Source organism: Pseudoalteromonas sp. BSi20311 (genome assembly GCF_000239875.1).
GTDB lineage: Bacteria > Pseudomonadota > Gammaproteobacteria > Enterobacterales > Alteromonadaceae > Pseudoalteromonas.
On the sequence record NZ_BADU01000002.1, the window covers coordinates 57672 to 115342 of the forward strand.

Annotated in this window: 51 protein-coding genes, 1 tRNA gene and 1 riboswitch (2 of these 53 cut by a window edge); of the genes, 31 read left to right on the forward strand and 21 right to left on the reverse strand. The window is 42.0% G+C overall.

Going from position 1 to position 57671, the window contains the following annotated elements:
• From P20311_RS00405 to P20311_RS00415, 3 genes are all read right to left on the reverse strand, one after another.
• Nucleotides 1-387, reverse strand: the 5' portion of a protein-coding gene (locus P20311_RS00405) for a BLUF domain-containing protein (RefSeq protein ID WP_008108394.1). 39 nt of this gene lie to the left of the window's left edge; 387 of the gene's 426 nt are visible here — the first part of the coding sequence; its start codon is at nt 385-387; its stop codon lies off the left edge, out of view.
• Between the two features lie 73 nt (nt 388-460).
• Nucleotides 461-1552 carry an MBL fold metallo-hydrolase gene (locus P20311_RS00410; RefSeq protein ID WP_036934631.1) on the reverse strand — a complete coding sequence of 364 codons (1092 nt, stop codon included), beginning with the start codon at nt 1550-1552 and terminating at the stop codon, nt 461-463.
• Nucleotides 1553-1687: 135 nt separating this feature from the next.
• Entirely contained in the window at nt 1688-2341 is a 654-nt protein-coding gene (locus P20311_RS00415; protein WP_008108397.1) for a DUF2959 domain-containing protein, read from the reverse strand.
• An 86-nt stretch (nt 2342-2427) separates the two neighbouring features.
• Between P20311_RS00415 and P20311_RS00420 the strand changes: the two genes are divergently transcribed.
• Both P20311_RS00420 and dtd read left to right on the forward strand, forming a co-directional pair.
• Complete coding sequence (locus P20311_RS00420; protein ID WP_036984554.1) at nt 2428-3309, forward strand: virulence factor BrkB family protein; 882 nt, start codon at nt 2428-2430, stop codon at nt 3307-3309.
• Entirely contained in the window at nt 3310-3747 is a 438-nt protein-coding gene (gene dtd, locus P20311_RS00425) for a D-aminoacyl-tRNA deacylase (protein WP_008108401.1), read from the forward strand.
• Here the strand turns inward: dtd and P20311_RS00430 are convergent.
• Complete coding sequence (locus P20311_RS00430; RefSeq protein ID WP_008108403.1) at nt 3744-4490, reverse strand: spermidine synthase; 747 nt, start codon at nt 4488-4490, stop codon at nt 3744-3746. The genes dtd and P20311_RS00430 overlap by 4 nt on opposite strands.
• A 123-nt stretch (nt 4491-4613) precedes the next feature.
• Here P20311_RS00430 and P20311_RS00435 point away from each other — a divergent pair, with 123 nt between their 5' ends.
• The gene (locus P20311_RS00435; RefSeq protein ID WP_008108405.1) at nt 4614-5507 is read left to right on the forward strand and encodes a bifunctional GNAT family N-acetyltransferase/hotdog fold thioesterase; all 894 of its coding nucleotides are present in this window, start codon (nt 4614-4616) and stop codon (nt 5505-5507) included.
• A gap of 53 nt (nt 5508-5560) precedes the next feature.
• Here P20311_RS00435 and P20311_RS00440 read toward each other — a convergent pair whose 3' ends face one another.
• From P20311_RS00440 to dapA, 5 genes are all read right to left on the reverse strand, one after another.
• Nucleotides 5561-6592 (reverse strand): phospholipase A, encoded by a 1032-nt coding sequence (locus tag P20311_RS00440; protein ID WP_008108407.1) that lies wholly within the window; start codon nt 6590-6592, stop codon nt 5561-5563.
• Nucleotides 6593-6777: 185 nt separating this feature from the next.
• Nucleotides 6778-7899: a succinylglutamate desuccinylase/aspartoacylase family protein gene (locus P20311_RS00445; RefSeq protein ID WP_008108408.1), complete on the reverse strand. Its 1122-nt coding sequence runs from the start codon at nt 7897-7899 to the stop codon at nt 6778-6780.
• Between the two features lie 5 nt (nt 7900-7904).
• Nucleotides 7905-9110, reverse strand: coding sequence for a PLP-dependent decarboxylase (locus P20311_RS00450; RefSeq protein ID WP_008108411.1), 1206 nt, complete (start codon nt 9108-9110; stop codon nt 7905-7907).
• The gene (locus P20311_RS00455) at nt 9110-9850 is read right to left on the reverse strand and encodes a 2,3,4,5-tetrahydropyridine-2,6-dicarboxylate N-succinyltransferase (RefSeq protein ID WP_008108412.1); all 741 of its coding nucleotides are present in this window, start codon (nt 9848-9850) and stop codon (nt 9110-9112) included. The genes P20311_RS00450 and P20311_RS00455 overlap by 1 nt, the downstream gene beginning before the upstream one ends.
• 15 nt (nt 9851-9865) lie before the next feature.
• Nucleotides 9866-10750 (reverse strand): 4-hydroxy-tetrahydrodipicolinate synthase, encoded by an 885-nt coding sequence (gene dapA / locus P20311_RS00460; protein WP_008108414.1) that lies wholly within the window; start codon nt 10748-10750, stop codon nt 9866-9868.
• A gap of 127 nt (nt 10751-10877) precedes the next feature.
• Nucleotides 10878-11057: riboswitch (Lysine riboswitch) on the reverse strand.
• 187 nt (nt 11058-11244) lie between these two features.
• Here dapA and P20311_RS00465 point away from each other — a divergent pair.
• The 6 genes from P20311_RS00465 to P20311_RS00490 all read left to right on the forward strand — a co-directional run bounded on the left by P20311_RS00465 (nt 11245) and on the right by P20311_RS00490 (nt 19681).
• A complete protein-coding gene (locus P20311_RS00465) occupies nt 11245-11949 on the forward strand; it encodes a DNA-3-methyladenine glycosylase I (protein WP_008108415.1) in 705 nt (234 codons plus the stop codon).
• A gap of 2 nt (nt 11950-11951) precedes the next feature.
• The gene (locus P20311_RS00470; RefSeq protein ID WP_008108417.1) at nt 11952-13361 is read left to right on the forward strand and encodes a YdiU family protein; all 1410 of its coding nucleotides are present in this window, start codon (nt 11952-11954) and stop codon (nt 13359-13361) included.
• Between the two features lie 331 nt (nt 13362-13692).
• Nucleotides 13693-14751: an OmpA family protein gene (locus P20311_RS00475; RefSeq protein ID WP_008108419.1), complete on the forward strand. Its 1059-nt coding sequence runs from the start codon at nt 13693-13695 to the stop codon at nt 14749-14751.
• A 253-nt stretch (nt 14752-15004) separates the two neighbouring features.
• Nucleotides 15005-17602, forward strand: a complete 2598-nt coding sequence (acnB, locus tag P20311_RS00480) for a bifunctional aconitate hydratase 2/2-methylisocitrate dehydratase (RefSeq protein ID WP_008108421.1) — start codon at nt 15005-15007, stop codon at nt 17600-17602.
• Nucleotides 17603-17802: 200 nt separating this feature from the next.
• Complete coding sequence (locus tag P20311_RS00485; protein ID WP_008108423.1) at nt 17803-18435, forward strand: 2OG-Fe dioxygenase family protein; 633 nt, start codon at nt 17803-17805, stop codon at nt 18433-18435.
• A 10-nt stretch (nt 18436-18445) separates the two neighbouring features.
• The gene (locus P20311_RS00490) at nt 18446-19681 is read left to right on the forward strand and encodes a cysteine desulfurase-like protein (RefSeq protein ID WP_008108424.1); all 1236 of its coding nucleotides are present in this window, start codon (nt 18446-18448) and stop codon (nt 19679-19681) included.
• A gap of 70 nt (nt 19682-19751) precedes the next feature.
• On the opposite strand, the gene P20311_RS00495 is transcribed toward P20311_RS00490, so the two are convergent.
• Complete coding sequence (locus P20311_RS00495) at nt 19752-20456, reverse strand: 2OG-Fe(II) oxygenase (protein WP_008108426.1); 705 nt, start codon at nt 20454-20456, stop codon at nt 19752-19754.
• A 30-nt stretch (nt 20457-20486) separates the two neighbouring features.
• Here P20311_RS00495 and P20311_RS00500 point away from each other — a divergent pair, with 30 nt between their 5' ends.
• Complete coding sequence (locus P20311_RS00500) at nt 20487-20885, forward strand: thioesterase family protein (RefSeq protein ID WP_008108428.1); 399 nt, start codon at nt 20487-20489, stop codon at nt 20883-20885.
• Between the two features lie 283 nt (nt 20886-21168).
• On the opposite strand, the gene glpD is transcribed toward P20311_RS00500, so the two are convergent.
• The 3 genes from glpD to P20311_RS00515 all read right to left on the reverse strand — a co-directional run bounded on the left by glpD (nt 21169) and on the right by P20311_RS00515 (nt 24590).
• The gene (gene glpD / locus P20311_RS00505; protein WP_008108430.1) at nt 21169-22659 is read right to left on the reverse strand and encodes a glycerol-3-phosphate dehydrogenase; all 1491 of its coding nucleotides are present in this window, start codon (nt 22657-22659) and stop codon (nt 21169-21171) included.
• A 14-nt stretch (nt 22660-22673) separates the two neighbouring features.
• Nucleotides 22674-24179, reverse strand: a complete 1506-nt coding sequence (gene glpK, locus P20311_RS00510; RefSeq protein WP_008108431.1) for a glycerol kinase GlpK — start codon at nt 24177-24179, stop codon at nt 22674-22676.
• Nucleotides 24180-24347: 168 nt separating this feature from the next.
• Nucleotides 24348-24590 (reverse strand): YdcH family protein, encoded by a 243-nt coding sequence (locus P20311_RS00515; protein ID WP_008108432.1) that lies wholly within the window; start codon nt 24588-24590, stop codon nt 24348-24350.
• Nucleotides 24591-24831: 241 nt separating this feature from the next.
• Here P20311_RS00515 and P20311_RS00520 point away from each other — a divergent pair, with 241 nt between their 5' ends.
• The 8 genes from P20311_RS00520 (at nt 24832) to speD (ending at nt 32670) form a co-directional block, all read left to right on the forward strand.
• Nucleotides 24832-25413 carry an aminodeoxychorismate/anthranilate synthase component II gene (locus P20311_RS00520; protein WP_008108433.1) on the forward strand — a complete coding sequence of 194 codons (582 nt, stop codon included), beginning with the start codon at nt 24832-24834 and terminating at the stop codon, nt 25411-25413.
• Nucleotides 25414-25457: 44 nt separating this feature from the next.
• On the forward strand, nt 25458-26618 hold the full coding sequence (locus tag P20311_RS00525) for an HDOD domain-containing protein (RefSeq protein ID WP_008108434.1): 1161 nt from the start codon (nt 25458-25460) through the stop codon (nt 26616-26618).
• 369 nt (nt 26619-26987) lie between these two features.
• Nucleotides 26988-28193 carry an aspartate aminotransferase family protein gene (locus tag P20311_RS00530; protein WP_008108435.1) on the forward strand — a complete coding sequence of 402 codons (1206 nt, stop codon included), beginning with the start codon at nt 26988-26990 and terminating at the stop codon, nt 28191-28193.
• A gap of 83 nt (nt 28194-28276) precedes the next feature.
• Nucleotides 28277-29293: an arginine N-succinyltransferase gene (gene astA / locus P20311_RS00535; protein ID WP_008108436.1), complete on the forward strand. Its 1017-nt coding sequence runs from the start codon at nt 28277-28279 to the stop codon at nt 29291-29293.
• Nucleotides 29294-29308: 15 nt separating this feature from the next.
• Entirely contained in the window at nt 29309-30778 is a 1470-nt protein-coding gene (astD, locus tag P20311_RS00540; protein ID WP_008108437.1) for a succinylglutamate-semialdehyde dehydrogenase, read from the forward strand.
• Nucleotides 30779-30921: 143 nt separating this feature from the next.
• The gene (locus P20311_RS00545; protein WP_008108438.1) at nt 30922-31260 is read left to right on the forward strand and encodes a DUF3802 family protein; all 339 of its coding nucleotides are present in this window, start codon (nt 30922-30924) and stop codon (nt 31258-31260) included.
• Nucleotides 31261-31355: 95 nt separating this feature from the next.
• Nucleotides 31356-31769, forward strand: coding sequence for an OsmC family protein (locus P20311_RS00550; RefSeq protein WP_008108439.1), 414 nt, complete (start codon nt 31356-31358; stop codon nt 31767-31769).
• A gap of 88 nt (nt 31770-31857) precedes the next feature.
• Nucleotides 31858-32670, forward strand: coding sequence for an adenosylmethionine decarboxylase (gene speD, locus P20311_RS00555; protein WP_008108440.1), 813 nt, complete (start codon nt 31858-31860; stop codon nt 32668-32670).
• 62 nt (nt 32671-32732) lie between these two features.
• On the opposite strand, the gene P20311_RS00560 is transcribed toward speD, so the two are convergent.
• The 8 genes from P20311_RS00560 to cysG all read right to left on the reverse strand — a co-directional run bounded on the left by P20311_RS00560 (nt 32733) and on the right by cysG (nt 42777).
• Complete coding sequence (locus P20311_RS00560) at nt 32733-34070, reverse strand: M24 family metallopeptidase (protein WP_036984547.1); 1338 nt, start codon at nt 34068-34070, stop codon at nt 32733-32735.
• A gap of 131 nt (nt 34071-34201) precedes the next feature.
• Complete coding sequence (locus P20311_RS00565) at nt 34202-35473, reverse strand: aromatic amino acid transport family protein (RefSeq protein ID WP_008108442.1); 1272 nt, start codon at nt 35471-35473, stop codon at nt 34202-34204.
• A gap of 350 nt (nt 35474-35823) precedes the next feature.
• Nucleotides 35824-36594: a 3'(2'),5'-bisphosphate nucleotidase CysQ gene (gene cysQ, locus P20311_RS00570; RefSeq protein ID WP_008108443.1), complete on the reverse strand. Its 771-nt coding sequence runs from the start codon at nt 36592-36594 to the stop codon at nt 35824-35826.
• Between the two features lie 9 nt (nt 36595-36603).
• Nucleotides 36604-37197 (reverse strand): adenylyl-sulfate kinase, encoded by a 594-nt coding sequence (gene cysC, locus P20311_RS00575; protein WP_008108444.1) that lies wholly within the window; start codon nt 37195-37197, stop codon nt 36604-36606.
• A gap of 33 nt (nt 37198-37230) precedes the next feature.
• Complete coding sequence (locus P20311_RS00580) at nt 37231-38955, reverse strand: SLC13 family permease (RefSeq protein ID WP_008108446.1); 1725 nt, start codon at nt 38953-38955, stop codon at nt 37231-37233.
• A 33-nt stretch (nt 38956-38988) separates the two neighbouring features.
• Nucleotides 38989-40413, reverse strand: coding sequence for a sulfate adenylyltransferase subunit CysN (gene cysN, locus P20311_RS00585; protein ID WP_008108448.1), 1425 nt, complete (start codon nt 40411-40413; stop codon nt 38989-38991).
• Complete coding sequence (cysD, locus tag P20311_RS00590) at nt 40413-41312, reverse strand: sulfate adenylyltransferase subunit CysD (RefSeq protein WP_008108450.1); 900 nt, start codon at nt 41310-41312, stop codon at nt 40413-40415. Before cysD ends, cysN begins: the two co-directional genes overlap by 1 nt.
• A 43-nt stretch (nt 41313-41355) precedes the next feature.
• On the reverse strand, nt 41356-42777 hold the full coding sequence (cysG, locus tag P20311_RS00595) for a siroheme synthase CysG (RefSeq protein WP_008108452.1): 1422 nt from the start codon (nt 42775-42777) through the stop codon (nt 41356-41358).
• A 265-nt stretch (nt 42778-43042) separates the two neighbouring features.
• Here cysG and deoC point away from each other — a divergent pair, with 265 nt between their 5' ends.
• The 13 genes from deoC to rpsG all read left to right on the forward strand — a co-directional run.
• Entirely contained in the window at nt 43043-43792 is a 750-nt protein-coding gene (gene deoC / locus P20311_RS00600) for a deoxyribose-phosphate aldolase (protein WP_008108454.1), read from the forward strand.
• Complete coding sequence (locus P20311_RS00605; protein ID WP_008108456.1) at nt 43779-44279, forward strand: hypothetical protein; 501 nt, start codon at nt 43779-43781, stop codon at nt 44277-44279. Before deoC ends, P20311_RS00605 begins: the two co-directional genes overlap by 14 nt.
• Before the next feature lie 169 nt (nt 44280-44448).
• Nucleotides 44449-44525: transfer RNA gene (locus tag P20311_RS00610), tRNA-Trp, on the forward strand.
• 130 nt (nt 44526-44655) lie between these two features.
• Nucleotides 44656-45033, forward strand: a complete 378-nt coding sequence (secE, locus tag P20311_RS00615) for a preprotein translocase subunit SecE (RefSeq protein WP_008468833.1) — start codon at nt 44656-44658, stop codon at nt 45031-45033.
• Nucleotides 45034-45037: 4 nt separating this feature from the next.
• Entirely contained in the window at nt 45038-45595 is a 558-nt protein-coding gene (nusG, locus tag P20311_RS00620; RefSeq protein ID WP_008108460.1) for a transcription termination/antitermination protein NusG, read from the forward strand.
• A 217-nt stretch (nt 45596-45812) separates the two neighbouring features.
• The gene (rplK, locus tag P20311_RS00625) at nt 45813-46241 is read left to right on the forward strand and encodes a 50S ribosomal protein L11 (RefSeq protein ID WP_008108462.1); all 429 of its coding nucleotides are present in this window, start codon (nt 45813-45815) and stop codon (nt 46239-46241) included.
• Between the two features lie 4 nt (nt 46242-46245).
• The gene (gene rplA, locus P20311_RS00630; RefSeq protein WP_008108463.1) at nt 46246-46950 is read left to right on the forward strand and encodes a 50S ribosomal protein L1; all 705 of its coding nucleotides are present in this window, start codon (nt 46246-46248) and stop codon (nt 46948-46950) included.
• 320 nt (nt 46951-47270) lie between these two features.
• Nucleotides 47271-47765: a 50S ribosomal protein L10 gene (rplJ, locus tag P20311_RS00635; protein WP_008108464.1), complete on the forward strand. Its 495-nt coding sequence runs from the start codon at nt 47271-47273 to the stop codon at nt 47763-47765.
• Nucleotides 47766-47839: 74 nt separating this feature from the next.
• Complete coding sequence (gene rplL / locus P20311_RS00640; RefSeq protein ID WP_008108465.1) at nt 47840-48202, forward strand: 50S ribosomal protein L7/L12; 363 nt, start codon at nt 47840-47842, stop codon at nt 48200-48202.
• A 269-nt stretch (nt 48203-48471) separates the two neighbouring features.
• Nucleotides 48472-52497, forward strand: coding sequence for a DNA-directed RNA polymerase subunit beta (gene rpoB, locus P20311_RS00645; RefSeq protein ID WP_008468836.1), 4026 nt, complete (start codon nt 48472-48474; stop codon nt 52495-52497).
• 104 nt (nt 52498-52601) lie between these two features.
• Nucleotides 52602-56774: a DNA-directed RNA polymerase subunit beta' gene (rpoC, locus tag P20311_RS00650; protein WP_008108469.1), complete on the forward strand. Its 4173-nt coding sequence runs from the start codon at nt 52602-52604 to the stop codon at nt 56772-56774.
• Nucleotides 56775-56968: 194 nt separating this feature from the next.
• Complete coding sequence (gene rpsL, locus P20311_RS00655; RefSeq protein WP_002958885.1) at nt 56969-57343, forward strand: 30S ribosomal protein S12; 375 nt, start codon at nt 56969-56971, stop codon at nt 57341-57343.
• Between the two features lie 97 nt (nt 57344-57440).
• Nucleotides 57441-57671 carry the 5' end (the start) of a 30S ribosomal protein S7 gene (rpsG, locus tag P20311_RS00660; protein WP_010392135.1) on the forward strand. The gene runs 240 nt beyond the window's last position, so the window shows 231 of its 471 coding nt (coding positions 1-231); the start codon lies at nt 57441-57443; its stop codon lies beyond the right edge, outside the window.

Genomic DNA, 57671 nt, shown 5'->3' on the forward strand with positions numbered 1-57671 from the left:
CATTAATAAATGCGCACTTTCTCCAGACATTTTAAAAGGATTAAAATCAATGGAGCCTGAAAATTTGAGATTCAGCGATTCGGTTAGCTTAGATTGCGGTACATAGCCCATTGACCATTTTTCAAACTCTCTCTCGGGAATTTGGGTATAGTTGAGCATAATTACATTGTGGTGACGCTTGTCGTTTAATATTTGTTGATAGGTATTATTTACAGCCGTTCTGGAGCCTTCAAGGCATTGTAAAAAGTAATCATTGCTAAAACATAACATGCCGGTGACGTTTGTTTTTACATTGTAGGTTCGGGCACTTTGTAAGATACTTTCTATATCTTCAGGCCCAAAACCACTACTTATTTTACTGGCGTAAATGAGTCGCACAAGAAACATAAAATCTCCTCACTATTTAGTTAATTAAACATAGTTCAGCAGAGAAGTTATTGCTAATTATGTAAATGACTGATTAAAGTTTAATACTTTCACCTTCATTTAAAATATACAGGGGTATTTTCGAGTCCATTTTTTTATGCATATGTAATAAACGCAGTAAAGCGGAGTGACTCGTGCGATCGCCCATTTTCCATGTTGAGTTACCATATCCCCAAGGTATCATTATTTTGCAGTTGAGCTCCTGTGCTGCTGTTAGAGCATCTTCTGGAGTTGTATGAACGTAACGATACCAGTTAGGGTTATCTTCGCTGTAGTAAGACGCTATCGGCATTAAGCACACATCAATATCGCCATATTTTTGCTGTATATCGCTGAAGTGTTTTGAGTAGCCAGTGTCGCCTGCAAAAAATAAGGTGCTGCCATTTTGTTCAAGTAGCCAGCCATTCCACAGATCTTTATCGTTGTCTTCATAAATAAAGGGCACTAACACACGGCTGCTAAAGTGGTGTGCAGGTAGCGCATGAATAGTTAAATCATCAATTTTAGTACTTGCATACCATGCCATTTCGCTAATATTAAAGCCATCACTAGGAAAATTATCAGCCATGCCAAGAGGTGTTAAATAACGCGGTTGGCGGCCTATTTCCTCAATATCTGCTTTATTAAAATGATCGTAATGAAGGTGAGAGTAAATAACCGCATCTAAATGGGTAAGCTCGTCAGATGTTAGCCAATCGCCAGGTTGTCGATAAATACCACCTGCGAGCTTAAAGCCCAGTGCTACAGGTGAATCGAATTGCGCTTTTACAGGATCAAAGACCACTTGCTGCCCGTTAGGGGTGCTGATCATAAACCCCGCATGGCCTAGCCAACGAACGGTGTAATTTGTGTCTAGTTTTGGGTTTGGCTGTTTCTCTTGATACTGGCATTGTTCACCCTCGGTTTCGCAGAGAACGTTGATGTGTGCAGGATAACAATCATTTTCACAGCTGATAGGGTAGCTTTTTTTACCAGGATAAAGGTTATGATAGCGACCCCTATGCTCACCGTGTTGATTTAGTGGAACAAGGGTATCTGGACCTGCAATAACATTAACATTATTCGCTGTGCTACAGGCCACCAGAAGGCTGTAGACAAAGGTTAAACAGAGCGTATATGGTTTCATGGTTTTTAATTATTATTTTTAACTTGCTGAAAGTGTAACAAAAGCGGGACATTAAAAAAGTATAAAAAGTAACAAAAATGTGTATAAAAAAGCCCGCTATTTTTAGCGGGCTTAGAGTAAATGCTAATACGCTTCTTAGGCTTTATTCATTTGCTCAATAAACTTATTTGAGTCTTCAATCGATTTATTCATATCATTCATGAGTAACTGAATATCACGTTTTAAGTTAGTAAATTCCCCTTTAATAGCGGAAACTGCCTGTGCATTTAAGTTGTGTTTTAAATACAGTACATTATCTTTTAGTGATGACAGCACGGGTTCCATTTTACTTTCAGCACTGCGCATTGAGCGAAGTAACTGACTAAACTGGCGCTGAGTTGCAGCTAGTTTTTTACTGCTTTGGCGCTTAAGTGAGGCGCTTTTGTATTGCTCTAGCTCATCGCTCCACTCATCAAACAAGGCATCGGCAACATCTTCTACTTTATTTATGTTACTTGATACTTCGTTTGCCGCCGCTAAGCTCGACTCGTAATCGTCATTAAGTTGATTGTAAGCATCTTGTAATTCGCCACCATCAAAATTAATTAACGTAGTAAGGCGTTCGAGTGCTGATTGAAATTCTTGTTGCGACTCTTGTTGTGAGTCTTTTGTTTCTTCAACGCGGTCAATTAAAATGTCACGTTTATGAACACCTACTTTTTCCATTGCCGAATAATAAGCAGACTGACAACCAGACAGCATCAGCATTAACGAGAGTATGGCTGTCCCTAATAATGTTTGTTTTTTCATCTGAATTCCTATTTACGAGTGTTAATGCTGTAAATTATGGCCTTGATTGTTATTATAATCAAAAGCTCACCAACAAAGTTAATTGTATGAATGATAAGCTCTCCCATTATAAACAGCAAGTTAAGGTGTTTCTAAAACAGCAACCAGGCTGGTGGATGCAATATTTAAATCGCTGTATAGACGATCAAATAACCATTAATGCAGGGTATTTAGCATACGTTACCTTGTTGTCGCTAGTTCCGTTGATAGCGGTTGGTGTAGCAATATTCTCTGCTTTTCCAGGGTTTGAATCCACCCGTTTAGCCATTGAAAGTTTTTTATTTACTAATTTTGTGCCAACCTCTTCTGATGTTATTAAAGAGCATATTAGCTCGTTTGCTGGTAATGCTAATCAAATGACGGCGGTAGGTATTGGCTTTTTAGCCGCTATTGCCTTGCTATTGATCCGCAATGTGGATGCGACTCTCAATCGTATTTGGCGAGTAAAGAAAAAGCGCCCAATGATGATATCGTTTGCTGTGTATTGGATGGTACTGAGTTTGGGGCCTGTACTACTGGGTGCGAGTATTGGTGTCACCTCTTATATTGTGTCGTTAGTGTCGTTTGCCGATCAGGGGATCCCTGGGTTCAGTGGTTTTTTATTAAAACTACTCCCTTATGCTATTTCTATGGCTGGTTTTATTATGTTGTATACCTTAGTGCCGAATACACGAGTTTCATTTAGGGCGGCTATTCCCGGTGCACTGTTTGCTGCATTGTTATTTGAGTTAACCAAAAAAGGCTTTGCTTTATATATTAGCCATTTTCCATCATATGAAGTGATTTATGGTGCGGTAGCGACCATTCCTATTTTGTTTGTATGGGTGTACTTGTCGTGGGTAGTGGTGCTACTAGGTGCTGAATTTACCGTGTGTATTAACATGCAACATTATAATAAAAAAGAGCAACAAGCAGAGGATAGTGAATAAATGCAGGGGCTAATTCAACGGGTAACACACGCCAGTGTGGCAATAGAGCAACAGGTCGTTGGTGAAATAAAACAAGGTATTGTATTACTGCTAGGTATTGAAAAAGAAGACGATGAGCGTGTTGCTGATAAACTACTACACAAAGTCAGCAATTATCGAATTTTTAGTGATGAACACGATAAAATGAACCTCAGCCTGAAGGATATACAAGGCGAGCTATTAGTCATATCGCAATTCACACTTGCAGCTAATACCAAAAAAGGCATGCGTCCTAGTTTTTCATCGGCAGCCACACCAGATCAAGCGCAAACCTTATATAATTACTTTGTCGAGCAAGCCAAATTACTCGGAATTAAGGTAGCGACAGGTGAATTTGCAGCCGACATGCAGGTTAGCTTATGTAACGATGGGCCGGTTACCTTCAACTTAACCGCTTAAAGTGTTTTTTCTACAATCACAATGTGATTTACAAATCCGGTGATCTTTTTAATACTAACAGTCTCCCCAAATACGCGCTTCAGTACAAGTTGTAGCTGTGTAAGTTGGGAGGCATGTTGCGATAAAAAGTTAATAAATAAGATGCCCCGCTGAGCAAGCGCATCATAAATTGTTTGATAAAAACATAGATCAAATAAGAATCTAGGGGCATCGAGTTCACTAAATAAATCTAAAATAATCCAATCTATATTCACCGCTGACTTTAAAACTGTTTGTGCGTCTTTACAGTAAATTTGGCCCTGTTCATTAAGGGCGAAAAAATCTTGATAACAGTCAATTATATGAGGGTTTTTTTCTACTGAAGTCAGCTGCGCTTGAGGGTACTGTTTTAATAAGTAGTTACGTATAGCACCGCCACCTAAACCGAGCTCAAGTATTTTTTTAGGCGCTGGTCGTTGCTGCCAAACCGTTGCTAAATAGGCAAGGTGAGGAAACAGTAATACTTGTGGACTCCGGGTTAAAATAACTGATTGCAAGGTGTTGTTAATAAGTAGCCAGCGCAGCTGTTGATGCTCTCGAACTTGTATATTTATGCCATGTTGATTATGCCAATAAAGTAACTGGCCTAGCGATGTACTATGCTCAATAAAGTGCCTGCTGATCAGGCCACTGCTATCATGGATATATTTATTCATGGTATTGAGCATAAACCAGCAGCGGTAAAGCGCAATCGATTTTGTCATTAATTTTTTACAGTCATTTATAGGAAACCAAAGTCGTATTTGCAGTTTTACCCAGATCGAGTATGGTGTTTTTCACAAAATGCACAGCGTAATATTTTTACATTTTTAATTTATGGAGTCTGTATGTTTCAAGTGAGCACCCCTCAAAGTAGTGAAGACTGGCAAGCCTATTATCAATTACGCTGGCAAGTTTTACGTGCACCATGGGGCGAACCTCGTGGTTCTGAGCAAGACGATTTAGAGCAAGAAGCTGAACACCGCTTTATTAAAAATAAAGCAGGTGAAGTATTGGGTGTAGCGCGTTTGCACTTTAATAACCAGCAACAAGCTCAAGTACGTTATATGGCGGTTGCAGAAGGTAACCGCAATCAACATATTGGTAGCCGCTTGTTACATGAACTCGAAAAAATAGCGTGGAATCAAGATGCTGATGAGTTGGTGCTGTTTGCTCGCGAACGTGCTCTGGAATTTTATCAGCGCCATGGCTACGAAAATAAAGAAAAAGCGCATTTAGCCTATGGTGATGTTCAGCATTATAAAATGGTTAAGCTTAAGCCGAGTGAACCAGGTTGGTTTCGTCACCCTAATTGGACTCAAGTACTGCAAAATACATGGCGTGAATCAATCCCTATTAGTGATGCAATGGGGATAAAAGTAGAAAGCTACACTGATTGGCAATTTACTACTCGGGCAGATTTAAATGCTAACTTAAACTTACACAACACCATGTTTGCGGGCTCTATTTATAGCCTAGCTACATTAACGGGTTGGGGTGCAACGTATTTAGCATTAAAAGAAGCCGGACTTGAGGGCAATATAGTGTTAGCCGATGCTAATATTAAATATTTAAAACCACTGAATACCGACCCTAAAGGCTGTGTTGATATTCAAACCTGTAAAGGTAACTTAATGGAGTTACAAGAGGCGGGTAAGGCGAGCTATTTAGTACCAGTAACCATTTTTGATGGTGACCAAGTAGTTGCCCAGTTTGAAGGGCAGTTTGTGGTTAAAAAGTGATAAAATAAACGAAAAAGCCAAGCGAGTTGCTTGGCTTTTTTTATAAGCATTTTTTACAGCAAGTCAGTTAGTAATATACCGACACCAAAGCGTTCAATATCGGCGTTATAGTCTATTAAACTCTCACCATAGCCATTAAAGTACTGCGCATAGCCGCGTACTCTTCCCCATAGAGGGAATGACCAATCAAGCTGAATTGCCCCGCGGTTATCTGAATTTAAATTATTACGAGTCATAAAACTAAATTCATGATCGTGAAAGCGATACGCGCCATCAAATTCAAAGTAACCCATGTATTTATAGATATCAGGGTTATCGTCACCTCGTGCATCTAACGGCGCGGGCTTTTTGTTTTCAGGAATGCGATACCAAGGTTTAAAGCTAAATACAAAGCCGTCTTTTTCCCAAATGAAATCGGCATAAATGCGATTCCAAGAACGCGAGTTTGGCTGACTACGACCATTAGATTGGTGCGAAATACCAATGGCTATTGCCATTTCATCGCCCCATAAAACGTTTTCAGGGTCTAAGTAATTAATCCAAAATACTTCTGGTTCGTAATTTGTCTCACGAAAAGGGGAGGAAATATCGTCGTTATATACTTGCCAGTATGACTGCAGCGTAAAGCCAAAAAATATGGCTTGGTCTGAGTCGGCAAACTCATCATATAAAGGTACTTTAATTGATAGCTGATATTTAGCTTCGAGGTTATCGAGAGGGTCACCATCTTTTTTATCAGTTAATTCTGCAAATCCATCAAACGGGCGAGTGTTTGGGTTCGACATATAAGAAACCGGTAAAATATAATTACGTTTATGCGGTGTAATTACATTACGATTTTTTTTACCAACCGCTTCACGGGCTTGGCGTTTGTCGATAGCCGTTAGCTGCTTGTTTTCCTCAACGGCAGAGCATTTTTCGCGTAATTGATCGAGAGTTTGTTTACCGTCTCCACCTATCACTTCATTTAAAATACATTGCTTAACCAGCTCAAGTTCATTGTTTTGCTCGTTTTTTGCTGTTTCTTCAGCAATAACAGCAGTGCTTAGTAATGTTGAGAGTAGTATCCAGTGGCGCCAACTCATTATAATTCCTTTGTAAGTGAGGGAAGTAATAGATTTGTGGTAATTATAACGCCTTTTTAACACATATACGGTGAACTTGTCCTGAACTTTAATATGGCAAAAAAGAAAAGCGACCTAGGTCGCTTTTACTGGATAACTAGCTAATAACGCGCTAGTTAGACTCTCACGCAATGAGAAGGGGTGAGCTATAGCTCAAAGACGTTTGTAAAAAACTTATAAAGCTCAGTACCTTGGTTCACACTGGCTGAGGCAAAGTGCAATATCGCAATCGCATCAAGATCAAAGCTTAATGTTTGCAGTGGTTGCTCGCTTAAGTAGCGTTCCATTCGCAGTATTTTTGCTATCGGTTCGCCCGCTTTAATGTGACCACCAAGCGGTGCTAGGTATTCAACCATGCCACCCATAGGCGCATAGTAAGCAATATAATCATTTAGTTGGCAGCCATATCTTGTCATCACTTTTGGCTTGTAGGGCGCATCAGCAAATACCTGTTTGTGATTAAGGTAACTTAAAATACTTTGAGCATCGTCAAGTGCCGCGCTTAAATCTATTTTCTCTTGGCTGCCAAGCTCTACCGTAAAGGCTTCAACTTGCACGTTAAATTCACGGCCTTGCTGAGCAAGTTGCTCGCTAAGTTGCCACCATGGACAAAAGCTCGCTTCATCCATTGCGCCATCAAAGTCATTAGGGATCACTAGCACATGGGGAATATTAAAGTAACGCGCACTTTCAGTGGCATATTCAGGGCAATATAAGTGCTGACTAGAAATAGGGCCGGTGTGTAAATCTAAAACAATATCAGCTTGATGCGCTAGTCTTTGTAAGTTTAGCGCTATGCGTTTACCCGTTGTTAAACGATAGTCTGGGCCATTAAGTTGTTGCTCAACGTCACTAATTAGAGCTGCTTTAAACGCTGTTTTTAGAATCTGATCATCGGCATCGCAATACTGCTTTGCAAAATGTGATGCAAGCTGATTATTACAGTGATACATACGATTCCAATTTGTGCCGGTAATAGGATCGAATCGGCCAAGCGTAAATTCGCCTGATTTTTGATTACAGCCAATGGGGTTAGCGTAGGGAACTAAGGTAATATCACCTTTTAAATTAAGGTTTTTTAGCTGTTCAAGTAGCTGATAAATAACCGCGTTACCTTGCACTTCGGCGCCATGCATATTAGCTTGTATATACACACTTGGTCCTGTGCCATCGCCTTTTAAACGATACACAGGAATAGTCAGTGGTAGGCCATTTGCCACTTCACCAACTACAATGTTTTCTTGGCTTATAGCTGTGGTGTTATTCATCTTTTTTACCTCAAGTAGTGGCTTGCATCTTCTGCTTGGCGAATACAGTTGATTTCGCCATGGTGTATAACATATTCACCGGCCAGTTCATGACATAAAAAGTACGGCATGCTTTCGGTAAAACCATACGCACCGCATTGACTAAACACCAGCCAGTCATGTTCATTTAAATCGCCCGGCAATTGGTGCTCCCCTAAGCAATCCAGCGCGGTACATAATGGCCCATATAGGCTCATTGATTGGTTTACTGCGTTTGAATCTCGTAATAAACGCGCAGGGAAATTTTGACTGGTAACCGCTGGGCGCAATAAATGATTAATACCGCCGCTCATAATCACCTGTTGTTGACCGTAGTTTAATTTGCGTTCAACCACAGGTGTAGCGTAGTGGCCGCACTCGCCTACAGCATAGCGACCTAGTTCCATCCACAGCTCTTTAACACCCGCATCGCGTTTAATTTTTGCAAGGGCTGCTATTAATGCATCCCAGCTTAAAGTCGGATCATTAAGGGTGTAAGGAATACCTAAGCCGCCACCTAAATCCAGAATATTAAGGTTAATACTTAAATGCTCAGCAAGTTGCCTTAACGGCGCAATCATTTGCGCCCACAGATCGGCAAGTTTGTCGCTGCTGAGCATGTTACCCCACTGAAAAATATGTAGGCCATCAAAGCTCAGTGCTGTGTAGTCATTAGTATTTAGCGATTGCCATTCATCGCAGCCAAGCCCAAATGGGGTAAGGCTGTCGCCACCTAGTGGGTTTTTATCACCCTCGGGCCAGCGTAATTGAACACGCAGCAAAACCTGTAACTGACACTGCTGGGCCATCGCTTGTTCGTTGAGCCAACGTACCTGATTGAGACTTTCGGCCACAAAGGTACGTACGCCATGCGCAATAAAGTGCTTAATTTGTTTAGGGCTTTTTGCAGGCCCCGTGTTGAGCACGCGTTCACTGTTAATTCCTTGGGCAAGTACTTGCTCAAGCTCGCCTTTACTGGCGACATCAAAGTTAAAACCAGCGTTATCTAAACTTTGTATCACTTTAGATAGGGGATTGGCTTTAACCGCATACCAAAGCTTTACTTCGGTTTGCGCCACTAAGTGCGCAAGGTGCGCATCTAGTGAGTCGAGGTCGTAGACAAAAAATGGAGTATCGAGTTTACTCGAAAGCTCATCAATAGCGCTTTTAACGGGCGTGCTCAAAAAGGTCATTAACGTAAAACCTCTTCCAGAAGTAATGACGCGTCACTTTGCTCGTCACGGTATTTAACAATTAAGGCACACGACATACTTAAGCCTTGAGCACGCGCCCAGTCGTTTGACGCAGGGCGAGAACCTGGGATCACAATCGCATATTCAGGGATTGCTTCGCCTTTATCAAGCTGGCGCTCATTAACGCAGTCAAAAACAGGAATGGTTGCAGATAAGCGAACACCTGGGGCAAGTACCGCGCCTTTTTTAACCACCACGCCTTCAACAATCACACAGCCTGCACCGATGAATGCATCGTCTTCTATGACCACAGGGTTGGCGCCAATAGGCTCAAGTACCCCGCCTAATTGTACCGCAGCGCTCAAATGAACATTTTTACCCACTTGCGCACATGAGCCAACCAATGCGTGGCTATCTACCATAGTGCCCTCGTCAATGAAGGCGCCAATATTTACGTACGCAGGTGGCATAATAATAGTGCCTTTGGCGACATGTGCACCACGACGTACACTTGAACCACCTGGCACCATGCGAACGCCTGCTGTGGCTTCAAAGCATTGCGGCGCTAGATTATGTTTATCAACAAAGCCACCAGGAAACTCCATGTTAGTGCCGTTTTTAAACGCCTCTAAAATGCCTTGCTTTACTTCTACGTTAGCGTGCCATTGGCCGTTTTCGTCTTGTGTTGCTGCGCGAACTGCGCCCGTTTCTAAATTATTTAATAGTTCTAACCAGCTCATTATAAAAACCTGTATTTAATGCCAAGATAAAATGGTGTTGTTTGCCGATGAAATGTCATCTGTGTATGTCAGCTCAAGGTGTGTTAAAGGTGGACGTAAATGCGGACTGCTAATACGCCCTTGTAAATGCATTAACACTTTGACTGGGATAGGGTTTGCTACTGAAAATAAGCTATTGATAGCGCTAGACCACTGGGCAAAAAGATTAGGGTGTTGGCCGCTTAAACTGCGCTTTACAAACTCATGAGTTTGCACTGGCCATGCATTGGCTGCAACCGACACTAAACCTTTTGCACCTGCTTGGGCAAAATAAGGCATGAGGGCATCGTCACCACTAAAAATGGCTAATTCAGGCGCTGCTTGTCGATAGGCTTCAAATTGAGAAATACAGCCACTGGCTTCTTTGAGTGCCCATAAATTTTTATGTTGTTTGAGGTTTTCAATGGTTGCAATGGGAATGCTAACCGCACTACGTCCTGGTACGTTATAAAGCATACAAGGATGAGAACTGGCATTGAGCAGGCTTTCAAACCAATGCGTTTGCCCCACTGCACCGGGTTTGGCGTACAAAGGCGAGCCAAGTAAAAAACCATGAATAGGCAGTTGGTTGCAGTAGTTAACCCATTCAAGCTGCTGCTTTAAGTTACTACCACCGACTGCGACCATAAGCGGGACGCTCGGCTGTAATTGGCAAACATGTTCTACGATGGCTTGCTGCTCTTTTAGGGTCAGGGCTAACCCTTCGCCAGTGCTACCAAGTAATAAAATGCCGTTGTTAGCGGCTTCTTGTTCGGCCACCAAGGTGTCTAAGGTTGCGTAATCAACTAGGCCATTTTGATCAAATGGGGTGATCAGCGCAGTCCATAAATGGAAATTGTTAATATTGAAGTTGTTGATCATCTCTCACGAACTTATAGGGCATTCGTCGAGTTATTGGCGGGTATTTAGGGTGCCTGACTCTTTGAATGTATTTATAATTCGAAGAGCGAATGGGCTTAAATAATAGGGCGCACGGCCTTATTATACTAAGACCAGAAGCTCTCCACCAAATATGTTATTGGTGACAGTCGCTAGGATTCAACCTAGTCGCCCGAAGTAATCTTTCACAAAAAAGTGTTACCTCTCGGCGTTAATTCCCCTCACGTATGCTCAATGGAGTTTGCGCTCCTAACATACGCTACCTGAATAACGCACCTCTTCCAGCCCTTTGCACTTGCTATTGAAAAATCAATCAGCAAATACAATGTAATAGGGTAAGTGTGGCGATTAAACCACTTTAGCCGTCTAGGTGTCAAGTGACTAAATACAGAATAGTTCATCGATAATAGCAACGGTTACGTATTGGCTGCTTTTCTCGTAAACTAGTTTCATGGTCGAAGTAAGGTATTAAGTAGATGGAAAAATTTAGCGATATTTATAAGCGTGCAGTGGAGCGAAAGGGCTCTGAAAAAATGCTTAAATTGTTACTCGCAAAACCTTTATCAACAAAGCAACTCGTCACATTAAGTGATGATGATTGGCTAGAAGAATTTACTCGGAAGGTTTTTCAAAGTGGCTTTTATTGGTCGGTGATCAACAGTAAGTGGGCCGGATTTAGAGAGGTTTTTTGGGACTTTAGTGTTGAAAAGCTATTGATGATGCCACCAGACATGTTAGAACAAAAAGCCAGTGACGAACGAATTGTGCGCAATTATAAAAAAGTAAAAACCATTACTGATAATGCGTATATGATCCATGAAGTTGCAGAGCAGCACGGCAGTTTTAGTCAGTTTATTGCTAACTGGCCAAGTGAAGATATTATTGGTTTGTGGGCCTATTTAAAAAAGCATGGTGCGAGGCTTGGTGGTAATACCGGTCCTTATGCGTTGCGTGCCTTAGGAAAAGATACTTTTTTACTTTCAAGGGATGTAGAGAGCTATTTGCGTGCCCATAAAATTATAGACGGTGGCTTACAAACTAAAAAGTCACTGATTGCAGCGCAGGCATTCTTCAATGAGCTACAGCAACAAAGCGGCTTAAGTATGCAAGAGCTAAGCTTAATTGTCGCTTATGGTGTCGGCGACAACCGTATAGGTATAAGCCAACAACAACAGGATTAAACATGAAATTAGTGCCAAGGTATACCGACATTGGTGAGGGGTTTGCAATTAGCGATCATCCAGCCAAGGTGGCAGCGCCACAATTATTGTTATGGAATGAGCCCTTAGCCGAACAATTTAATATACAAGTGAATGCCGATTCTCGGGCAAGTGTATTCAGCGGTAATGAGCCCCAAGCTGTTTCTGCAGTTGCACTTGGGTATTCGGGGCATCAGTTTGGTCACTTTTCTCCGCGCTTAGGAGACGGGCGAGCGCATTTACTTGGCGCGATTAGTGATGATAAAAACCAGCTTTGGGATGTGCAGTTAAAAGGCGCTGGCGCTACGCCATTTTCGCGTGGTGGCGATGGGCGCTGTGCATTAGGTCCCGCCATTCGCGAGTACGTAATGAGCGAAGCAATGTACGCGCTTGGTATTCCAACCACGCGTTGTTTAGCCGTGGTTGGTAGTGGCGAAACCGTTTATCGTAACCCGCCTCAACCTGGCGCTATTGTAACGCGACTCGCGAGTAGTCATATTCGAGTGGGTTCGTTTCAATATTTAGCCACCCAAGGCGATGTTACCAGTTTAAAAAACTTAGCCGACTTAGCCATTCAAAGACATTACCCTGAAATTAACAGCACTGGCGCCCAGCGTTACTTGGATTTTTTAGCGGCGGTGATTAGTCGTCAGGTTAACTTAGTCATAAGCTGGATGAGGGTGGGATTTATTCATGGTGTTATGAACACCGATAACACCTTAATTAGTGGTGAAACCATAGATTACGGCCCATGTGCCATGATGAACCAGTTTGATTTTGATACCGTGTTTAGCTCTATTGATAAACAAGGGCGTTATGCGTTTGGTAATCAGCCAAACATGGCAAGTTGGAACTGTGCCCGCTTAGCAGAGAGTCTAATAGCGCTGATCAGTGACGATGACGAGCAAGCGGTGGCAATGATGACGCCTTTAATTGAGGGCTTTTCAACGCAATTTAACCAACAATTTAGCGCTATGTGGGCGCAAAAGTTAGGGTTAACAGTCGCGGATGATAAAGATAATGAGTTGGTGGGAGAGTTACTAGGGTTATTAAAACAACACCAGCTTGATTATACCAATACTTTTAATGCGTTAACTGAATCGTTAAATGGACAAGCGCAAATACCATCAGCACTCGTATCATGGGCGCAGCAATGGCAAACACGAACTAATGAGCATAGTTATAATATAATGCGACAGGCAAATCCAAGTGTGATTCCGCGTAATCATATTATTGAAGATATTATTACTCAGTACACTACGCATGGGGATAGTGAGCTACTCAGTCGTTTTAGCCAAGTGATGGCGAGCCCTTACTCAAGCCATGTGCAGGTCACAGAGTTTCAAACGCCGCCCGAAGATGATAAGAATTATCGTACTTTTTGTGGTACTTAAGTATTCATTGTTGCGTTTTAAAATGAATATAAAAGGTCATTTTTTACCCCTGCGATGTTCATTCATAGAGTAAACTATGAACGGGTGATACCATAACTCCATAAAGGCCAGTGATCGTGTGGGGTTTAAAGCGATTGTTTGCTTTTTGAGCTAGCCTGAGCTAGCTTGTGTTCATCGACATTTTTTATGAGCTAGTTTTATTATCCTAGATATTGAAAAAAATATATTTGCGTTAAGCATTGATTAACAAAGACTCAGTTACTATATAGGTAAGTTGGAAGAGCTAGCAATGCTTAGCTACATTTTTAGTTGTTAAAATGGGAAGAAAACAATGAAATTAAAATCACTTACAATGGCTATTGCGTTAGCTGCAACTAGCGCATCTACTTTCGCAGCCGAGCAAGAAGGCTTTTACATCGGTGCATTCGGCGATTATTACGATGCTTCGTGGAAAAACATGCGTGAGCAAGCTGGCCTTGACGTTAATGAGTCAACAGGCTGGGGTGCTGAATTAGGCTACCGCTTTAATGATTACTGGAGTGCGCGTTTAGAGTACGCAGATCTAGACTTCAATGCTCATGATAAAGTACTTAACAATCGCAACGATATTGACGGCGAACGTTACGGTATCGATGCGCTTTACCACTTTGGTGGCGGTCCTTTTTACGGTTTATTCGGTCTGAAAGATATTGATGTTGTTGATGACAACACGTTTGTAAACGCAGGTGTAGGTTACCGACACTTTGTTACAGACAACTTCTTTGTAAATGCTGAAACCAGCGTTTACCAAGGTTTAGACAAAGGCTACACAGATGTTGGCGCAAAATTAGGTATTAACTACTTCTTTGGCCAAAAATCAGCGCCAGTAGCAGTGGTTGAGCCAGCACCTGAGCCAGAAATTGTTCCAGTACCAGTAACACCTGTAGACACTGACAAAGACAGTATTCCAGATATTGATGATAAATGTGCTAACACACCGATGACAGATGCGGTTGATAGCGATGGCTGTACACTTTATGAAGATACTGAGGTAACAGTAAGCTTGTTAGTGACATTCCCTAACAATGATTCATCTGTATCTAATCAATACTTAAATGATATTGATGCAGTGGCTTCTTTCTTGAACGATCACCCTGATACAACAGTATTACTTGAAGGTCACACTTCAGAAGTAGGTAAAGCATCTTACAACAAGTGGTTATCTAAAAAACGTGCTGATGCAGTAGCTAAAAAGCTAATTGCTGATGGTATTGCAGAAGATCGCATTACAACAGCTGGTTTAGGTGAAGAGCGTCTTAAAAATCCAGCAAATACGGCAGAAGCTCACGCTGAAAACCGTCGCGTTGAAGCAAAAGTAAAATCTATTAAACGTGTAAAAGTACTACGTTAATAGTTTTATAATTGAGTAAAAACCCAGCTTAGGCTGGGTTTTTTTATGCCAGTAATAGGTATTCATGAAAGTTGATTTTACTTAACCTACTATTCATATTATTAATAATGGATATAACTAGTTGCCCAGGTGGATGGATTTTAATCTATACATAAAAGCTTTATAATTGAGCGTTAGAATACTATAAGTATTGGGTTATAGTGTATTTTGTAAACACTACCGAATACTTTCACGTCACCAAGAGGGCAATACTGTGCTACAAGAATATCGTAAACACGTAGAAGAACGTGCCGCGTTAGGTATCGTACCAGCGCCATTAGATGCTCAGCAAACGGCTGATCTTATTGAGCTAATTAAAACTCCACCGGCAGGCGAAGAAGAATTCGTCCTAGAACTACTAATCAACCGTGTACCACCGGGTGTTGATGATGCAGCCTATATTAAAGCTGGGTTTTTAGCGGCAGTTGCAAAAGGTGAAGCACTCTCTCCACTTCTCTCTAAAGAAAAAGCAGCTGAATTGCTAGGTACTATGCTTGGTGGATACAATATCGCGCCAATGGTTGACCTACTTGATGACGAAGCGTTAGCGCCAATCGTAGTTAAGGGCCTCGCAAACACTTTATTAATGTTTGATGCGTTTTACGATGTAGAAGAAAAAGCAAAAGCAGGTAATACATACGCCAAACAAATTATTGAGTCTTGGGCTGCCGCAGAATGGTTTACTAATAAGCCAGCTGTTGCTGAAAAAATCTCGGTTACTGTATTTAAAGTCACTGGTGAGACAAACACTGATGACTTATCACCCGCTCCAGATGCATGGTCACGCCCTGATATCCCACTTCACGCACTAGCGATGCTTAAAACAGAACGTGATGGTATTAACCCTGATAAAAACGGTGAAGTAGGTCCTGTCACTCAGCTTGAAGAATTAAAAACTAAAGGGTTACCACTTGCTTACGTAGGTGATGTTGTTGGTACCGGGTCTTCACGTAAATCTGCTACTAACTCCGTGCTTTGGTTTATGGGTGCTGATATCCCATTTGTCCCAAATAAGCGCGTAGGTGGTGTCTGTTTAGGTAACAAGATTGCGCCTATCTTTTTCAATACAATGGAAGACTCGGGTGCATTACCAATCGAATTAAATGTTGATGAATTCAACATGGGTGACCAAATCGACATCTACCCTTATGAAGGTGTTGTGAAACGTCATGGTACTGATGACGTGATCTCTACGTTTGCACTTAAATCTGAGGTAATTTTAGACGAAGTTCGTGCTGGTGGTCGTATTCCACTGATCATTGGTCGCGGCCTTACAGACAAAGCACGTACGTCTCTAGGTTTAGGTGCAACTGACGTATTTAAAGTACCCGCGGTAACTGAAGTATCAGATAAAGGCTTTACACTTGCGCAAAAAATGGTGGGTAAAGCATGTAACGTTACCGGTATTCGCCCTGGCCAATATTGTGAACCTAAAATGACCACGGTTGGCTCGCAAGATACCACCGGTCCTATGACACGTGATGAGCTTAAAGATTTAGCCTGTTTAGGTTTCTCTGCAGATTTAACTATGCAGTCTTTTTGTCATACATCGGCTTACCCTAAACCAATTGACGTAAACACGCATCATACACTTCCTGATTTTATTATGAACCGTGGCGGTGTATCGCTTCGTCCAGGTGATGGTGTAATTCACTCATGGTTGAACCGTATGTTATTGCCAGACACCGTAGGTACCGGTGGTGATTCACATACACGTTTCCCATTAGGTATTTCATTTCCTGCGGGTTCGGGTGCGGTCGCATTTGCAGCAGCAACGGGTGTTATGCCACTTGATATGCCTGAATCGATTTTGGTTCGCTTTAAAGGTGAAATGCAACCAGGTATTACGTTACGTGACCTCGTTCATGCTATCCCTTACTACGGTATTAAAGAAGGCCTATTAACGGTTGAGAAGAAAGGCAAAATCAACGAATTCTCTGGCCGTATTCTAGAAATTGAAGGGGTTGAGCACTTAACCGTTGAGCAAGCATTTGAATTATCTGATGCATCAGCAGAGCGTTCAGCCGCTGGTTGTACTGTTAAGCTTTCTAAAGAGTCGATCAGCGAATACCTTGAGTCTAACATTGTTATGCTTAAGTGGATGATTTCTGAAGGTTACGGTGATGTACGTACGATTGAACGCCGCATTACTGCAATGCAAGAATGGCTAGCTAATCCAGAACTAATGGAAGCGGACAAAGATGCAGAGTACAAGCATGTGCTTGAAATCGACTTAGCCGAGATTAAAGAGCCAGTACTGTGTGCGCCAAATGATCCAGATGATGCGCGTTTACTATCTGACGTGACAGGTGAGAAAATTGATGAGGTATTTATCGGTTCTTGTATGACTAACATTGGTCACTTCCGTGCGGCAGGTAAATTACTCGATGGTTTTACAGGTCGTATTCCAACACAGCTTTGGGTTGCACCACCAACGAAAATGGACAAAGACCAACTTACAGACGAGGGTTACTACGGTATCTTTGGTCGTGTTGGAGCACGTATTGAAACGCCAGGGTGTTCATTGTGTATGGGTAACCAAGCACGTGTTGCAGATAAAGCAACGGTTGTGTCTACTTCCACACGTAACTTCCCTAACCGTTTAGGCACAGGCGCAAACGTATTCTTAGCTTCAGCAGAGCTGGCAGCAGTAGCGGCAATTTTAGGTAAATTACCTACACCTGCTGAGTACCAAGAATATGCAGCGAAAATCAATGCAACGGCAGCAGATACCTACCGTTACTTGAACTTCCACCGTATGCCTCAGTACACTAAAAAAGCAGACAACGTAATTATTCAACAAGCTGTATAATTTATAGAGTTTGTTTAAAAACCCGCTTCGGCGGGTTTTTTATTAGCTAAATTAAATATTAGATAGATAATGCTAAATTTATTCGATGATTGTATTAACTTGCGTTAAATGCCGTTATTATTATGGTTAATAAAGCAAAAAATCCTCTCTATATGCATTAAAATCCCTGCCAATATTATCATTATTATAAGCAGGATTTTATGACCGCATTAAACAACCAGAATTTACTGCAACTTCGTTTTATTAACCAAGCCAACATTGATTTGGTTAAGCCTTCTTTTGATAACTTACCTGCAAACCCATATGCAGATGGTGCGTTTCGTAAACGCCGTTATTCAGTGGTTAAACTACAAAATGGTGAGCTTAATCTTCAAGCGACTAAAGCGTTTGTGCAAGACGATTCAATTAATACCTTTCAAGGTAATGTTGAACGTACTTACGAAAATTTAGAGCAAAGCTTGCTTGAGTCTGAGGGTATGAAAAGTATTGTTAGCGAATTTTGTGCGATTACCGGTATTGATGCAGAGCGTGATATTGAAATTCACCAATTTAGAATGCTTGCCATTGATAGCGATACGCCTGCGGCTCCTGAAGGTGTGCATCAAGATGGGTTTGACCATGTATGTGTATGTGGTGTTTCTCATGAAAATTTAGAAGGTGGTGAGCTATTGGTTTATGAAAACCAACAAGCTGAACCGTGTTTTAAAATGGAAATAAAAGACGGCATGTTTGCACTAATTAATGACCGTCAGGTATGGCATAACGCCACGCCAATGAACAAAATTGATGCTAACAAACCAGGTTACCTGGATTGTTTTGTACTAACTGCTTAAGAGAAATAAAATGAATTTAATGCAATTGCGCGCGCAATTTCCCGCTTTAATGCAAACGGTTGATGGCAAGTCACCGGTATTCTTAGATGGGCCAGGTGGCTCACAAGTGCCCCAGCCGGTACTGAGTGCCATGACCGCTTATTTAGGGCATTACAATTCAAACTTGGGCGGTGCGTTTTTCTCAAGTGACAAAACGGTTGAGCTGATGGCTAATGCGCGTCAAGCGGCGGCTGATTTGTTAAATGCGCCGAGTGCACAAAATATTGTGTTTGGTCCGAACATGACCAGCCTAACATTTAGCTTTAGTCGCGCGATTTCACGCGACTGGCAAGCTGGCGATGAAATTATTGTGACCAATGCAGATCATTTTTCAAATGTATCGTCTTGGCAGCAAGCCGCTGAGGATAAAGGCGCAGTGGTTAACACAGCGCTTATTAACGAAGCCGATTGCAGTTTAGATATGGCGCATTTTGAAAGCCTATTAAACAGTAATACTAAATTAGTTGCCGTTACTTATGCCTCAAATACCACAGGCTCTATTAACGATATTAAACGTATTATAGAGCTTGCTCACAATGTCGGTGCATTGGTGTATGTTGATGCTGTGCATTATGCCCCTCATGAACTAATCGATGTGCAAGCGTTAGATTGTGACTTTTTAGCTTGTTCTGCATATAAGTTTTTTGGCCCGCACTTAGGCATGGTTTATGGTAAAACTGAGCACTTAGAAGGGTTTACACCTTATAAAGTAGAGCCAGCAAAAGATGTTGCACCAGGTCGCTGGGAAACCGGCACACAAAGTTTTGAAGCACTAGCAGGCTTTATTGCGGCGGTTGATTACATTGCGGCAATTAGCGAGCTTAATGACAGTCACTCACGCCGAGAAAAACTGCGTGTTGCGTTTGAAAAAACGAAGCAACACGAGATGGCGCTTAGTGAATACTTTTTAACACGCCTGGTTAATTACCCACGTATTAAATTGTTTGGTATTGATGACTTAGCACGCTTAAGTGAGCGTACCCCTACGTTTGCACTAACCTTTGAAGGGTTAGAGCCTCGCCAAGTGTCTGAATTTTTGGGCAAACAACATGTATGTGTATGGGATGGTAATTTTTACGCCCAAGGTTTATGCAAACAACTTGGTGTGCTTGATAAGGGCGGCGTAGTACGCATTGGTTGCATGCATTACAACACCCTAGAAGAAATGGACACGCTATTTAACTTGTTTGATGAGCTGCTAGGTTAAACCCTTATTTATTCAACACTTTTAAAGCCATAAGTAAAAATTACTTATGGCTTTTTTATTGGCTGATTACCTAGCTTTGCGGCGTTCCATAAATTTGCTCTGCTCGATTAAACAAAACCCATGAGGTTAAAATATACTTATCGTTTGATACTGGCTTATTGCCTCTATGTGTATGCGTGAAATACCCTGGGGCAACCACCATGGAGCCTTTTTTAGGGGCTATTTTTTTATTTTGATAATAAAACTCGGTTTCTCCGCCTTCCTCAACATCATTTAAATAAAACATAAATAACAACACCCGATGCAACGCTTCGTTATGCTGTAACTGCGGATACACCTCACTATGCCAATACGGATAGCCCCCTTTATTGATCTCATATTTTTGTGCTTGAATATTACCGAGCCTAAAAATTTGCTGCACCAGTAAAGGCAGTTGTGGTTTACCTACTTCGTCATAATTGGCATGAGTTAAATCTACCGGCTGGCCTGTTTTTGGGTGATACACTTTTAAACCAAATGCCCCAATCATCATAAAAATATGTTCTTCGATGTATTTAAAAACATACTGTGCAGTGGTTTGTTGAATGTGTTTTAATTGTTCTGCGTATTCAGGATGATTGTTTAAGTGCAGGTCGTGGCTATCTTTTTTATTAAGATCAACGCCGCCCGATGTCATCCCTTGTTTAATATGCGGGCTTTGAGAAAAGGTGGTGATAAAGTTATCACAAAAGTCACTGCTGAGCGCGTTGTCATACACGCGGATAAAGTCCGTCATGAGTTACCTGTTTAATTATTATGGATTATTATGTTTACTGAAAAAGTGATGCCGCGCTTTAGCGAAACGGATGCACTCGGACACATCAACAATACCGTACTCCCAGTTTGGTTTGAAGCCGCCCGAGTACCTATTTTTAAATTTTTTACCCCTGATCTTAATCCTCACAACTGGAAGTTAATTATTGCTAAGGTTGAAGTGTCGTTTGTCGGCGAGCTATTTTATGCTCATGAAGTGACAATTAACACCAGCATAGAGCAGATTGGTAATAGCTCATTTGTGATCCGCCAAGAAGCCTGGCAGCAAGATAAGTGTTGCGCTATTGGTAAAACGGTCATGGTACGTTATGACTTTGCCAGCAAAACAAAGCAAATGCTTTCGGCTGATGAAAAAGCTGCATTAACACAGCACCTTGTTGCAACGAGTTAATCGCAGCTTAGCTGTGGCAAGCAGGGTGTAAGGGCCTGTTGACCTTTCAAGGTTAAATTTACAGCAGTCTTTTTGGTATTTAGGCAAGGCAGAGCCTATGTAGTGTGGTTATTCCCCATAAATAGGCGATAACGTAGCATCAATGCCAAATAGGCGCTGCCCAAAGGGTTCTGCCTAGGGTCTATTGACTCTTTGTTGCTCGGTTTTTACTTAGCCCACTAGGTCACAAACCTCGCGCCGCGATTAAATAGCCCCTAGTTTGAATAAATTTTAATCCGCAAGATCAACAGGCCCTAGTCAAATATTGCCCCAAGGCAATGACTTGTTTTTCAGAAAAGCGTAGTCCAAGCTTTGTTCTTCGCCAAAGTATATCTGCGCTGCTTTTTGCCCATTCATGGTTTACTAAGTAATCAACTTCTTGTGCATATAAGCCATGGCCAAAGTGATAACCTAAATCGCCGATTGCTTGGCTTTTACCCAATAATTGATAACTAAGCGTGCCATAGCTGCGAGTCATACGTTTTAAGGTGTCGGTTGGCAGCCAAGGATAGCTGCTTTCTAACTGAGCGATAAGGTATGCTTGGTTACTAAAGTCGCCGCCTGGTAAAGGGGGGGGGTTCGTCCACGAGCCACTCATCTTTGGGTAAAAAGGCGCTAACTTATTGACGGCATTTTCTGCAAGCTTTCTATAAGTGGTAATTTTGCCACCAAACACACTTAATAATGGAGCATGATCAGCCTCATTATTTAATATCAGTTTGTAATCGCGGGTGACAGCTTGGGCATCTGTTGATTTGTCATCTAACAGCGGGCGCACGCCACTAAACGTGTGCACAATATCCGCTTCGCTTATTGGCTTTTTAAAGTAATGATTAGTAATACTGATCAGGTACTCGATTTCTTGCTCACTAATTTTTACATCAGTAATATCGCCGGTGTACTCTTCATCCGTGGTGCCAATCAGTGAGTAATCTTGCTCATAAGGAATCACAAATACAATACGGTTATCTTCATTTTGTAAAATATAGGCAACTGGCTGGCTATGAACTCGAGGCACCACAATGTGACTGCCTTTTACAAGACGAACAGTATGTGGTGTGGGCTGGGTAAATACATCTTCAAATAATGATGCTACCCAAGGGCCTGCAGCATTCACAATACTTTTAGCCTTAATGTTTAGGTGTTGTTTGCTGGCTTGCTGCTCTAAAATCACATCCCAATAGTCTGCGTTACGGATGGCTTTAATACAGCGCGTGCGTGTTGCAATGGTGGCACCCAAATTATGCGCTGCTTGTGCGTTTAAAATCACTAAACGTGCGTCATCAACCCAGCCGTCTGCGTATTCAAAGCCTTGGGTAATGCTGCTGTTAAGAACACTATCGCTGTTAAACTCAATCGCCTTTGAAGCGGGTAAAGTATTACGCTTGGCTAGGTGGTCGTAAATAAATAACCCCAGACGAATCATCCATGGCGATCGTAAATGTGTTTGATGCGGCAGTCGAAAAGACAGTGGCCACATAATATGCGGTGCTTTTTTTAACAGTACTTCACGCTCACGCAAGGCCTCTCTTACCAATCTAAATTGATAATTCTCTAAATAGCGAAGCCCGCCATGAATAAGTTTGCTGCTATTAGAGGAGGTGGCAGAGGCTAAATCGTTCTGCTCACATAAGAGTACTTTTAAGCCACGACCACTAGCATCGGCTGCAATGCCAGCGCCATTAATACCGCCGCCAATAATGAGTAAGTCATATTCGTTGTCGTGTGCGCTCATAGATTTCCCAGTGTTTAGTCTCTCTCGTCGTCAGTGCTATTAGAAAGTCTAACTTGTGCAATGCAATGTAGCCACTTTGCGTATAAATCGTTGCGCTCTTCACTGCTCATGGTTGGTTCAAAGCGACGATCGCTTTTCCACATGTTGGCAAGCTGCGCCGTTGATTCATATACCCCAGTTTGCAGGCCTGCTAAGTAGGCAACCCCCAATGAAGTGGTTTCGGTCAAGGTTGGGCGTTCAACGCTTGCGCCTAAAATGTTAGCTAAAAATGCCATGGCCCAATTATTGTTTGCCATGCCGCCATCAACTCTTAAAATACTAGGGCGAAGTCCGTCACCCTCCATGGCTTTTTGTAAATCTTTGGTTTGATAACCCACTGACTGTAAGGCGGCTGCCACAATAGTACTAATGCCTGAATCTCGGGTTAGGCCTAAAATAGCGCCTCTTGCATTTGCATCCCAATAGGGCGCACCTAAGCCGGTAAACGAGGGGACTAAAAACACCCCATGATCTAAAGGAACATCTTTGACAAGCGCTTCACTTTCTCCCGCGTTTTCTAATAACTTTAAGCCTTCTACTATCCATTGCATGGTGGCACCTGCCATAAAAATGCTGCCTTCAATTGCATAGGTTGGTTTGCCGTTGAGCCGATATGCAAGAGTGGTTAATAAACGGTTATTTGACTTAAGCGCTTTTTCACCAGTGTTAAGCATTAAAAAGCAGCCCGTACCGTAGGTACTTTTTGCCATACCTTCTTCAAAACAGGCTTGACCAATTAAAGCGGCTTGCTGATCGCCAGCAATACCACAAATAGGAATTTCACCACCGAACAACTCGCTGCTTGTCATTCCAAAATCAGCCGCTGAGTCCATTACCTCAGGTAACATAGTCAGTGGAATATCAAATAAAGCCAGCAACTCTTCATCCCAGCATTGCTGATGAATATTAAACAGTAAAGTTCGTGAGGCATTGGTGGCATCGGTTTTATGAGCTTTCCCGTTAGTGAGTTGCCATAGTAGGTAACTATCAACAGTGCCAAAGGCCAGTTCGCCTTCGTGTGCTTGCTCTTTGGCGCCGGTGACGTTATCTAAAATCCAACGGATTTTGGTTGCAGAAAAGTAAGGGTCGAGTACTAAACCGGTTTTATCATTCACCATTTGTGTATGCCCAGCATGACGTAAACTATCGCAATATTCACTGGTACGTCGATCTTGCCACACGATCGCGTTATAAATAGGTTGCCCAGTTTTTTTATTCCACACTAAAGTGGTCTCTCGCTGATTAGCAATGCCGATGGCAATTATATCGGCGGCAGTCACTCGTTGCTGCGCTAAGAGGTTTTTAACGCTGGTTAATACAGTTTGCCAAATATCTACAGGATCGTGTTCAACCCAACCATTTTTTACAAAATGCTGAGGGAAGGTTTGTTGAGCACTCCCTATCACCTGTGCATCTTTGCTATATAAAATAGCCCGAGAGCTTGTTGTTCCTTGATCAATCGAGAGTAAGTATTTAGCCATAAAAAATAACGTTGTTTAATTTAGATAAAGATAGCTTGTCTTTAAGCTAAGTAAATAGCAATGCTTTTGCACCATGATGGTTAAAGTTATGATTAGCATAGGGTAGGAAAGGGGAAATGAAAATTTAATTTTGGCGGCTATTACTTAATAGACGCCAAATAATAGCAATTAATTAGCAGACGTTAATTGTTGATGTAACCAATCTTTCAATATCATTCTGTCATGCTTTAGCTGCTGCATAGCTTCGTCATCGATAGGTGAGTCTTGTAGCTCAAGTACCCGAATTTCTTTATCGATTTCATTATATTGTTTTGCTTTGGTTGCAAAGTTTTCATCATTTGCATTGAGTTTTGCAATAGTTTGCGTGTAATCAGGAAAGTCTTTAGTTAATGAATGGTCTTCGCCTAACATAGGTTACTCCTTGCTTATACGTATTTAATACTCTGTTGAATAATGCAGGTCACTTTATTTATAGATAGTCTGTGACTGCCCAATTACTCATACAATAGAGCTTGGGCTGATTTAAAATAAATCAACCATTGCTGATTGTAAGTCGGCTATTTGTATTTGCTGGGCTGCAAAACACTGACACCTGCAAAGCCTTCAGTTAGAATATGCCTGCAATTCCTAATTACTTTGAGTACTCTATTACATGCTTTTAATGATCGATAACTACGATTCGTTTACCTACAATTTGGTACAGTATTTTCAACGATTAGATCAAGAAGTGTTGGTAAAACGTAACGACCAAATAACACTGAGCGAAATTAAACAGTTAAACCCCGATCACATTGTTATTTCTCCAGGCCCTAAAAGCCCTAATGAGGCTGGGGTTTCGTTATCTGTGGTGGAGCAATTTAAAGGAACTTATCCTATATTAGGTATTTGCCTAGGGCATCAAACGATTGCTCAGGTACTCGGCGGGAAAGTAGTGCGAGCTAAACAGGTGATGCATGGCAAAACATCGCCAATATATCATCAGCATCAAGGTATGTTTAAAGGTTTACCTAACCCGCTGACAGTGTGCCGCTACCATTCTTTAATTGTTGAAGCACACTCATTGCCTAAAGCGCTAGAAGTCACAGCGTGGACTCAAAGCAACACTGGGCAGCGTGATGAAATTATGGGATTATTACATAACGAGCTCGCGCTCGAAGGCGTGCAATTTCATCCTGAAGCAATTTTGACAGAGCAAGGCTTAGCTTTACTTGATAACTTTTTAACACGCTTCTAGGCTTATACCTGCAAGCTATTTACTTTTTCCCTAAGATAGAGCTTATGACCGACACATTGCAGCAACAGCGTATTGTTAACGTGCTACATCAACGAGCGCATGATTTGCTACTGGGTCATAGTTTTGCCAACCAGCAAATAGGCTTTATTCATACCTTAGATCTCAATGATGGTAAACCGGTTAAAAATCGTACCTTATTAGAAGTCGAAGTGGCTGCGCAGCAAAAGCGTCAACAAAAAAGCACTTCACATCAAAAATTACAGGCAAAAACCAGTCAAAAATTACATACGGTTATTGAGACCGTGATGGCCAAGCGCCTTGAAGACATAGATTCTGTTATCAAAGACACTATTGGCATAGATGACAATGTGTCCGCGATACTTGATATTCTTGCAACTCGTGCGGCATCGGTTGGTCGTTTAGAGCCGTTAATTAACGACTTAAATTGGCTTGGACGAGAGTTGGTTACCTTAGTTAATTTACCTTTTTATCGTAAGCAACGCAGTAAAAGTACCTCAGTCAAAGTAGACACCCCAGCACTGGCATTACGCTACGTCGGTTTAGATAACTTACAACTGGTAGTGCCTACTTTTTGTGTGCGTCACTGGATGCCACACAGCACAGCACCATTTCCGCTATTAAAGCGCAGATTAAAAGACAACACCATGTCCTGTGCCATTGCGGCGCAAACGCTTGCTCAACTTAATGGGGTAAACCCCATGCATGCATTTACCCTGGGCATGTTACTGAATGTGGGGCAAATTGCTTTAGTACGTTTATATTTAAAAGTGTTTGATCAGGTATGGCAACGCAAAGTACAGCGTGCTCGTGAAGAAGGTGACAAAAACCTACATACCGCGTTATTGGAGTTAAAGCCCGACCCGCTATTTTTAACGACACTGCTGAATGAAAAATCATTGCTTGTTAGCGCTAAGGTGATTGAGAGCATGTCATTTAAATATTTGCCGTTTGACAGTGTTATGCAGCAGTTAGTGAATGGAGTAGCAAAGGGCGATAGTTTATTGCCATTAACGCAAGTAATTTTAAAAGCGCGTTGTTACTCTCAATACTTAAATTTAAAAGAGCACCAGCTTATTGAAGACGATGAATTACAAAGCTGGTTTAGCTATTATCAGTTCACTAAAAAAGAGTTAGATACCTTACAAACGGGTAATTTTACTAATTTGGCACTGCAAATTGATTAAATCTGTTAATTTTTTTGCGACTATTCATTCACTTTAATTCTACTTCCTCATGTGCTGTTGGTTTATAAGCGCCATGCCTTTTTCGTTGTAGAGGCGCTTACTAAGGTAAGCATTCGTTATTTTTAGCTGCCAAATAGTTATTCACTATCTATGAAATAATATCTTAAGCCCTTTATTTTAAAGGGGTACATGAAAGTTTTTGAAGAGACATAACCCCAAATTTCTGAAATAATGAGCGCCTGAAAATTGAACCACAACGTAGTTTCAGGCAAATATAATCGTATTAATTTTGCCCACCTATTTGGTTATTAACAATAATCACACCCCTATTCTACTGCTTTGTGATGCACACAATTAAGAGGAAATAAAATGACAGTCAATCGCGAATTATTTGATCACGTAATGGTTCCTAACTACGCACCTTCAAGCGTAATTCCAGTTCGAGGCGAAGGCTCTCGTGTATGGGATCAACAAGGACGAGAGTTTATCGACTTTGCTGGTGGTATTGCCGTTAACTGTCTTGGCCATTGCCATCCTGCATTAGTAGGTGCATTAAAAGAGCAAGGCGAAAAAATTTGGCATTTATCAAATGTAATGACCAACGAGCCAGCATTGCGTCTAGCTAAAAAAATGGTTGATGCGACCTTTGCAGAAAAAGTTTACTTTGCAAACTCAGGCGCAGAAGCAAACGAAGCGGCACTTAAATTAGCACGTCGTTTTGCGCTTGATAAATTTGGCGCAGAAAAATCGCAAATTATTGCTTTTAACAAAGGTTTTCACGGTCGTACCTTCTTCACGGTTACTGTAGGCGGTCAAGCAGCTTACTCTGACGGTTTTGGTCCTAAGCCTGGTGATATTGTTCATTGTGACTACAATGATCTTGCCGCATTTGAAGCACTGATCAGTGACAATACCTGTGCAGTAATGATGGAGCCAATTCAAGGTGAAGGCGGTATTATCTCGCCAACTGACGAATTTGCACAAGGCGTTCGTGATTTATGTACTAAGCACAATGCACTGCTTATTTTTGATGAAGTGCAATCAGGTGTTGGTCGTACAGGTGAGCTTTACGCATACCAAGGTTTAAACGTAGTTCCTGACATTTTAACCTCAGCAAAAGCACTCGGTGGTGGTTTCCCAATTGGCGCCATGCTAACAACCACTGAAATTGCACAGCACCTTAAAGTAGGTACTCATGGTTCTACTTACGGCGGTAACCCACTAGCTTGTGCTGTTGCAGAAGCCGCATTTGATACTGTGAATAATCCAGAAGTATTAGCGGGCGTTAAAGCAAAAGCGGCGTTATTTACCGAGCTACTTAATGCGATCAACGAAAAGTACCACGTATTTAGTGAAATTCGTGGCCAAGGTTTATTAATCGGTGCCGTAGTAAATGAGCAGTACAAAGGACGCGCTAAAGAGTTTTTAGTTGCGGGTACTGAGCATGGCTTAATGTCACTTGTGGCAGGTGCTGATGTGGTTCGTTTTACTCCATCTTTGGTAATACCAGAAGCTGATATTCGCGAAGGTATGGCACGCTTTGAAAAAGCAGTAGCCCACGTTGTAAATGCGTAATCGCTAATTTAACTTCTCTAAGGGCAAACATTGTTTGCCCTTGCAGTTCCTATTTACCGTTATATAAGGGAGTAAGCGGATTCATGATGATCCTTCGCCCAATCCAAAAAAGTGATTATGCAGCTTTAGTAACCATCGCCGACGAGTCGGGACATGGCTTTACTTCTTTACCTAATAACGAAGAGTTATTACAAAAGAAGATTGCACATTCTGTTAATTCATTTACAAAAACCACGTCACAACCCGGTGATGAAGGGTACTTATTTGTACTTGAAGACACTGAAACTGGCGAAGTAGTTGGTACTTCAGGTATTGAAGCGGCAGTTGGCTTAGATGACGCATTTTATCATTACCATTTGAGTAAAGTGATTCACTCTTCGCGCACGCTAGATGTATATAAAGCGGTAGATATTCTCACCCTTTGTAACGACTACACTGGGGCTACAGAGCTGTGTACACTGTTTTTAAAAGACGGTTATCGTAAAAACTGTAACGGTAAGCTGCTTTCAAAAGCACGCTTTATGTTTATAAAACAACATCAGCAACGCTTTGCACAAACCGTTATCGCAGAAATGCGTGGCGTATCTGACGAAAACGGCAGTAGCCCATTTTGGCAATGGCTTGAAGAACACTTTTTCTCAATGGATTTCCCAACGGCAGATTATCTGACGGGAATCGGGCAAAAAGTGTTTATTGCTGAGTTAATGCCTAAATACCCAATTTACGTCAATTTATTGAGTAAAGAAGCGCAAGCGGTTATTGGTCAAGTACACGATAATACGCGCCCAGCTATTCAGTTATTAAAAAGCGAAGGCTTTACCTTTAATGGTTACGTTGACATTTTTGATGCGGGTCCAACCGTTGAAGCAAAAGTAGATAACATTGCCACCATTCGTAATGCACAAAACTTTAGTGTTGAAATTGGCGAGATGACAGGCGATACCATGGTATTACTAGCCAATGATAAGCTTGAAGACTTTAGAGCAACCGTAGCGCCAATGGCATTTGATTCGCGTTCTAATAGCCTGGTGCTTACGCAAGAACTTGCTGATGCATTACATTTAAAATCGGGCGATTTTGTTACTGCTACCCCAGTTTAATTTAGGAGAAAGTATATGACTCATCCTGCACAATTTATTAATGGTCAATGGTCACAAGGCCAAGGCACAGAATTTAATTCAGTTAACCCTGCAAATAACGACGTTATTTGGCAGGCATCAGCTGCAAGCGCAGAGCAAGTAGACAGCGCTGTAGCATCAGCACGTGAAGCATTTTATAGCTGGGCTGATAAAAGCTTTAGTGAGCGTTTAGAAATTGTAAAAACCTTTGCTGCAACATTAAAAGAGCACAGCGAAGAGCTAGCGGTTGCTATTGCACAAGAAACAGGTAAACCACTTTGGGAAACACGTACTGAAGCGGGCGCTATGGTAGGTAAAATTGCCATTGCTGAAAAAGCATTTTTAGATCGTACAGGTGATGTTGAAAACGCTATGCCGCAAGGTCGTGCGATGATCCGTCATAAGCCACATGGTGTTGTTGCTGTATTTGGTCCTTATAACTTCCCTGGGCACTTACCAAATGGCCACATTGTACCTGCACTTTTAGCTGGTAATACTGTGGTATTTAAACCCTCTGAACTTACACCTATGGTGGCTGAGCTAACCCTTAAACTATGGGAAAAAGCCGGTTTACCAGCAGGGGTTATTAACTTAGTACAAGGTGAAGTAGAAACAGGTAAAGCATTGGCGTCACACAAAGGCATTGATGGTTTATTCTTTACTGGGTCTTCACGTACGGGTCATATTTTACATGAACAGTTCGCAGGTCAACCAGGCAAGATTTTAGCGCTTGAAATGGGTGGTAATAATCCGCTAATCGTTAAAGATGCAGAAGATACCCTCGCTGTAGTGCATGATATTGTGCAGTCTGCGTTTATCTCAAGCGGCCAACGTTGTACATGTGCGCGTAAACTATTTTTACCAACCGGCGCTAAAGGCGATGAAATTTTAGCGCGCTTAATTACAGCGACTAAAGCAATTAAAGTTGGTAACTACGACGATGCTGACCAACCATTTATGGGCTCAATGATATCAGCGGCCGCTGCGGCTGGTATGGTTAAAGCACAAGATGAGTTAAAAGCCATGGGTGGAGAAGTATTAGTTGAGCTTGAGCACACAGCAAATACAGGTTTTGTTACACCGGGTATTATTGAGTGTACAAATATTAATGACTTCCCAGATGAAGAGCATTTTGGTCCACTTTTAAAAGTATTCCGCTTTGACGATTTTGACCAAGCGATTGATAAAGCAAACGACACTAGCTTTGGTTTATCAGCAGGTTTACTAAGTGATAACCAAGCTGATTACGATCATTTCTTACGTCGTATTCGTGCGGGTATTGTTAACTGGAACCGCCCAATTACAGGTGCTTCAAGTGCTGCACCGTTTGGTGGTATTGGTGCCTCAGGTAATCACAGAGCAAGCGCTTATTACGCTGCCGATTACTGTGCATACCCTGTTGCGTCTGTGGAACTTGAAAAAGTAACCATGCCGGCAACATTAAGCCCAGGCTTAAAAATAGATTAAGTACTCTGAACATTAGTTAAGTACGACTTAATTAGTATAAAAGCAGCTTCGGCTGCTTTTTTTGTATTGCAATCTCACAAAGCTAGCAATTATCAGTGCTTTCTGCTTAAATTAAGCATTAGTAATTGCGAGGTAAATAAACAATGGTTTTAAACAGGCAAGGGTACGATGATTTAATAATGTACCTAACTCAGAATTTAGCGATGTTTGAGAAACCAGGCGAAATAAAGCCCGGCGCACCAACCGTTATTGAGTTAATTGAAGATGTCATTGCCGAAAATGTGATACTCATTTGCCAACAGCATCCTGACCTTTCTACTGAGCAACGTAGCCAAATTGTACGCGAAGTTGATGGTATTGTTTACGATTTACAAGAAGTACTTAGTAGTGTGACTTCCCACACTGTTACAGTCGAACAGCATGCTTTTATTGACGAGTTTGCTGGGCTAGTCAAAAACTTATTTGATAACGCAATTAATTAATAGTCCCCCTTTAAAAACCACGCTTTATTCGCTATTTAATTTTAAATACGCGTGAGCGTCTACGTGTAATGAATATAAATTATTGAGATAAAACAATGCAAGCAAATGTAAAATGGGTTGAAGGTAATACGTATATAGGTCGCTCTAACAGCAACCATAATGTGGTATTTGATGCGGGTAGTGATGGAGCTGCACCGAGTCCAATGGAAATGGTACTGATGTCTGTGGGTGGTTGTTCGTCGGTTGATGTTGTTAGCATTTTAAAAAAAACCAAACAAGACTTCTCATCAGTTGATGTGCAGTTAACTGCTGAGCGAGCAGAAACAGCCCCGCGGGTGTTTACAAAAATTAATTTACACTTTGTTGTAACTGGTAATAATGTCTCTGAAAAACACTTAGAACGAGCGGTTTCGCTTTCCGCTGAAAAGTATTGTTCTGTTGCATTAATGCTTGATAAAACAGTAGAAATTACTCATAGCCACGAAGTTGTTCAAGATCAGGGAAAATAACGCTTTTTCCGTGAGTGAAATTCGTATAAAATCCGCGAACTTTTCATTCTGCAGGTGCAGATTTCACTAATTTATAGGTTGGTTTATTATGAACAAACCCTTCGATAAACTTAAACTTCATGGCTTTAATAATTTAACCAAAAGCTTAAGCTTTAGTATTTACGATATTTGCTATGCAAAAACAGAGCAACAACGTAAAGAATACATAGAATATATCGATGAGCAGTATAGTGCAGATAGACTAACCGACATTTTAGGCGATGTGGTTGATATTATTGGTGCCAATATATTAAACGTTGCACGTCAAGATTACGAGCCACAAGGTGCCAGCGTAACTATTTTAGTTTCAGAAGAGCCGGTAGAAGAGCAGCAAAATTATGATGCTGATGAAGCGCCAGGACCATTACCTGACTCAGTGGTTGCACACCTTGATAAAAGCCATATATGCGTTCACACATACCCTGAAGCACACCCTGATGATGGCATTTGTACTTTCCGTGCGGATATTGAAGTATCAACCTGTGGCATTATTTCACCACTTAAAGCGTTAAACTTCTTAATTCATAGTCTTGAGTCTGATGTGGTAACGATTGATTACCGTGTACGTGGCTTTACCCGTGATGTAAACGGCGTTAAACATTACATTGATCATGCAATTAATTCGATTCAAAACTTCATGACAGAAGATACCAAAGAAGCGTACCAAATGATGGACGTGAACGTGTATCAAGAAAACCTGTTCCATACCAAAATGATGTTAAAAGAAACCGATTTAAATACGTATTTATTTGGTTTATCTACTGATGATTTGTCAGCTGACGAAGAAGAAGAGATTCGCTCAAAACTAACACGTGAAATGCAAGAAATATTCTATGGCCGTAATCTGCCAGATACAGAATAATAGCAACGCATTAAATAAAAATGGCGCTCATTGAGCGCCATTTTTGTATGTGTTGTTTAATGTTACTTAACGAGTAATAACTCGGTTTGTCGGCCATTGAGATACCACACACCGGTTTTATCAAACATGGCGTCTTCTTCTAGCATTATTCTTATTTCTTTATTCCACGGTTTTATAAACACCGCATTGTTAAGCTCAATAGAATATGCCGTGTTTAAATGCAGCGGGTAATCGCCATCCCCCGGTACACCTTGCTGAGCATCCCACATACCTAATGTAGTGCCAGCTGCATGACCATGATAGCCAAGCGGGTGAGTATAAATAGTGGGCTTTAACCCCTGTGCAATGGCTTTTTCACGGGCGGCTTTTAAAACCTGATTACCTGTTTTACCAGCTGTAAATTCAGCTGTAAAAATGTCTTGTAGCTTATTACCCTTTTTTAACGCATCAACTAGGTAATCGGGAGCTTTTGTCTCGCCTGGTTTTAAAACATACGCGTGTTGTTGAGTGTCGGTATTTAAGCGCAAATAATTAATGCCAAAATCGACATGTAATAAGTCGCCTGCTTGAATAACATTATCGGCATAGCCGTTGGTAAAGCTGTCTTCATGGTCGAACGATTTGCTGTCGGCGCGTTGTATTGCAATGCTAGGATGAAACCACGTTTGCAGCTTAAGCTCCCTTACCCGCTCTCTAAACCACCACACTAAATCGTCGCTGGTTGTCTCTCCAACCGTAATAGTATTACTGGAGAATCCCTCAGCAATAATATGATGGGCAATAGATACAATATGCTTATACATATCTACTTCTTCGGGAATACGTTGTTCAAGCCATGAAACAGCCAGCGGCTCGGCTGATATTATTTTGCTTTGATATGGTTTAGGTAGGGTAGACATTAATTGTTTATAATCGCCCAGTACCAAGCCATCGGCATGAGCCCAGTCTGTTGATGTATTAAGGGCAATATTTCGTGGTTGGTATTGCTCAATTAGCTCATTAAGTGCACGCCACTGATTGGGCTGTGCTTGCTTATCCCAGGCCTTTTTAAACACACTTCCTATTTTGTAAGGCGCAATTGCAAAGGCGTCAACACCGCCTTGTTTGTTAACTGCAAATAATAAAATAGTGGTGCGCCTTGCCGAAAGCCATGTAGCAGGCAGCATGGTTTTTAATATCGGGTCTTCATTATATTCGCGGCTTATCATTAGCCACATATCTATATTGTGTTGCTGCATTAATGTGGGCAATAACGTTTTAATACGTTTTTCGGTAATGCTATCGATAAACGCGGCTCTTTCCTTCATTGATAGAATAGTAGGGGGCTCAGCGGCTTTAATTACAGGGCTAAGTAGTATGAGTATAAAAGTGAGTAAAAAAACGTATTTATTGTTTTGCATGGCTGGCTTATTTTTTAGACGAATATATAAGCTAACATTGCACAAACAATAATATAAACAAATCATTTGCGATAAACCGCAGGCACAAAAAAACCCAGCAAAATGCGCTGGGCTTTTGTAATAAATACTGCTTAGCTAAGCATGCTGTACAGTAACGCAAATACAGCTAATGAGCCAACAGCCAGTACAAATAAGGTACTTAAACGGTTACGGTATTTTTGTAAGCTAGGCACTTTGTAAACTGCAATCATTGGCATAATGAATAAAATCATCGCAATGATTGGGCCTGATAACTGATCCATCATATCTAGTATGCTTGGGTTTTTAACCGCGCAGAACCAAATAGCGAAAAACATCAGTACCGCACCCACTTTATCAGCCACTTTAGGGCTCATGTTTGAGTGTTTAGTCACTAACCCAGTAAAGCTTTCGCGTGCCCCTAAAAAGTGACCTAAAAACGACGACATAATCGCAATAAAGGCAACCAAAGGCCCCAGCGTTGCAATAAATGAGTTTTCTGTAATATTAGCCAAATAAGATAAAACAGAGACGTTTGCCGCTTTTGCTTCAGCCATTTGGTCACCGGTAAGCGATAACACACATGAGAACACAAATAACAAAACAAAGGTGATCAGTAATAAGCTGGTACGTTTTAGAATTGCTTCAGACTTAGACGTTGCTATGTCACCATAGTGACTGCGTTGCTTATTAACAAAGCTTGAAATAGCCGCTGCATGGCTAAACGAAAATACAATAATAGGAATTGATAACCATAGTGTTTTACTAAAGCTACCTAGCTCAGGCAAGGCTGTATCGGGCATTTGCCAGCTTGGGATTAAATACAGAGACAAAAAGAACAAAATACCCACAAGTGGATAAACTAAAATAGCAAAGGCGCGCAGCATTAAGCGTTCACCGCCCATCATTAAGCCAATCATTAGCGCAACTAAAATACCCGATAAAACAACGCGTGACGGCGACTCCATCCCTAATTGATTGACCATAAAGCTGTCTACCGTATTGGTTAAGCCGACACCGTAAATAAGCAAAATGGGGAAAATCGATAAAAAGTATAACAAGGAGATCAGCCGACCCGCGTTTACGCCAAAGTGTTCTTCTACTACATCGGTAAAGTCAGCCTCTTTATTTTTTGACGATAATACAAAACGCGCCAAACCACGGTGTGCCAAAAAGGTCATAGGAAAGGCTAAACACGCCATAATAATCAGCGGCCAAAAACCACCAATACCAATATTAATCGGTAAAAATAAAATACCAGCACCCACTGCGGTGCCAAAAAGGCTCAGTGTCCACTGCGTATCATGCAGGTTCCATTTTGATTTAGACGTGTGTGCGTCTTGTGCTGGTGCATTTGAAAGCGTTGCACCTTGAGATGTTGTCATGTGTGTGTATCCATTATTTATCATAATAATTGCGCCGAAGAATATAGTTTTTAACCACACATTTCATGTGTTTTTATGTCGTGGATATAAATTTGTTGTAGCGTATTAGTTACTGACTGTCACGAATATGAAACAGTGCTCAAAAGGCAAGCAATTAGCGCGGGAATATGCCGCGAAATGAGTGAATAATGTTCACTTTTTTGAGTTAAGAGTGTGGGGAATATATTTATATATATTTGTTAAAGTGCTAAGTGCTTGTTGGGTTTCGTTCCACTCAACCCAACCTACGGTGTTTAAATTGCCATTGAGCTGCTCGCGACTCTAAGCCCGTAGCCCGCAACTCTCAGCTCTTATTCTTCCACCGCACTCACCACAAAATATGGATTCAAGTACTCATCTTTGGTGTTATAAATAAGCGGACTGCCATCAAGTTTAGTCACTTTTGCACCGGCTATTTCGGCAATAGCATGGCCAGCGCCTGTGTCCCATTCGCAGGTTGGGCCCAAGCGGGGGTAAATATCAGCACTGCCTTCGGCGACTAAACACAGTTTCAGTGAACTGCCTTTTGACACCATTTCAACCTCATCAAAGCGTTTTACAAATTCAGCTAAATCAGGGGAGGGGTGCGAGCGACTGCCTACAACACGAATAAGCCCTTTGTTAGGCTTAGTGGTGACTTTAAGCTCGATGCGCTCATCGCCTTTGTCTTTAAAAGCACCAATGGCTTCGGCGGCTATGTACGATACACCTAGCGCAGGGGCATCAACCACAGCTAAAACTGGTTTGCCATTTTCGATTAGGGCAATATTAACGGTAAATTCACCGTTCTTTTTAATAAATTCTTTGGTGCCATCAATTGGGTCAACCAGCCAATAGCTGTTCCATGTTTGGCGTACGTCCCAACCAATGTCGGCACTTTCTTCACTCAATACAGGAATATCGGGAGTGAGCTTTTTGAGTCCTGCACTAATGATTTTATGAGCTGCTAAGTCGGCGTCGGTTACGGGGCTTTCATCAGCTTTGTATTCAACGTTGAAGTCTTTGTTGTAAATACCCATAATCGCGCTTCCCGCTTCGCGAGCGAGAATAAGGGTTTCTTCTAGCAGTTCAGTTTGGTTCATTAGATGGGCCTATAGTATATGCTGATGTTTTAGATACGTTATCAGTTGAGCTACCGATTGGTCTAGGGTGTTTTTACTGGTATCTAAAATTATTTCAGGATTAACCGGCGGCTGGTAAGTTGAATCAATCCCGGTAAAGTGTTTAATTTCACCAGCGCGCGCCTTTTTATATAAGCCTTTTGGGTCGCGACTTTCACACACCTCAAGAGGGGTGTCGATGAATACCTCGATAAATTCACCCTCATCAACTAACTCACGAACCATGTCGCGCTCAGCTTTAAAAGGAGATATAAACGCAGTAAGGACTAACAAACCAGCGTCAACCATTAGCTTGGCGGTTTCGCCTACGCGGCGGATATTTTCAACGCGATCGGCATCACTAAAGCCTAAATCTTTACATAAACCATGGCGTACATTGTCGCCATCAAGTAGGTACGTGTGCGCACCTTGCTGATTGAGTGCTGCTTCTAGTGCATTCGCAACGGTACTTTTACCTGAGCCAGAAAAACCAGTAAACCATAAAATAGCCGGCTTATGCTTTTTTTGTTCGCTGCGCTGTACTTTAGTGGTGGCGTAATTATGCCAAACAATATTGTTATCCATTTGCTGTGTCTCTTTATGCTATAAACGCGGGCATTAAAACGGAAATACCAGCGGGATCAAAGTCAGTACGGTGATTGAATAAATAATAGAAAGCGGTAGTCCCATCATTACATAGTCTTTTAGTCGGTAGTTACCCGCGCTATAAACCATTAGATTAGTTTGATAACCAAAAGGTGAAATAAAGCTGGCTGAAGCGCCAAATGCAACCGCCATAATAAACGGTAAAGGTTCTACGTTAAAGCCAATGGCTAATGAGTAGGCAACCGGAAACGATAGCGCTGCTGCGGCATTATTAGTGATTAATTCGGTAAATAATACGGTCATTAAAAATATAGCGATAAACGCGCCATAGGGGCCAAAGTCGCCTAGCACTACAAACATAGCGTCTGATATTTGCCCAGCAAGGCCGGTGCCTATCATCAGCTTAGCTAAACCTATGGCACTGCCTACTACGGCAAGTAACTCAATAGGAAAGCGGCGTTTTATTTCGCTCAGCTTAATCGTGCCACACAACATCAGCCCAATAAGTAACACTAATAAGCCTTTAACCAGCGGTACTACACCTAAAATACTTAATCCCAGCACACCTGCAAAACTTAACAATACAATGTTTGATTGTTTTGCACCGAGGTGGGTTTGTAAATCAAGCCCTGAAATATACACAAATTCGCGCTTTAAGTTAGTTAAGTCATAAAAGCTTTTACCAGGGGCGAGGATTAATGAATCACCCGCTTGTAAGCGCACTTGCCCAAGCCCGCCTTGTAAGCGGTCGTGACCACGGCGAATAGCAATAACGGCCGCATGAAATTGCTCTCTAAAGCGGGCTTCTTTTACCGTTTTGCCAATTAATTTAGACGACTGACTAACGACAACTTCAACGAGGTGTTCTATGTCTTTTTCGTGTTTGTCATGCACCACTTTTAAGCCGTCAAAACGAGTAAGTAAAGGTACCGACTTTATATCGCCTACAAACAGCAGTATGTCGTCTTGTTGAATAATATGTTGCGGGGTCACGGCGCAAATGCGGTTGCCATCGCGAATAATTTCAGCCAAAAACAAGTCTTTTAAATCGCGTAAACCGTTTTCTTCTACGGTGCGGTTTATTAGTTTAGAACCACTTTGTACTTTCCCTTCTAAATAAAAAGGCACCACCTCTTGGCTATTTTTACCATTGTCGGGCAGGCATTTTAGCATCACTAAAATAGTGATTAAGCCAATACTGAGTGCGCCCAAACCCACCAAGGTAAAGTCAAAAAAGCCCAGTGGCGCCATACCGGCATCTACTGCAAAACCATTTACAATTAAGTTAGTAGAGGTACCAATAAGCGTAATCGTCCCCCCTAAAATAGCGGTGTACGACAAGGGTAACAGCAGCTTTGAAGGGGAGTGATTTGGGTTATCCTTTATGGCGGTAATTAAAGAGGCAACCACCGCAGTATTATTAGTAAACGACGATAAAAAGGCGGTAGAAAGCCCTAATTTAGTTACTGACTTAACTAAACTACCACTGGATAACGATTTAGCTAAGCGTTGAATAAGTGTGGTTTTTTCTATCGCTATCGACACTAAAATTAATAACACTAAAGTAATTAATGATGAGTTAGTGTAATTAACCAGCATGCTTTCTAAATCTATTAACCCGGTTAGGTAGCTGGTGCCTATGGCACTAACAAATAACCATGCAGGATTAATACGGGTGCCAAACAGGCACCCGACTAAAAGCAACATAATGCCTGTTAAAATGAGCTGTTCTACCATGCTTTAAATGTTCCTAACAGGCGTTCATTAACGTTATAGCTTTGAGATATCAAGCGCTTGCCAATGTGGAAAGTGCTTGCGTACGAGGGCATTAAATTCAACTTCAAAGTCGCTAAATTGTCCCGCGTTTTCTTCACTTTGCAGTACCTGTTCTATCATTCCCGCTGCAACCGTTAAGTTTGATAAACGATCAATAAGAATAAACGAACCGGTTTCATGATTATGATGGTACTGATCGGCTAAAATAGTCTCGGTCAGCTCCAGTGTCACAATCGCAATTTCGTTTAACTGCAATGAATCTGCACTGCCATGCTCTAGCGTGTTTACATCAATTGTGTGATCAATTTTTGTGACCATGGCCGAGGTGTTTTTACTGCCAAGTTTAAGGTTGTAGCTTTTACCGAGTACCAATGGTGACTCGTGCATCCACACAATTTTAGCCTGTAATTGGTTGGTTACTTGAGCTTGCGAATTTGCAGGCACAATAACGTCTCCTCGGCTAATATCTATTTCAGTATTAAGAGTAACCGTAATTGCTTGGCCAGCTTGTGCAGTATCTAGGTTGCCATCAAAAGTAACAATTTCTTTAATATGTGATGTTTTACCTGATGGCAGTACCTTTACTTCATCACCTACACGTAATTTACCCGATGTAAGCGTGCCTTGAAAACCACGGAAGTTTAGATTAGGGCGTACCACGTATTGCACCGGAAGACGCGCTTCAAAACCGGTGTCGATTTCAGCTGCTGGTGAATCTTCTAACAGCTCAAGCAACGGCTTGTCAGTGTAATAAGGAGTGTGCGCAGAGCGAGTTACTACGTTATCGCCTTTAAGCGCCGACATAGGCACAAACTTAATATTTGATACGTTAAGTTGCTCGGCAAATTTTAAATAATCGGCTTTAATTTTTTCATAAACGGTTTCATCAAAATCAACAATATCCATTTTGTTAACCGCAACCACGAACTGCTTAATGCCTAATGAGTCACAAATAAAGCTATGACGCTTAGTTTGTACCTGCACGCCATAGCGCGCATCCACTAAAATAATGGCAACATCACTAGTTGAAGCGCCAGTAACCATGTTTCGGGTATACTGCTCATGCCCTGGGGTGTCGGCTATAATAAACTTACGTTTAGCGGTTGAAAAGTAGCGGTACGCTACGTCAATTGTTATACCTTGCTCACGCTCAGCTTGTAGGCCATCTACTAACAGTGCTAAATCAAGATCTTCACCGGCGTTACCCACTTTTTCGTTATCTTTATGAAGCGCGGCTAGCTGATCTTCATAAATTTGGTGACTATCGTGCAGTAGGCGGCCAATTAAGGTTGATTTACCGTCATCCACACTGCCACAAGTCAGCATACGCAATAAGCTTTTATCTTGTTGACGTGCTAGGTAAGCGTCTATACCAATTTCTTTTACTTCATTAAATGTATCGTTATTTAGGTTAGACATTAGAAGTACCCCTCACGTTTTTTCTTCTCCATAGAGCCTGCTGAATCATGATCAATCACTCGACCTTCACGTTCAGATGACGATGAAAGCAGCATTTCTTCAATAATTTCGGTTAGATTGCTGGCGGTAGATTCAACTGCACCTGTTAGTGGGTAACAGCCTAATGTTCTAAAGCGAACCGACTTCATTTGCGGTACTTCACCTTCATTAAGTGGCATGCGATCGTCATCAACCATAATTAAAGTACCATCGCGCTCTACTACAGGGCGCTCTTTAGCAAGGTAAAGTGGCACCATTTCGATGTTTTCTTGATATATGTATTGCCAAATATCTAGTTCAGTCCAGTTAGACAGTGGGAATACACGAATGCTTTCTCCTGGGTTCACTTGGCTGTTATAGGTATTCCAAAGCTCAGGACGTTGGTTTTTAGGATCCCAGCGATGGTGTTTATCACGAAATGAGTAAACACGCTCTTTAGCCCGTGATTTCTCTTCATCACGACGTGCGCCACCAAATGCGGCATCAAAACCGTACTTGTTGAGCGCTTGCTTTAATCCTTGGGTTTTCATGATATCGGTATGTTTACCCGAACCATGCGTGAATGGGCCTACACCCATTTCGATGCCTTCAGGGTTTTTGTGTACGATTAAATCAAAGCCATACTCTTTGGCTAAACGGTCGCGAAACTCAATCATTTCACGAAACTTCCAGTTGGTGTCTACGTGTAATAACGGAAACGGAATCTTCGCAGGGTAAAATGCTTTACGAGCTAGATGCAAAAGCACCGATGAGTCTTTACCGATTGAGTAAAGCATAACTGGGTTCTCAAACTCAGCGGCGACTTCGCGCATGATTTTGATACTTTCAGCTTCAAGTTGCTGAAGGTGAGTTAAAGCCATTGTTGGTCGTCCTACTAAAATGATTAAATTAAAATCTGTTAAATTACGCTACGTCTGTCAGCGGTTGGGCAAAGCTACTGATCTGCGCTTTTTCGCCAAACCAGTGTAATTCTTGATGCAGCGAAGCCACTTCACCAATAATCAGTAACGCGGGCGAAATTATTTGATGCTGCTCAATTAACTGTGCTAATTGGTCTAACTGTCCTGTGACAACACGTTGATTTTTACGGGTGCCGTTTTCAATAATTGCCACTGGTGTTGTTGCTTCTCGCCCATGTTTTAATAGCTCAGCTTGAATATGCGGCGATTTAATCACCCCCATATAAATAGCCAGTGTTTGGTTTTTTTGAGCAAGCGACTGCCAATTAAGCTCTTGGCCTTCCTTTTTACAGTGACCAGTAACAAATTGAATAGCTTGAGCATGGTCGCGATGCGTTAAAGGAATACCTGCATAGGCACTACAGCCTGCGGCCGCTGTTATACCTGGCACTATTTGGTAATTTACGTTATTGGCTGCCAGTACTTGTACTTCTTCGCCACCACGGCCATAAATAAACGGGTCGCCCCCTTTAATACGGCATACTTTTTTACCTTGCTGCGCTAAATCAACTAGCATCTGATTAGTATCTTCTTGCGCTACGCTATGATCGCCTAAGCGTTTACCCACACAAATTAAATCAGCATCGCGGCGCACTAATTCCATAATTTCATCGGAAACCAAGTAATCATATACCACCACATCGGCTTGTTGCATTAGTTGCAATGCTTTTAGGGTGAGTAGCTCCGGATCCCCAGGGCCTGCACCCACTACGTATACTTCGCCTTCTGGTTCAACTTTGGCATCTAGCATTTGCTCTAATTGTTGCTCAGCGCCATGGGTGTCACCGGTTTGGACTTTACTCACTACTGATGAATCAAATACGCCTTCCCAAAACTGGCGACGATCGGCAAAGTGTTTAAAGCGCTGTTTTACTTTATGGCGAAAGCCACCGACTAAGTTGGCTAGCGGGCCAATATGCTGCGGGATAAGTGTTTCGAGCTTTTCGCGTAAACGCCGTGCTAATACCGGCGCGGTACCTGCGCTTGAAATCGCAATGGTAATTGGGTTGCGATCAACAATAGAGGGGAAAATAAAGGTACATTTAGGTTGATCATCCACCACGTTTACAAACACATTACGGGCATTGGCGAGTTCAAATACCGTATTGTTAACTTCATCATTGTCGGTGGCGGCAATAATCAAAATTTTGCCATCAAGATGTGACTCTTCAAAATAGGCATCTATTAATGTTACTTCATTGTTGTGAGCATGTTCTTTTAATTCATCACAAAACCATGGGGCAACTAAGGTTACAGCGGCACGCGCTTTTAAGAACGCGCGGCATTTTCGCAAGGCAACCTCTCCACCGCCAACTACCAATACTGGCTTGTTGTCGAGTTTGGTAAAGATAGGTAAATATTGCACTGAGTAACGCCCCTAAAAAAGATAATAAAGTGTATAACGCAAAGGCAGAATATAGCGGCTATTGATAAGTAAAAAATAATTAAATCTTAGTTGATATACTTAAAAGTTATATGAATCATGTTTTTTAGGTCTAAATCGTATTTAGTAAGGGGTAGAGTGACATTTAGTATAAAAAACGCGCTTATAGTGTTTGGTTATGAGCTATAGCAAGATTAAGCTATGATACTTATATAGTTTAAGGTTTCTAAAATTTCATGGGCATAAAATGACAAATAACATTCAAAACGCCATGCTAGCTGTTAGTTTAATGGATTTAACCAGTTTAAACACCGATGATAGTCAAGCTAGTATTAATGCATTAGTAAACAGTATTGATCCTAAGTTAGGCACGCCTGCTGCAGTTTGTGTGTTTAGTGAATTTGTAGATGATGCAAAAATAGCACTCGCTAATCGGTTATTGAGTCATGTAAAAGTGGCCACAGTGACTAACTTTCCTACAGGTGATGCGCCACTTAATGAAGTGCTTAATGAAACACTAATAGCTATAGAGCGTGGGGCCGATGAAATTGACTTAGTCATTCCTTACAAAGCACTTATAAAAGGTGAAGCTGATACGGTGCTGGAATACGTGAGTGAAAGTAAAAAAGCATGTGGTAGTCGCGCTAAACTTAAAGTGATTATTGAAAGCGGTGAGCTAAAAACACCTGCACTTATTGCTCAAGCAACCGAGCTTGCTATTCAAGGGGGAGCTGATTTTGTAAAAACCAGCACCGGTAAAGTTGCGGTTAACGCCACGCTTGAAGCAACTGAAATTATGCTTAAAGCTATTAAAAAGTCATCAAAACCAGTTGGCTTTAAGGCCGCTGGCGGGGTAAAAACCTCAGTAGATGCCAATGCTTATATGCAACTAACAACTGAGATTATGGGCCATGATTATTTAGCTCCAGAGACATTTAGGTTTGGCGCTTCATCGTTGTTAAATGACGTTTATAAGGTATTGAATGAAACGCAGTAGTGATGCCGAAAAACAACAATTAGAGCACGATGCAGCTAAGTTGTTTTTGCGATGTTATGAACAGCAAACCGGCATTCATATGCGCCACATTTGGCATAATGAACCCGATAGACCTGATGTAAGCTGTTACCAAGCAAATGAGCAACTCGATATAGAAGTAGCGCATTTATACGCTAGTGAAACCGAAGCAATGGCCGTGCTAGGCCGACCACTGTCGATACAAATGCAACGTGACTTAGCTGACATGGCTCAACAGCCCAGTGAGCATCGACTGCAATCAGCATTAGGACGATTGCTCAAACAAAAAGCGACTAAGCGTTATTACTCAAAACGTACCTGGTTGCTAATTCGTAATGCCAGTACCATTTGGCATAAGAGTGATTTTGAAGCGGTAATAAAAAAAGTAGCCTTTCCAAAAACCCATCAATTTGAGCAAATTTGGTTGTTATGTGATTTTTATAAAGGTGAATTATTACAAGTAGATTAACGAAAGAAGAGGCTAGTTTGTATCAATAAAATGCTTCTAAACGGATGAAAGCGACAGGATTAATCTGATTATCGGGTCTGTAAACTTATTAACCGCGAAGATTTTATCAGATGGGTATCTTTACTCTTGTGTTAATGAATTGCGTAAGTATAATAGGCATCCACTTTGCAGGGGCGTAGTTCCAATTGGTAGAACAGCGGTCTCCAAAACCGACGGTTGGGAGTTCGAATCTCTCCGCCCCTGCCAATTTTTACAAAGTGAGCAAAGTCTAGAACTAAAAATCGGTTTAAGTAAGCTTGTTTTTAAGTTTAGATTTTAATGGATTAACCCTGTCGACGTGCAGGGTTGTTGTGTCTGTAGTTAAGGTAATAATATTATGAGCACGAATGTGGAAACACCATCAAGTGGGATGGATGCGGTAAAGTGGCTTGTGGCAATTGCGCTACTTGCAGGCGCAGTAGTTGGTAATTATATGTATGCAGATCAGTCTGTATTATTACGTGCTATTGGTGTTGTTGTTGCCGTTGCAGCGGGTTTAGGCATCGCAGCAGTAACTGAAAAAGGACGTACCTTTCTAGCTTTTGCAAAAGAAGCACGTATTGAAGTACGTAAAGTAGTTTGGCCAACGCGTCAAGAGACAACGCACACGACATTAATCGTAATGGTTGCAACAGTGATTATGGCATTAATCCTTTGGGGATTAGATGGCATATTATTCCGCGCTGTAGGCTTTTTAACTGGATTGGAGATCTGATCCCATGTCGGATGAGAATAACGAAAAGAAACTACGTTGGTACGTAGTACAGGCTTTCTCAGGTTATGAGAAGCGTGTTGCTCAAACTTTATTAGAGCACATTAAAATCAAAGGTCTAGAAGATAGCTTTGGTGAAGTATTAGTTCCTACTGAAGAAGTAGTAGAGATGCGTGCTGGTCAAAAGCGTAAATCTGAGCGTAAATTCTTCCCAGGTTACGTACTAGTACAAATGGATATGAACGATGCAAGCTGGCACTTAGTAAATAGCACTGAACGTGTTATGGGCTTTATTGGTGGCACATCAGACCGTCCTGCGCCTATCAGCACTAAAGAAGCTGATCGTATTCTTAACCGTCTACAAGAGAACGCAGAAGCGCCTAAACCAGCAACATTATTTGAGCCGGGTGAAGTGGTTCGTGTTACTGATGGTCCATTTGCAGACTTTAGTGGTGTGGTTGAAGAAGTTGACTACGAAAAGAGCCGCGTTAAAGTGTCGGTACTTATTTTTGGTCGTTCTACGCCAGTTGAACTTGAATTTGGTCAAGTTGAACAAGATAAGTAATTGATTTAAAGCGTCGCGTCAAAAGTTTTTAAATTTTTGGCACGAAGCTTGAAAAAGGCCGCTGATTAACTTATAATCAGCGGCCTTTTTGTATTCAGGGAAAACGTTTGTTTAACTGTTTACTAAAAAGTGAGAAACCAATTTTTAAACTGGGAAGCCGCTAGAGTACGCGTCCTCGCGCGCACAAGGCTAAGACCCACCTAATGAGGTATTTATAATGGCTAAGAAAGTTGAAGCTCTAATCAAGCTACAAGTTGCTGCTGGTATGGCTAACCCTAGTCCTCCAGTAGGTCCAGCACTAGGTCAACACGGTGTAAACATCATGGAATTCTGTAAAGCGTTCAACGCACGTACAGAATCTATCGAAAAAGGCGCTCCAGTTCCTGTAGTGATCTCTGTTTACGGCGACCGTTCATTTACGTTCGACATGAAAACGCCACCGGCTGCTTACTTACTTAAGAAAGCTGCAGGTATCAAATCTGGTTCAGGCCGTCCTAACACTGAAAAAGTAGGCACAGTAACTCGTGCTCAACTTGAAGAAATCGTTGAGACAAAGAAACCAGACCTTACAGCTTCTGATTTAGAAGCTGCGGTTCGCACTATCGCAGGTTCTGCGCGTGCGATGGGCTTGAACGTAGAGGACTAAGATAATGGCTAAATTAACTAAACGTATGCGTACTATCCGCGAAAAAGTGGAAGTAACTAAAGATTACGAAATTAACGAAGCAGTTGCTCTTTTAAAAGAACTAGCAACAGCTAAATTCGTAGAAAGTGTTGACGTTGCTGTTAACCTTGGTATCGATGCTCGTAAATCTGATCAAAACGTTCGTGGTGCTACTGTACTACCTAACGGTACTGGTCGTGACGTTCGTGTTGCTGTATTCACTCAAGGCGCTAATGCAGAAGCTGCAAAAGAAGCCGGTGCTGAGTTAGTAGGCATGGAAGATCTTGCTGAACTAGTTAAGAAAGGCGAGATGAATTTTGACGTTGTTGTTGCATCACCAGACGCTATGCGTGTTGTTGGTCAACTAGGTCAAATCTTAGGCCCACGTGGTCTAATGCCAAACCCTAAAACTGGTACTGTAACACCTAACGTTGCAGAAGCAGTTAAAAATGCGAAAGCAGGTCAAGTGCGTTACCGCAATGACAAAAATGGTATCATCCATACTACTATTGGTAAGGTTGATTTCACTGCTGAGCAGTTACAACAAAACCTTGAAGCTCTAATTGTTGCACTTAAGAAGGCTAAACCTTCTCAAGCTAAAGGTGTTTACTTGAAGAAAGTAACTATCTCTACAACAATGGGCGCAGGTGTTTCTGTTGACCAAGGCACTTTAAGCACAGTTGTTGCTTAATTGAGTGTTTACATGGCGTGAAATTTGTACTATAATTTCGCGCCATTTTGCTGATTAATTTAGTTAATCGCAAAGTAAAGAATTCGGGTTGAAGTCCATAATTTCGAAGCGCCTTCGGGCAACGCGATAAATTGGGCTTCCGTCCAAGACCGTAGGCGGCTTCGGCCTTAATATTACCTACGTAGACGGTGTGAATCCCCAGATAGATTTTTCCTAATCTTCTGGCTCTCGCCGTAAAAAGCATCTCCATCTTTATTGATGGGGAAGAGTAAAACAGGGAAGCCGATGTACGGCAACCCATTAAACCAGGAGTAACACCCATGGCTTTAAATCTTCAAGGCAAAAAGGCAATTGTTGCTGAAGTCAACGAAGCAGCCACTGGTGCTCTATCTGCAGTAGTTGCAGATTCTCGTGGTGTAACAGTTGGTGCAATCACTGCCCTTCGTAAAGAAGCTCGCGAAGCGGGTGTTTGGATGAAAGTTGTCCGTAACACTCTAGCTAAACGTGCTCTTGAAGGAACAGACTTTGAATGCCTATCTGATTCATTTGTTGGTCCAAGCTTAATCGCTTTCTCATCAGAGCACCCAGGTGCTGCTGCGCGTATCTTTTCAGACTTCGCGAAAAAGAATGAGAAATTTGAGCTTAAAACGGCCGCTTTTGAAGGTAATGTAGTAGATGCAGCTATGCTTGCAACTCTACCTACATACGACGAAGCTGTTGCACGCTTAATGAGCGCTATGAAAGAAGCGTCTGCTGGTAAATTGTGTAAAACAATTGAAGCAGTACGTGTACAGAAAGAAGAGCAAGCTGCTTAATTTTAAGCTGTTTAATCCCTTTCGGTGTAAATTTATTTGGACCTTAGAGTCCGTTAATTATTAGGAAATTTGTAATGTCTGTAACTAAAGACCAAATCCTTGACGCAATTGCTGAAATGTCAGTAATGGACGTTGTTGCTCTAGTTGAAGCAATGGAAGAAAAATTCGGCGTAACTGCTGCAGCTGCTATGGTAGCAGGTCCTGCTGCTGAAGCTGCTGAAGAGAAAACAGAATTTGACGTAATCCTTACTGGCGCTGGCGCTAATAAAGTTGCGGCAATCAAAGCTGTACGTGGCGCAACTGGTCTTGGCTTAAAAGAAGCTAAAGCTCTAGTTGAAGCTGCTCCAACTCCAGTTAAAGAAGGTATCTCTAAGGAAGAAGCTGAAGCTCTTGCTAAAGACCTTACAGAAGCTGGTGCTGAAGTTGAGGTTAAGTAATCTAGCTTTTGCTAGGTTCGCTGCCTGAGAAATCAGGCAAGGGCTGGTGATTATTTAATCACCGGCCTTTTTGCGCTATAGAGCGACTATTCTTATAGCGCAAATAAAATCTGATTTATTCTTTAATTTCAACGCTTTATAGTTTGCTAGTGTTGAGGTGGGATTAAGTTGGAACAACAGTTAAATGTTGTACATCTTGGCATAGATGCCAGTTAAGTCTGTTCTTACAAGAACAGGTCGGGTCAAAGATCAGCAAGCTGAGGAACCCCATGGCTTACTCTTATTCTGAAAAGAAACGTATCCGTAAGGATTTTGGTAAACGTCCACAAGTTTTGGATATACCTTTCTTACTGTCGACACAGTTAGAATCGTTTAAAAAATTCTTAGTCCCGGACGCTGATGGCGATCATGGTTTGGAAGCTGCCTTCCGTTCTGTGTTCCCAATTAAAAGCTACTCGGGAAATTCTGAGCTTCAATACGTAAGTTATCGTATTGGTGAGCCAGTATTCGATGTAAAAGAATGTCAAATTCGCGGTGTGACTTATTCTGCTCCACTTCGCGTGAAACTGCGTCTTGTAGTAATGGACAAAGAAGCTCCAGGCACAGTTAAAGACATTAAAGAGCAAGAAGTTTACATGGGCGAAATTCCGCTCATGACCGATACCGGTACTTTTGTAATCAATGGTACAGAGCGTGTTATCGTTTCTCAGCTACACCGTAGCCCTGGTGTATTCTTTGATAACGACCGCGGTAAAACTCACTCGTCAGGAAAAGTGCTTTATAACGCACGTGTAATTCCTTACCGTGGTTCATGGTTAGACTTCGAATTTGATGCAAAAGATAACTTGTATGTACGTATTGACCGTCGTCGTAAATTACCGGCGTCTATCATCTTACGTGCACTTGAGTACACGAGTGAAGAAATCTTAGATATCTTCTTCGATACTACTGCGTTTGAAATTGCAGACGGTAAAGTTCTTATGGAACTTGTACCTTCACGTTTACGTGGTGAAACTGCCGCTTTTGATATCAAGAGCGAAGACGGTGAAGTCCTTGTTGAAAGCGGTCGTCGTGTTACGGCTCGTCACATCAAGAGCATCGAGAAAAAAGGCATTAAGCAATTAGAAGTACCACATGAGTACATCATTGGCCGCGTATTAGCGAAGAACTATGTTGATGAATCAACAGGTGAAATCATTGCTACTGCGAATGACGAGCTAACGCTTGAAATGATGGCTGAATTGGTTAAAGCCGGTCACACTACTATTGATACGTTATACATCAATGAAGTGGACAGCGGCGCTTACATGTCAAATACATTGAACATTGACTCGTCAAGCAACCGTTTAGAAGCACTAGTAGAAATTTATCGCATGATGCGCCCAGGCGAGCCACCGACGAAAGACGCGGCTGAAGCCTTATTTGAGAACTTATTTTTCTCAGAAGAACGCTATGACTTATCAACAGTAGGTCGTATGAAGTTTAATAGCCGTGTTGGTTACGATTCAGACACAGGCCCTGGCACATTAAGCAAAGAAGACATCGTAGCGGTTATGAAAGTATTGATTGCTATTCGTAACGGTGTTGGCGATGTTGATGATATAGACCACTTAGGCAACCGTCGTATACGTAGTGTTGGCGAAATGGCTGAGAACCAATTCCGTGTAGGTTTAGTACGTGTAGAACGTGCTGTACGTGAGCGTTTAAGCTTAGGTGACCTAGATGCGATCATGCCACAAGATCTTATTAACGCTAAGCCTATTTCGGCAGCTGTTAAAGAGTTCTTCGGCTCGTCTCAGTTATCACAGTTTATGGACCAAAATAACCCGCTATCAGAAGTAACGCACAAGCGTCGTATTTCTGCATTAGGTCCGGGCGGTCTAACTCGTGAACGCGCTGGCTTTGAAGTACGTGACGTTCACGTAACTCACTACGGTCGTGTATGTCCAATCGAGACTCCTGAGGGTCCAAACATCGGTCTAATTAACTCATTGTCTACGTATGCACGTACCAATGACTACGGTTTCTTAGAAACACCTTACCGCAAAGTGGTAGACGGTGTAGTAACTGATGAAGTTGATTACCTATCAGCCATTGAAGAAGGTCAGTTTGTTATCGCACAGGCGAACTCAAACTTAACTGAAACTAATGAGTTTGTAGATGAACTTATTCCATGTCGTCACAAAGGTGAATCAACCTTTATGGGTCGCATGGACCAACAATATATGGATGTATCACCACAACAGGTGATCTCTGTAGCGGCCGCACTTATCCCGTTCCTAGAACACGATGATGCTAACCGTGCATTGATGGGTTCAAACATGCAACGTCAAGCAGTACCAACATTGAAAGCGGACAAACCGTTAGTAGGTACCGGTATTGAGTTAACACTAGCGAAAGATTCTGGTGTAACGATTGTTGCTAAACGTGGTGGTGAAGTAATGTATGCCGACGCAAGTCGCATCGTTGTTAATGTACATGAAGAAGAACGCATCCCTGGTGAAGCGGGCATCGACATCTACAACTTAACCAAGTACACACGTTCTAACCAAAATACATGTATTAACCAAAAACCGACTTGTATGGTTGGTGAACCGGTTACTCGTGGCGATGTGTTAGCAGATGGTCCTTCGACTGACTTAGGTGACTTAGCCCTTGGTCAAAACCTTCGCGTGGCATTCATGCCATGGAACGGTTACAACTTCGAGGATTCAATCTTACTATCAGAGCGCGTAGTTGAAGAAGATCGTCTAACGACTATTCATATTCAAGAACTACAGTGTATCGCCCGTGATACTAAATTAGGCTCAGAAGAGATCACAGCAGATATCCCGAACGTGGGCGAATCTGCACTAGGCAAGCTTGATGAATCAGGTGTTGTATATATTGGTGCTGAAGTTAAAGGCGGCGATATCCTAGTAGGTAAAGTGACTCCGAAAGGCGAAACGCAATTAACTCCTGAAGAAAAGCTACTACGTGCTATCTTCGGTGAGAAAGCGTCTGACGTTAAAGACAGCTCTTTACGTGTACCAAACTCTGTAACTGGTACTGTAATCGACGTACAAGTTTTCACCCGTGATGGTGTTGAAAAAGATAAACGTGCGTTAGAAGTTGAAGACATGCAGCTTCGCGAAGCGAAGAAAGACTTCAACGAAGAGTTCCGTATTCTAGAAGCCGGTGTTTTAGACCGTGCACGCAAGTTACTTGTGGCAGCTGGTTTCGATGAAGACAACTTAGCGTCACTGAATGCTGAAAAGTTACTAACTCAAAGCCTTGCTGAAGAAGACAAGCAAGCTGAACTTGAGCAACTAGCTGCACAGTACGATGAGCTTAAAGCTGAATACGATAAGAAGTTTGAAAACAAACGTCGTAAAATTACCCAAGGTGATGACTTAGCACCAGGCGTACTTAAGATTGTTAAAGTATACCTAGCTGTTAAACGTCGTATCCAACCAGGTGATAAAATGGCGGGTCGTCACGGTAACAAAGGTGTTATCTCGACTATCGTACCAGTAGAAGATATGCCATACGATGACAAAGGTCGTACGGTAGATATCGTACTAAATCCACTAGGTGTACCATCGCGAATGAACATCGGTCAGATCCTTGAAACACATATGGGTCTAGCTGCACGCGGTATTGGTGAGCGCTTAGAAGAAATGATGAAAGAGCAACGCGAGCTTCATGAGCTACGCGCATTCATCAAACAAGCTTATGAGATCGGTGAATCTCGTCAGGTTGTGGATATTGCTAGTTTCTCTGATGACGAGATTCGTCGTTTAGCTGAAAACTTGAAAGGTGGTTTACCGATTGCTACTCCTGCATTTGATGGCGCGAAAGAAAGCGAAATCAAAGACATGCTAGAGCTAGGCGGCTACCCTAGAAGTGGTCAGGTTACACTTTATGATGGCCGTACTGGCGATCAGTTTGAACGTCAAGTAACTGTAGGTTACATGTACATGCTTAAACTTAACCACTTGGTTGACGATAAGATGCACGCGCGTTCTACTGGTTCTTACAGCCTTGTTACTCAGCAGCCGCTGGGTGGTAAAGCACAGTTCGGTGGCCAGCGTTTTGGCGAGATGGAAGTATGGGCACTTGAAGCTTACGGTGCTGCTTACACGCTACAAGAAATGCTAACAGTGAAATCGGATGACGTGAACGGTCGTACTAAGATGTATAAAAACATCGTTGATGGTAACCATAAAATGGAACCAGGTATGCCAGAATCGTTCAACGTATTGTTGAAAGAAATCCGCTCACTGGGTATCAACATCGAGTTGGAAGAAAATTAAGCCAATTAGATGCTGCAGTTAACGCTGCAGCATCTGTTATGGCTGAATAGAATGTAGGGACGAGAACATCCGTCCTCAAGATTAACTCCGACAGGAGAGCTAAGGTGAAAGACTTACTTAAGTTTCTGAAGCAACAAAATAAGACCGAAGAATTCGATGCAATTCGCATTGGTCTTGCTTCACCAGACATGGTTCGTTCATGGTCATACGGTGAAGTAAAGAAACCTGAGACTATTAACTACCGTACTTTCAAGCCTGAGCGCGATGGCTTATTCTGTGCCCGTATTTTCGGCCCAGTGAAAGATTATGAGTGTTTATGTGGTAAATATAAACGCCTTAAACACCGTGGTGTGATCTGTGAAAAGTGTGGCGTTGAAGTAACACTCACTAAAGTGCGTCGTGACCGTATGGGTCATATAGAACTGGCAAGTCCAGTTGCGCATATATGGTTTTTAAAATCATTACCGTCACGTATCGGCTTAATGCTTGATATGACGCTTCGTGATATTGAACGTGTTCTTTACTTCGAATCATTCGTAGTAACTGAGCCTGGTATGACAACGCTTGAGCGTGGTCAACTATTAGGTGAAGAAGAATACCTAGATGCACTTGAAGAGCACGGCGATGAGTTTGAAGCGAAGATGGGTGCTGAAGCAGTATTAGACTTACTGCGTGAACTCGATCTTGCTCAATTAATTGCAGAAATGCGTGAAGAGTTACCAACAATTAACTCTGAAACTAAGCGTAAAAAGATCACTAAACGTCTTAAGTTAATGGAATCGTTCCACCAATCAGGTAATAACCCTGAGTGGATGATTATGACAGTACTTCCAGTATTGCCACCTGACTTACGTCCATTAGTACCACTAGACGGTGGTCGTTTTGCGACATCTGATCTAAATGACCTTTACCGTCGTGTTATTAATCGTAATAATCGTCTTAAGCGTCTACTAGATTTAGCTGCACCAGATATTATCGTACGCAACGAAAAACGTATGTTACAAGAAGCGGTTGATGCGCTACTTGATAACGGTCGTCGTGGTCGTGCAATTACAGGTTCTAACAAACGTCCACTTAAATCGCTTGCTGATATGATCAAAGGTAAGCAAGGTCGTTTCCGTCAGAACTTACTTGGTAAGCGTGTAGATTACTCTGGCCGTTCTGTAATCACGGTTGGTCCTACACTTAAGCTTCATCAGTGTGGTCTTCCTAAGAAGATGGCATTAGAGCTTTTCAAACCATTCATCTATGGCAAATTAGAACGTCGCGGCATGGCTACGACAATCAAAGCAGCTAAAAAGATGGTTGAGCGTGAAGTAGCGGAAGTATGGGATGTACTAGACGAAGTAATTCGTGAACACCCAGTATTACTTAACCGTGCACCAACACTTCACCGTTTGGGTATCCAAGCGTTTGAACCTGTGCTTATCGAAGGTAAAGCGATTCATTTGCACCCATTAGTATGTGCGGCCTACAACGCCGATTTCGATGGTGACCAAATGGCGGTACACGTACCGCTAACAATTGAAGCGCAGCTAGAAGCTCGTGCGTTAATGATGTCGACAAACAACATCTTATCGCCTGCTAATGGTGAGCCAATCATCGTTCCTTCACAGGACGTTGTATTAGGTCTTTATTACATGACGCGTGACCGCATTAACGCGAAAGGCGAAGGCGCCGTATTTAAAGATCCAAAAGAAGCAGAAAAAGCATACCGTAGTGGTAATGCCGACCTTCACGCGATAGTGAAAGTACGTATTAGCCAATCAGTTAAAAACGAAGAAGGTGTTGTTGAAGACACTGTAACCGTGATTGATACTACTGTTGGTCGTGCGATTCTGTCTCTAATTTTACCAAAAGGCATGCCGTATGAGTCAATCAACCAAGCCCTAGGTAAAAAGCAGATTTCTGGCTTAATTAATGAGTGTTACCGTCGTCTTGGTCTAAAAGACACAGTTATGTTTGCTGACCAAATCATGTACACCGGTTTCCACTATGCAATGAAGTCAGGTGTTTCAATTGGTATCGATGACTTAGTTATCCCACCAGTTAAAGCATCAATCATTGAATCAGCTGAAGCTGAAGTAACTGAAATCAACCAACAATTCCAATCAGGTCTTGTAACGGCTGGTGAAAAGTACAACAAAGTTATCGATATCTGGTCACGTGTAAATGAAAACTTATCACGTGAAATGATGGCCAACTTGTCAAAAGACACGGTTATCAATGCCCAAGGTGAAGAAGTAGAGCAACCGTCATTTAACTCAGTGTTTATGATGGCCGACTCAGGTGCTCGTGGTAGTGCCGCTCAGATCCGTCAGCTAGCAGGTATGCGTGGTCTAATGGCACGTCCAGATGGTTCAATCATCGAGACGCCAATCACGGCTAACTTCCGTGAAGGTCTAAACGTACTTCAGTACTTCATCTCAACGCACGGTGCGCGTAAAGGTCTTGCCGATACAGCACTGAAAACAGCGAACTCGGGTTACCTAACGCGTCGTCTAGTAGACGTTGCACAAGATTTGGTAATCAATGAAGACGATTGTGGCACAGAAGATGGCTTAACAATGAAACCGCTAATTGAAGGTGGTGACGTTGTAGAAGCACTTCGCGAACGTGTACTAGGTCGTGTTGTTGCTGAAGATGTTGTAATTCCAGGTACTAATACAGTACTTGTAGAGCGTAACATCATGCTTGACGAAAAACTGTGTGACCTTTTAGAAGAGCACTCAGTAGATGAAGTTCGTGTACGTTCAGTTATCACCTGTGATAACGACTTTGGTGTTTGTGCTAAGTGTTATGGTCGTGACCTTGCACGTGGTCATATCATCAACGCGGGTGAATCAGTAGGTGTTATCGCGGCACAGTCAATCGGTGAGCCGGGTACACAGCTTACGATGCGTACCTTCCACATCGGTGGTGCGGCATCAAGAGCGTCTGCTGAAAATAATGTACAAGTTAAAACAAACGGTACATTAAAACTTCACAACGCTAAATATGTATTAAATACAGACGGTAAGATTGTTATTACCTCACGTTCTACCGAAATCACTATCATTGATAGCTATGGTCGTGAGAAAGAACGTTATAAAGTACCTTACGGTGCGGTATTAACAGTGCAAGACAATGCAGAAGTTCAAGGTAACGACATCGTTGCTACTTGGGACCCGCATAGTCACCCAATCGTTCTTGAGCATAAGTCAAAAGTATCGTTCAGCGATATCGATGATTCAAACACTGAAGCACAGACTGATGAACTAACCGGTTTAACCCGTGTAGTTGTTAAAGATCTTGCTAAAGCGAATGCGAAAGAGCCGAAACTTATCATTGAAAGTGATGAGCGTGGCCTGCAAGAAACGCGCCTTCCTTCATTCACCACGATTGAAGTAACTGACGGCGCGACTGCAAACCCAGGTGACGTGTTAGCACGTATTCCGCAAGAAGGTTCGAAAACTCGTGATATCACGGGTGGTCTACCACGCGTAGCCGACTTATTTGAAGCGCGTAAGCCGAAAGATCCAGCTATCTTAGCTGAAATCACCGGTACGATTAGCTTCGGTAAAGAGACTAAAGGTAAGAAACGTTTAGTTATTACACCAGCTGAAGGCGATCATTACGAAGAAATGATTCCTAAGTGGCGTCAACTTAACGTGTTTGAAGGTGAGCAAGTGTCTAAAGGTGAAGTTATCGCCGATGGTCCAGAATCACCGCATGACATCTTACGCCTACGTGGTGTGACTCATGTTGCTAACTACATTGTTAACGAAGTGCAAGAGGTTTACCGTTTGCAGGGCGTTAAGATCAATGATAAGCACATTGAAACTATTATTCGTCAAATGCTACGTAAATGTATCATTCTAGACGGTGGTGATACTGAGTTCTTAGCCGGTGAGCAAATTGAAGTGGCACGCGTTAATATCGCAAACCGCGACCTTGAAGCTCAAGGTAAGATCCCAGCTAAGTTTGAAATCCAGTTAATGGGTATCACAAAAGCATCACTAGCGACAGAATCTTTCATCTCAGCAGCCTCGTTCCAGGAGACAACTCGTGTCCTAACAGAAGCCGCTGTAAATGGTAAGAGCGATGAACTACGCGGTCTGAAAGAAAACGTAATTGTGGGTCGATTGATCCCAGCCGGTACCGGTTTTGCGTATCATCAAGAGCGTATGGCTCGTCGTAAGCAAAAAGACGTTGTTGAAGAGCAAACGGTAAGTGCAGAAGAGGCAACTCAAGCACTAACTGATGCTTTAAACGCGGATTTATCTGGAAATCAATAAACCGAATCTAATCAATAGATTAGAGTTTAGCAAGGTAGTTATCTGCTGCCTTGCGAGCGGTTTAGGTTGACAGGTCAATCTTTGCTCATTAAAATTCCGCCACCCATTTACTTGCACGTTTAAAACATGCTGGTAAAACAAGGGCGGATTTTTTATTTTTTTCAGTAGTAATTTTAATTTCAGGAGCTATTTAAATGGCAACTATTAACCAGCTAGTGCGTAAGCCACGTCGTAGCAAGGTTACTAAAAGTAACTCAGCTGCGCTTAAAGCGTGTCCGCAAAAGCGTGGTGTATGTACTCGCGTATATACAACTACACCTAAGAAACCAAACTCGGCGTTACGTAAAGTAGCTCGTGTACGTTTAACTAACGGTTTCGAAGTAACTTCATACATCGGTGGTGAAGGTCATAACCTTCAAGAGCACAGTGTAATCCTAATCCGTGGTGGTCGTGTTAAAGATTTACCAGGTGTGCGTTTTCACACTGTACGTGGTGCACTTGACTGTGCAGGCGTTAGCGACCGTCGTCAAGCTCGTTCTAAATACGGTGCAAAACGCCCTAAAGGCTAATTGTTTTCCGTTAGTAAGGCCAAGCACTAAATATTATTAATTATTGTTTTGGGTGATTGTTCCAAAAGGACAAACCTGAATAAACCGGAGATACAAAATGCCTAGAAGACGCGTAATAGGTCAACGTAAAATTCTTCCAGATCCTAAGTTCGGATCGGAACTTCTTGCTAAATTCGTTAACATCGTAATGTTAGACGGCAAGAAATCTACTGCTGAAAAAATCGTTTATGGTGCGCTAGACGTGGCTGCTGAGAAATCAGGCAAGTCGCACCTAGAAATCTTTGAAACTGCACTTGATAACATCCGCCCACAGGTAGAGGTTAAATCT

What these genes read in the sequence shown, in the direction of transcription:
- P20311_RS00420 (WP_036984554.1), top strand. Translation starts at nt 2,428, where the DNA reads ATGAATGATAAGCTCTCCCATTATAAACAGCAAGTTAAGGTGTTTCTA.
- rplJ (WP_008108464.1), top strand. Translation starts at nt 47,271, where the DNA reads ATGGCTTTAAATCTTCAAGGCAAAAAGGCAATTGTTGCTGAAGTCAAC.
- P20311_RS00515 (WP_008108432.1), bottom strand. Translation starts at nt 24,590, where the DNA reads ATGTTAGGCGAAGACCATTCATTAACTAAAGACTTTCCTGATTACACG.
- P20311_RS00415 (WP_008108397.1), bottom strand. Translation starts at nt 2,341, where the DNA reads ATGAAAAAACAAACATTATTAGGGACAGCCATACTCTCGTTAATGCTG.
- P20311_RS00580 (WP_008108446.1), bottom strand. Translation starts at nt 38,955, where the DNA reads ATGGTAGAACAGCTCATTTTAACAGGCATTATGTTGCTTTTAGTCGGG.
- rplK (WP_008108462.1), top strand. Translation starts at nt 45,813, where the DNA reads ATGGCTAAGAAAGTTGAAGCTCTAATCAAGCTACAAGTTGCTGCTGGT.
- P20311_RS00465 (WP_008108415.1), top strand. Translation starts at nt 11,245, where the DNA reads ATGGAAAAATTTAGCGATATTTATAAGCGTGCAGTGGAGCGAAAGGGC.
- P20311_RS00500 (WP_008108428.1), top strand. Translation starts at nt 20,487, where the DNA reads ATGTTTACTGAAAAAGTGATGCCGCGCTTTAGCGAAACGGATGCACTC.
- P20311_RS00490 (WP_008108424.1), top strand. Translation starts at nt 18,446, where the DNA reads ATGAATTTAATGCAATTGCGCGCGCAATTTCCCGCTTTAATGCAAACG.
- glpD (WP_008108430.1), bottom strand. Translation starts at nt 22,659, where the DNA reads ATGAGCGCACACGACAACGAATATGACTTACTCATTATTGGCGGCGGT.
- P20311_RS00605 (WP_008108456.1), top strand. Translation starts at nt 43,779, where the DNA reads ATGAAACGCAGTAGTGATGCCGAAAAACAACAATTAGAGCACGATGCA.
- cysD (WP_008108450.1), bottom strand. Translation starts at nt 41,312, where the DNA reads ATGGCTTTAACTCACCTTCAGCAACTTGAAGCTGAAAGTATCAAAATC.
- P20311_RS00470 (WP_008108417.1), top strand. Translation starts at nt 11,952, where the DNA reads ATGAAATTAGTGCCAAGGTATACCGACATTGGTGAGGGGTTTGCAATT.
- P20311_RS00565 (WP_008108442.1), bottom strand. Translation starts at nt 35,473, where the DNA reads ATGACAACATCTCAAGGTGCAACGCTTTCAAATGCACCAGCACAAGAC.
- P20311_RS00445 (WP_008108408.1), bottom strand. Translation starts at nt 7,899, where the DNA reads ATGAATAACACCACAGCTATAAGCCAAGAAAACATTGTAGTTGGTGAA.
- P20311_RS00495 (WP_008108426.1), bottom strand. Translation starts at nt 20,456, where the DNA reads ATGACGGACTTTATCCGCGTGTATGACAACGCGCTCAGCAGTGACTTT.
- P20311_RS00475 (WP_008108419.1), top strand. Translation starts at nt 13,693, where the DNA reads ATGAAATTAAAATCACTTACAATGGCTATTGCGTTAGCTGCAACTAGC.
- cysN (WP_008108448.1), bottom strand. Translation starts at nt 40,413, where the DNA reads ATGTCTAACCTAAATAACGATACATTTAATGAAGTAAAAGAAATTGGT.
- deoC (WP_008108454.1), top strand. Translation starts at nt 43,043, where the DNA reads ATGACAAATAACATTCAAAACGCCATGCTAGCTGTTAGTTTAATGGAT.
- rpsL (WP_002958885.1), top strand. Translation starts at nt 56,969, where the DNA reads ATGGCAACTATTAACCAGCTAGTGCGTAAGCCACGTCGTAGCAAGGTT.
- dtd (WP_008108401.1), top strand. Translation starts at nt 3,310, where the DNA reads ATGCAGGGGCTAATTCAACGGGTAACACACGCCAGTGTGGCAATAGAG.
- P20311_RS00450 (WP_008108411.1), bottom strand. Translation starts at nt 9,110, where the DNA reads ATGACCTTTTTGAGCACGCCCGTTAAAAGCGCTATTGATGAGCTTTCG.
- P20311_RS00550 (WP_008108439.1), top strand. Translation starts at nt 31,356, where the DNA reads ATGCAAGCAAATGTAAAATGGGTTGAAGGTAATACGTATATAGGTCGC.
- P20311_RS00435 (WP_008108405.1), top strand. Translation starts at nt 4,614, where the DNA reads ATGTTTCAAGTGAGCACCCCTCAAAGTAGTGAAGACTGGCAAGCCTAT.
- cysC (WP_008108444.1), bottom strand. Translation starts at nt 37,197, where the DNA reads ATGGATAACAATATTGTTTGGCATAATTACGCCACCACTAAAGTACAG.
- P20311_RS00525 (WP_008108434.1), top strand. Translation starts at nt 25,458, where the DNA reads ATGACCGACACATTGCAGCAACAGCGTATTGTTAACGTGCTACATCAA.
- P20311_RS00520 (WP_008108433.1), top strand. Translation starts at nt 24,832, where the DNA reads ATGCTTTTAATGATCGATAACTACGATTCGTTTACCTACAATTTGGTA.
- cysQ (WP_008108443.1), bottom strand. Translation starts at nt 36,594, where the DNA reads ATGAACCAAACTGAACTGCTAGAAGAAACCCTTATTCTCGCTCGCGAA.
- nusG (WP_008108460.1), top strand. Translation starts at nt 45,038, where the DNA reads ATGTCGGATGAGAATAACGAAAAGAAACTACGTTGGTACGTAGTACAG.
- P20311_RS00440 (WP_008108407.1), bottom strand. Translation starts at nt 6,592, where the DNA reads ATGAGTTGGCGCCACTGGATACTACTCTCAACATTACTAAGCACTGCT.
- speD (WP_008108440.1), top strand. Translation starts at nt 31,858, where the DNA reads ATGAACAAACCCTTCGATAAACTTAAACTTCATGGCTTTAATAATTTA.
- P20311_RS00530 (WP_008108435.1), top strand. Translation starts at nt 26,988, where the DNA reads ATGACAGTCAATCGCGAATTATTTGATCACGTAATGGTTCCTAACTAC.
- rplL (WP_008108465.1), top strand. Translation starts at nt 47,840, where the DNA reads ATGTCTGTAACTAAAGACCAAATCCTTGACGCAATTGCTGAAATGTCA.
- P20311_RS00430 (WP_008108403.1), bottom strand. Translation starts at nt 4,490, where the DNA reads ATGACAAAATCGATTGCGCTTTACCGCTGCTGGTTTATGCTCAATACC.
- rplA (WP_008108463.1), top strand. Translation starts at nt 46,246, where the DNA reads ATGGCTAAATTAACTAAACGTATGCGTACTATCCGCGAAAAAGTGGAA.
- P20311_RS00560 (WP_036984547.1), bottom strand. Translation starts at nt 34,070, where the DNA reads ATGCAAAACAATAAATACGTTTTTTTACTCACTTTTATACTCATACTA.
- astA (WP_008108436.1), top strand. Translation starts at nt 28,277, where the DNA reads ATGATGATCCTTCGCCCAATCCAAAAAAGTGATTATGCAGCTTTAGTA.
- astD (WP_008108437.1), top strand. Translation starts at nt 29,309, where the DNA reads ATGACTCATCCTGCACAATTTATTAATGGTCAATGGTCACAAGGCCAA.
- glpK (WP_008108431.1), bottom strand. Translation starts at nt 24,179, where the DNA reads ATGGCTAAATACTTACTCTCGATTGATCAAGGAACAACAAGCTCTCGG.
- P20311_RS00485 (WP_008108423.1), top strand. Translation starts at nt 17,803, where the DNA reads ATGACCGCATTAAACAACCAGAATTTACTGCAACTTCGTTTTATTAAC.
- secE (WP_008468833.1), top strand. Translation starts at nt 44,656, where the DNA reads ATGAGCACGAATGTGGAAACACCATCAAGTGGGATGGATGCGGTAAAG.
- P20311_RS00545 (WP_008108438.1), top strand. Translation starts at nt 30,922, where the DNA reads ATGGTTTTAAACAGGCAAGGGTACGATGATTTAATAATGTACCTAACT.
- dapA (WP_008108414.1), bottom strand. Translation starts at nt 10,750, where the DNA reads ATGATCAACAACTTCAATATTAACAATTTCCATTTATGGACTGCGCTG.
- P20311_RS00410 (WP_036934631.1), bottom strand. Translation starts at nt 1,552, where the DNA reads ATGAAACCATATACGCTCTGTTTAACCTTTGTCTACAGCCTTCTGGTG.
- rpoB (WP_008468836.1), top strand. Translation starts at nt 48,472, where the DNA reads ATGGCTTACTCTTATTCTGAAAAGAAACGTATCCGTAAGGATTTTGGT.
- P20311_RS00455 (WP_008108412.1), bottom strand. Translation starts at nt 9,850, where the DNA reads ATGAGCTGGTTAGAACTATTAAATAATTTAGAAACGGGCGCAGTTCGC.